The following is a 57671-nucleotide window of genomic DNA, read 5'->3' as shown; positions in this document are numbered from 1 at the left end:
GCGTCTTGCTCCGGGTCTGTAGGGTAAAATCGCTGTACTTGATTTTCAAAGTGACCGTTTTCCCGGCAATTTTTGATTTTTGGAGCCTTCTTTCCAGTTCGCTTGCAATGTTATCCAATTTTTCCAGCATAAAGATTTCACTGCTCAGATTTTCAAAAAAGGTCCGTTCCGCCCCAACGGATTTCGGAATACGATGTGGCTTTACGGCACTTAGATGGATTCCCCTTACCACATTAAAATAATGACCGCCACTTTTCCCAAAATGCTGATCAAGGAAATCCGCTGACTTTTCTTTAAGGTCCTTGCCCGTGAAAATTCCCAAGCGGTACATTTTTTCCGCGGTCACCTTTCCCACGCCATAAAACTTCCGAATGTCCAGGTTTTCCAAAAACTCGATTACCTCTTCGGGGTTTACGGTTTTCTGTCCGTTGGGTTTGTTGTAATCGCTGGCCACTTTGGCGATAAACTTGTTTATGGAAATTCCTGCCGAGGCCGTCAACCCGGTTTTTTCAAATATTTTTTGACGTATTTCTTTTGCGATCAGTGTGGCCGATGGATTTCCTTTTTTGTTTTCCGTCACATCCAGGTAGGCTTCGTCCAAGGAAAGGGGCTCTACCAAATCGGTATATTCAAAAAATATACTTCTAATCTGCTTTGAAACCTCTTTATAACGGTCAAAACGGGGTTTTACGAATATGAGCTCGGGACAATTTCTAGCAGCAATACTGCCTGCCATGGCACTTCGTACACCAAATTTTCGTGCTTCATAGCTTGCAGCGGATACCACCCCCCGCTTGGAACCACCACCAACGGCAATGGGCTTCCCTTTTAATTCCGGGTTATCATGCTGTTCTACGGACGCATAAAAGGCATCCATGTCCACATGAATTATTTTTCTTAAGGGAAAATCAAAGTCCATTTTCAAATTTAGGGTATATTTAGTTTGATGGAACATTTGGAAATAGAACGAAAGTTTTTGGTAAAAACGGAGGCCTTCAAACAGCAGGCCATATCACAGACCCGAATTGTACAGGGATTCCTGAACACGGACCCCGAAAGGACCGTTAGGGTCAGGATTAAGGGAGAAAGGGGCTTTTTGACCGTAAAAGGCGCCAGCAACGAATCGGGTACGACGCGGTTTGAGTGGGAGACCGAAATCTCGGTTGCGGAGGCAGCTAATCTTATCGACCTGTGTGAAGCCGGTATACTCGAAAAAGTCCGTTTTGAAGTGCCTTTGGGGAAGCATATGTTTGAGGTGGACGAGTTTTTGGGAGAGAACAAAGGACTTCTTTTGGCAGAAGTGGAGCTCACACATGAGGATGAACGTTTTGAAAGACCGGATTGGCTGGGCCAAGAGGTCACGGGGCAAGTACAATATTATAATTCCCAATTAAGTATAAAACCTTTTAAGGAATGGTAGCCGAAACAAATAAAACAACGTGGCTCATCAATATCTTTATATTGGTTTCTGCATGTTTGGCCATTTATTTTGGACTTTCCAATGAGAGAGAGCTTTTCACGTTCTTCAAACCATTGACCACGATTTTCGTGATTGCCGTACCATTTTTTGCTCCAAAGAATGGTCATGTTACATTTGGAAGATTGGTTATCGTTGGTTTGGTGTTCTGTTTGTTGGGTGATGTACTGTTGCTGTTTGATGCATATTTTTTATTTGGGCTAGGAGCTTTTCTATTGGCGCATATTCTTTTCTCCATATCATTTGTACAATATATGGGGTTTTATAAGAATTGGATTGCTTTTCTAGTTCTTTTCGGTATAGCCGGAGTTCTGTTCTATTGGTTAAGACCGGATTTAGGTGACTTGTTGCTACCTGTTTCCATTTATGTGTTGATAATCACTTTTATGGCATGGCAAGGAGTGGGCCTGTATATGAGGAAAAGGAACAACGCACATGCTCTTTTGGCTATGGCCGTACTATTTTTTATGTTTTCGGACACCTTATTGGCGATTGCGAAATTCAAGACTCCTTTTTACCTCTCAGGGCCATTGATTTTGAGCACCTACTGGTTGAGCATTGGTTTGATTGCGAATGCCACTAGAAAAATAATCTCAACAATTGTAAAGTAAGATTAATCCAATTTCTTATCCAAAGACAAAATCGAGTGCAAGAGCACATTGGCTCCGTTGGCCATATCTTTTGCGGATGTAAATTCTTTTGGAGAATGACTGATACCTCTCTTGCTGGGAACAAAAATCATCCCAGCGGGAGCAAATCTGGATATATCCTGTGCATCATGGCCGGCACCACTGGGCATGTATTGATAAGTCAATCCTAAAGACTTGGCGGATGACGCTATTTCTTTTTGAATACCGGTATCCGTTAGGGCCGGTTCTGCTGTGGTGTCCAACGGTAAAAACGCAACGGTAACCTTGGAAGCTTCGGCTATTTCCTCGGTTTTTTTCTTGATGGCCTGATATACTTTTTGAATCACTTCCAAAGAGAGGTCACGGATTTCAAGACTGGCAGTCACCTTTCCCGGTATTACATTGGGTGCTCCAGGCTCCGCTTTGATTCGTCCTACTGTACCTACTTGAGTTCCCTCGAAGCTATTGGTGATCTCGTTTACCGCCACAATATATTTGGCAGCTGCCAAGAGTGCATCCTGTCTAGCGTTCATTGGTGTGGTGCCTGCGTGATTGGCAGAACCTGTAAAGACCACATCCCACCAATTGAGGCCTACAATACCTTCTACTACCCCAATGTCCAAGCCTTCTTTTTCGAGTTTGCCCCCTTGTTCAATATGAAGTTCCAAGAAGGCCGCCAAGCTACCCTTTTCTCGCTTGGCCTCGTTCAGTTTTGTGGTATCTCCACCCATACGCATAATGCCTTCGCCCATGGAATAACCGGTGGAGTTGACCACCCCAAGTGCGGATTTTCCCAAATTGCCCGCCATGGCCCTGCTTCCCATAACACCGCCCTCTTCATTCGGAAAAATGATGACCTCAAGAGGGTGGTTGGTGGTAATATTATTTTCGTTCAAAGTTTCGATAACTTCCAAAGCGGCCATTGAGCCCACACAGCCATCATAATTTCCTCCGTTCGGTACCCTGTCGATATGGGAACCAAAGGCAATTGGTTTTAAAGAAGGGTTTTTCCCGTTTCTCGTCCCAATAATGTTTCCAGCCGGGTCTACCATCACCGCCATTCCAAAATCTTTTAGCGTCTTGATCACCCAATTTCTAGCCTCTATATCAGCATCGCTAAAAGCAACACGCTCCGTTTCGCCATTTGGTTGAATCCCAAATTCTGCAAGGTCGAAAATTCTCTTTTCAAGACGGTCTTGGTCGACTTTTACGTTGGATTGCTGAGCTGATAGGGTCCCAATTAAAAGAATGGAAAGAACAGTGATGAACAGTTGTCTCATAATTTCCTGGTTTTCTTAAAAATAGGGAATTAGAAAGAAAAATATGCTAAAATGACTAAGCAGCTTTTTCTGTGGCAGCCGAACTTATTTCATGGTCGATCAATTTTTGCTCCGACCACTTTTTTTTACTGATACCACTGCACAGGGGAATTATAAAACCAATCCCTAAAAGAGCAACGGCGACCATAAAAATATTGACGGGATTGACAAAGAATGACCCACTGTTCAAGGTTGCCAATATGAGCATTGTTGAAAGTGGGAACGACAATGCTAGAATTGCCACTCCAAAATCGCCACTAAATGTCCTTCTTTTCGACTTTTTGTCCATTTCCATGCTATCCACGGCGGCGATGTGGGCATAGGGCCAAAAACTACAGGCACTAAGTCCAAAGGCCATGGTCAACAATATTTCATTCCGGGCTTCTATTCCGGCTACCGTTACGAATATCGCTGAAATCAACAGTACCAAGCCTGCACGTGTACAGAGCAAGCAAAAAATCTGGAAGAACTGTTTTCTTTTGATTTTTACGGCAAGACCTATAAAGAGTAATACCAACGGCGTCATGATCAAGCTTAATTTTTCAAGGGTTTCGCTCAAAAAGAAGGGAAGGGAATCCATATGTAGTCCAAAAGCAAGTAAAACAAGTGCTGCCGCGATGAATACATTTACAGGTTCCGAGACCATTGCTTTGATCAATGGCTTCAATTTGGTTCCTCCATTCTTCTTTTTATCTAATTGAAGACCGTAATGCCAATTCATGGCCACTAAGTAGAGAAAAAAGAGTACAAAAACCTTATTTCCAAGGTCGGACATAGCTGCCTTGGCCAAATATTCTTCGCCGAGAAACTCCAAAATAAAGGGGAAAGACGACAATCCAGGTGCCAAAGAGGGCACCAATAGTTTGGCGGTCCTGTACTCCGAGGTTCCTTTTCCAATGCCCATAAGGGGCAAAATAACAGGCATGGAAAAAAACAACAATAGGTTGAGCCCAAGGGCCAATAAAGGCAATATTAATAAATGTAACTCGACCTTAACCCCCAACAACGCAATAAAAATGGTCGCTGGAAGGGCAAGGTTCAGAATTATTTTTTTTATTCCAGAAATTTCCTCTTTGGATTTGAACTTGACTTTAAGCAGTACTCCAATTAAGATGAAAAAAAGAAATACAATAGTTTTTTGAATACCTATATCCACTATACCAACACTTTATTGAGTGCGGCGGTAAACGTTTTCATTTCATCCATGGTTCCCATACTTACACGGCACCAATTTTGGTCCATAAACTGGAAAGCACGAACACCCACCTTCAACTCTGTCATTTGTTCCAAGAATGCTTGTCCTTCCATTTCAATAGGGAAAATGATAAAACTTGTAGAAGAAGGAACATAAGAGGTGATGCCTAAATTATCTAAACTCTTGTACACATATTCCCTACATTCAGCGTTAAGACTGCGGGACTTCTCTATAAATGCGTTATCATCCATCGCAGCCATAGCGGCGTAAACTGATGGAAGTGAAATGCCCATACCACCACGGGTAATTTTTTGTATTCTGGCGAGAGTTTCTTCCAAGGCAACAGCATAGCCCACACGTAAACCGGCCATACCGTGTATTTTGGAGAAAGTTCTGGCGATGATCACATCTTTCCCTTCGCTTACCAAGGATACCATACTCTTTTTGGCTCCGTCTTCCAAGAACCATAAATAAGCTTCATCAACAAATACGGGTACTTTTTCGGATACTCTTGAACAAAAATCGATCAATTTATCATGGTCTGTCATAGATCCGGTAGGATTGTTCGGGTTACAGATGTAAACCAACTTGGTGTCATCATCAATGGCGGCTTCCATTGCATCAAGGTCGTGCGACCAATCATCCTTCAAGGGTACTGGTTTCCAAGTGGCCCCTACGGACTCTGCCACACGAATAAGGGACATATAGGCCGGATCTGCGGAAACCACGTTGCCACCGTTCATAAAGAAAACCATGGCCGTTTTTTCCAAGAGGTCGGACGAGCCTGGGCCCATCATAACGTTTTTGCTCTCTACTCCTTCAAAATCGGCAATCTTGTCCACAAGTTGAAACAATTCTTTCCAAGCATATCTGTTACCTCCCGAAGCAGAATTCTTAAAGGCCTCCAAGGCCATTGGAGAAGGCCCATAAGGATTCTCATTGGCATTGAGCTTAGCGGCCAATTCAGGAAAGGCAGCTTCCGGTTTCGGTAGATATTCTTTAAAGAAAGGACTGTAGATTGCGTTGCCCTCTGCATCGAGGGTCAAAGGTGCTTTTGGTGTTTCTGCCAATCCAATATACGGCAGCGCCATTGCACCGCCGGCAGTGAGCATACTTTTTCTTATCCAATCACGTCTGTTGATGCTAGTTGTAGTTCCCATTGGTTTTTAGTTTTTAGAAGAATTTAAAATTAGACGATGATCTTGTTAAAATCAATGCTAAAAACGTAAAAATCAGCTATTTGAGAACGAATATGTTAAAATTCCGAAGTGTTATTTAAGGATTTGACAGTCTGAAGACTACTGAAGGGGGCTTTTTTGCAGATATTCCAACGTAAGTATGCCTCTTAGATTGTTGATAATAATATGCTCCAACAATTCATGAATGCTGTATTCGTCAAATAAATTTGGTTTTGAATAGACGGTCTCTTCCATCCGGGACAAAAAAAGGGTACAGACCAATTGGACGTTTACATTTTTTCTTACTTGTCCCAATCGTTGTGCTTTTTGTAATAGCGGGCAAACAATATCCCAAACAATATCTTTTTTTAACTGGGAATATATTTCATAGGCCTCCGGATAGTATTTATGGAGCCCGTATAAAAAAGCAGGGTTGATCTCCTGAAAAGTGATCAACCCTTGTTTATAAATAAAAATTATTGTGGTAAGTGGCTTTTCTTCATTAGGGTTTTCAAGTATGTAATTGTCCACATTGGCCTTAATATTTCCCAAATAGTACTGAAGACTTTCCTTTACCAATTTTTCTTTACTGTTGAAATGCTTATATAAGGTTTTTTTGGAAATACCTAGGTTTGAGGCCAATTCATCCATGGAGAAACGCTTACTTCCAAACTTGGTGAAGTTCTTGATGGCATAGACCAATATGTTCTTTTTATCCCCCACAGAGCAAAAATTTTATTTCCAGCCCCCTCCTAGGGCCCTGTACAGTTCCACAATGGCACTCAATCGTAAATATTGTGAGTCTACCAAGTTAAGCTCGGAGTTCAATGCATTTTGACGTGCGGTCAATACTTCCAAATAATTGGCCAGACCATTGTTCAGCAGTTCTTCGGAATAATCTTCTGCTGTGGCGTATGCATCGAGTTCCTTGGAGCGAGCTTCCAATTTTTCGGTCTCAGCTTCATAAGTGTAGAGGGCATCGCTGACCTCTCTACCCGCTGTAAGCAAAGCTTGTTTGTAATTTAACAGTGCCTGTTCCTGCTGTGCCTTGGCTACTTCCATTTGCGTTCTTAATCGTCTGCCATTGAAAATAGGCTGGGTCAGCGAGCCGACCAAAGTCGAAAATAGTGAACTGGCATCTAACCAATTATCAAATTCGAGACTCTGAAAGCCGCCAGTGGCGGAAAGGCTTAAGGAAGGATATAGACTGCTCTTTGCCACATTGGTCAATTCAAAAGCGTTGATTAGGCCATATTCTGCCTGCATTACGTCGGGGCGGTTGGCAAGAAGCAAATAAGGAACACCTGTGCTCAACTCAGTTTCGATGGATTGGTCGTCCAATTTACCACGTTGAATTTTTTGCGGCGCCTCGCCCAGTAATATACTGAAGGCATTTTCGAGCAACTTAATGTTGTTCTCAAGGTCGATTACAATTATTTCGGTCGTATGTACCTGTGCCTCGGTCTGCTTAACGGCAACTTCGGTTACCTGTCCCGCATCTTTTAAGGCAACAGTGGTCTCCAAACTGTTCTTTCTGGCTTCCAAGGTTTGATTAGCAACCTCCAATTGTTTGTCCAGTGCCAATAATTGATAGTAGGTAGCGGCAATATTGGCTATCAAGTTGGTCTTAACCGCTTGATGCGCCGATACACTCTGCAGATAGGAGGCGCTAAAGGCTCTTTTATTGCTCCTGATCTTACCCCAAATATCCGCTTCCCAAGAAAGGCTACCGGACAATTCATATTGTTCCAATGGACGTGTGAAAAAACTACCAAACTGACTGTTTTCGGAGTTTTTGGTCCTTGTAAAGCTAGCCGTTCCGGATAGGGTAGGGTAATATCCAGCCTTTCCTTGCTTTACATAGGCTTCTGCCGCCACTACATTTTGTAGCGCTATTCTAATATCAATGTTGTTTTCTAGACCTTGTTCTATATATGATTTTAATTGTTCATCGTTGAACAGGTCCCTCCAAGATACATCGGCCATGGAAATGCTGTCCTGTGGCAGATTATCGGTTCGGTAGAGATTCTCGGTCTCTATTTCCGGTCTTGAATAATTCTTGGCCACAAAGCATGATTGCAATAAAAGTGGCGCCGAAAGTACCAAGAGCAGTTTATATGTGGATTTTATTTTCATGGTTGATATACTTTGTTTGATCAAAGGATAATTAGGCATTGTTTACATTTTGAAGTTCTTCCGGCTTACCTGATATTTTTTCCTGAAGTGCCTGGAACACCACAAAGAGCACTGGTATGATGAACACACCCAAAATGGTACCCACTAGCATTCCCCCAACGGCACTCACACCAATGGATTGGTTTCCGATGGCCCCGATTCCCGATGAAAGTGCCAATGGCAACAGACCGAAAATAAATGCAAAGGAAGTCATCAAAATAGGACGGAGCCTTGCTCGCGCGCCATCTGCGGCGGCATCGAACAGGGATAGTCCGGCCTTTCTACGCTGAAGTGCAAATTCGACGATCAAAATTGCGTTTTTGGCCAACAGACCTATCAACATGATCAATGCGATCTGGAAGTAGATATTGTTCTGTAGCCCGGCCAGATTGATGAAAAGAATGGCTCCTGCTATACCAAATGGCAACGATAGCAATATCGAAAATGGCAAAATGTAACTTTCATACTGCGCGCTTAATAGGAAGTAAACAAATACCAAACTCAAGATAAAAATGATGATGGTTTGTGCACCGGCGTTGCTCTCTTCCCTTGTCAATCCGGAATAATCGTAGGTGTAAGAATTCGGCAATACCTCTGCAGCTACTTCTTCAATCGCTGTAATGGCATCACCAGTACTATATCCTGGGTTGGGAACACCAGTAATGCTTACAGAACTCAATAGGTTGAATCGCTGTACCACTTCCGGGCCATATATTTTTTTCAGGTCTACGAACTGGCTTACGGCCACGGATTCGCCATCACCGTTTCTCACAAAAATGTGGTTCAACGAATTTTCATTGGCTCTATCTTCCGGTTTGGCCTGTATCATTACACGATATTGTTTACCAAACCTGTTAAAATCTGTAGCGTAGATTCCACCAAAATAGCCTTGTAGCGCGTTGAAAATATCGGTCGCGGTAAGCCCTGCCATTTTCACTTTTTCCATATCGATGTCCAAATCGAACTGAGGGAAACCGGGGTCGAACTGGGATATCGCATATTGCACTTCGGGCCTAGCATTAAGGGCGCCCAAAAACTGATTTTTTACATCGTTGATGGAGTTCCAATCCTCACCGGTCTTGCTCTGTAGTTGTACCTCAAATCCGGAACTTGTACCAAAACCTTGAATACTGGGAGGCGTGAAATAGATGATTTGGGCATCATTGAAACCTGCGGTAGTGGCGTACAAACGTTGCATGGTGGCACCTACCGACAGTGAATCCGCATCCCTCTCGCTCCAATCTTTCAGTTTCATAATGGAGAATGCATACGAACCTGCACTCACGCGGTTCAACAAACTGAAACCGGAAACACTCATCCGTGCATCGATCACGTCCATGGATTCATAAATGGAATCCAGTTTCATGATTGTTTCCTCTGTCTTTTCTATCGTTGTTCCCGGAGGCATGCTCACGTTGGCAAAAATCATTCCACGGTCTTCATCGGGAACGAAACCGGATGGTGTTGATCGAAACAAGAAGATGGCCAAAATACTAAAGCCCACTAAAAGAGCAAGAGTTACCCATTTACGTTTCACCAATGTCCCTATGGAATTGGTATATTTATTGGTCATTGCCGTGAACCCAACGTTGAAGGCGTTAAAAAACCTGTTCAATAAATTGGATTTTTTACCTTTTTCGTGGTTATGTGGCTTTAAGAACAACGCTGCCAATGCGGGGCTCAAGGTCAAGGCGTTGATAGCCGAGATCAAGATGGCCACGGCCAAGGTGATACCGAACTGTTGGTAGAATACACCCGACGAACCTTGTATAAAGGACACAGGGATAAACACTGCGGACATTACCAAGGTTATGGATATAATGGCACCCGAAATCTCGCTCATCGCATTTTTTGTCGCCGTTTTGGCGGAATCGGCACCTTCTTCCAATTTGGCGTGTACCGCTTCTACCACAACAATCGCATCATCCACCACAATACCGATTGCCAATATCATGGCAAAAAGTGTAAGCATGTTTATGGAATATCCGAACAATTGCAGGAAAAAGAACGTACCAATAATGGCCACGGGTACCGCGATTGCCGGAATCAGTGTGGACCTGAAATCCTGTAAGAACAGGAATACCACGATGAACACCAGAATAAAGGCCTCTATCAGTGTCTTGACTACGTGATCTATCGAGGCATCCAAGAAATCTTTGGAGTTAAAGGGGATTACGTAGTCCAGTCCAGAAGGAAAATCCGCTTTGGAAGATTCCAAGATGTTCTCGATCTCATCGATGATTTCCTTTGCATTGGAACCAGAGGTTTGGTAAACCCCCACGGCAACACCGGGGTTTCCCATACCAGAGTTTTTTCTAACGTAGCTCAATGCGCCCAGCTCAATTTCGGCAACATCCTTTAGTCGTAGGAACCCGCCATCATCGGTGGTCCTAAGAATAATGTTTTCATACTCGGCGACATCGGACAATCGCCCTTTGTACTTCATCACATATTCGAAAATACCATCGGCATTTTCTCCGATTTTCCCCGTAGCAGCTTCGGTGTTTTGTTCCCTTAAAGCAGCTTGGATATCAGCCGGTACCAAGTTATAGGCGGCCATCTTATCTGGAGAAATCCAAATACGCATGGAATAATCCTTGGAACCGAATACGTTAACGTTACCTACACCTTTGATCCTTTGCAGTTGGGGGACCAAGTTGATTTTGGCATAGTTTTCTACGAATGTTGCATCATAATCCTCATTTTCAGAAAAAATGGAGAAGAACAACAAGGCACTGTTCTGTGCTTTTTGGGTGGTAACACCGGTATTGATCACTTCTTGCGGCAATAAACTATTGGCCCTTGCTACACGGTTCTGCACGTTTACCGCGGCAATATCCGGGTCAACACCAAGTTCAAAGAACACACTGATGTTGGCAGCACCGTCGTTACTGGCAGATGAGGTCATGTAGGTCATGCCCTCTACACCATTTATTTGCTCTTCCAACGGGATTACCACACTCTTAAGTACCGTTTCGGCGTTCGCACCGGTATAGTTGGCGGTAACCTGAACGGTAGGCGGAGCAATCTCTGGATATTGTTCTACGGGCAATGTAGTAAGACCAAGGATACCCAATATCACTATGATAACGGATATTACCGTGGAGAGTACGGGTCTATCTATAAATTTTTGGAACATAAATATCTTGTTCTATAGGATTGTAATTATTGTTTTACAGGATTGATGGTCTGACCGTCTTTAAGCTTGGATACGCCCTCGGTAACGATGGTGCTTCCATTTTCCAATCCATCTTTTACGATGAATTCTTTATTGGTCTGTGCCGTAATGGTCAATGGAACCGTTTTTACGGTATTATCATCGTTTACTATGTACACCATTTTGGTGCCCTGAAGATCAACAGTCGCAAATTGAGGGATAACAAATACATCTTCATAAGTGGATGGAACTTTAATGGTACCTGTACTACCCGAACTCAACAAAAGGTTGGGATTATCAAAATCGGCCCTCAATGTTACGCTTCCGGTAGTTGGGTTGATGATATTGTTCACCATGGCAATCTTCCCTTTTTGAGGGTATGTCTCGCCATTGATCATCTCCAATTCAACTTCTGGTGCGTTCTCTGAAGAAGCTGTAGACCCATCGCCTGTCATTTGGCTCTTCATCTTAAGGAGCTGTTTTTCGTTCATGGAGAAATAGGCGCGTATACCACTGATATCGGACACCACAGTCAATGGATTTCCCATGGTACTACTTACCAAGGCACCAACTTTATAGGGTATTTCGCCAATGTAACCGTTTACCGGGCTAACAATATTGGAATAGCCAATGTTTGCGGCAATACTGCTATAATTGCTTTTTGCTTGTTGCAATTGGGCTTTTGCCGTTTCCAGTTGTACTTCGCTAATAATGTTTTTCTCTACCAATGGAACCAATTTGTCCACTTCTACTTGTGCAACGTTGACGGCAGCCTTAGCCGCTTCAGCGTCTTGTGACAAGGTTTGTGTCTCCAGTTTGAACAATAACTGGCCCTTGGTTACTTTTTGGCCTTCTTCCACATAAATATGCTGTACAAAACCAGAGACCTTTGGCCAGATCTCAACGTTTTGGACACCTTGAATGTTGGTGGAATATGAATCGAAAAGCGTTATGTCCTGCTTTTCCAAAGTGCTTACTTTCAGCGATGGCGCTTGCTGTGCAGGGGCTTGTTGTTGATCTTTACCTCCACAGGCTATGAATAAAAGTACACTTGATGATGCTAAGATTGATTTGATTGTTTTCATGTACGAAATTACTTTGCTATTTTTTTGGTTGTTGGAGTGACTACTCATTTAAAATTGATTCGAGTTTCTTGATCGATTTTTTTAAGGTTTTTTCGGTTTCGTTCACATAATCCAGATATACCCTGGTGCGGACTTGCCCTTCCTCAAATTTTTTAGGACAGTATTGTTCGTGATACCCCATTACCAAAGTGATAATGTGCTTTTCACTTTCAATACGCTTTAAGTTTTCCTGGAGTTTGGATAAAAAGAAAGTTTTCTTCTTCGCAGTTTTAAAATATCTCTTTCGGTCACCGGACTTGGTGAAATAGGTGACAAGGCCCATGTTCACCAATAGATTGATTGAAGTTGATATAGAACTTTTGCTCGCACTTAACCTGTCTAGGCAGCTATCAAAGGTCAAACCGTCCTTGTCGGTCAAAATTAGGATGGCATAAATTCGAGCCGCCAATGGAGGTAGATTATGTTCCTCTTCTAAGTGAAGACCAATAGTTTCTACAATTTCTTCCTTCGATTTTTCCATAAGATGGATTTTGAAGGCGCAAATTTACAATTGGTTCGGAACTAACCGAACTAATTGAACCTAAATGTTTGTTAAAAGTGAAATCTTGATTTTATTTGATAAATCAATCTTCAGGAAGAATCCCATCTTTTTCTATAATGGGAATGGCGGTAAGACTGTTTTCGGATATGGTATTTTTGGGAAACAGGAACCTTTTTTCAAAGAGTTTGTTCTCGGCAAAAAACGTAACAAAGAACTCATTGTTGAGGGCTAGCACCTCTTCTTGTAAAAACTCAATTTTTTTGAAGGACTTTGCATCCACGATCCCAATACCGTGACGCATGGTGGATGTTTTCTTATCCCCATCAAAACCTTTGGAAACTACAATGGTCATTTCTATTGTGTCAGAACGATTATTGATGAGATATGCGTTCCATTCTTTGGATAGAAATTTATCGTTCCACTCCCGGATTACCACAACGTGGACATCCTTGGCTACAGGAATTTCAATATCCTTTTTCATGATTTGGGTTTACAGTGCGCTTTTGAACTGCTCCAAAAAGCGGACATCATTTTCGCTGAGCAATCGTATATCGGAAATTTGGTGCAATAGCAACGCAATACGGTCTATCCCCATACCAAAGGCAAACCCGGAATATACCTCTGGGTCTATCCCACAATTTTTAAGTACGTTGGGGTCTACCATGCCACAGCCCATAATTTCCAGCCAACCGGTACCCTTGGTCATACGGTAATCCGTTTCAGTTTCAAGCCCCCAATAGACGTCAACTTCGGCACTGGGTTCCGTAAATGGAAAATAGGATGGGCGTAACCTGATTTTGGACTTCCCGAACATTTCGGATGTGAAATATTGCAAGGTCTGCTTCAAATCCGCAAACGATACGTTCTTGTCCACGTACAAACCTTCAACCTGATGGAAAAAGCAATGCGAGCGGGCGGAAATAGCCTCGTTCCTATACACACGTCCAGGAGAAATCGTCCTAATGGGCGGTTTATTGGCCTCCATATATCGTACCTGTACAGATGAGGTGTGGGTGCGCAATAATATATCCGGGTCCGTTTGAATAAAAAAGGTATCCTGCATATCCCTTGCCGGATGATACTCGGGCAAATTCAAAGCTGTAAAATTGTGCCAGTCATCCTCTACCTCTGGTCCTTCGGAAACATTGAAGCCAATTCTGGAGAAAATATCGATGATTTGGTTCTTTACAATGCTGATGGGATGACGCGCTCCTATTTCAACAGGTTCGCCGGGGCGGGTAAGGTCGCCATATTTACCAACAGTTTCGGCCTGATTTTCCAGAGCATTCTTTAAGGCGTTCACCTTTTCGGTGGCTGTATTTTTTAATTGATTGACCACTTGTCCAAATTCTTTTTTCTGTTCGTTGGGAACATTTTTGAATTCGGCAAAGAAACCGTTCAATAGACCTTTTTTTCCCAAATATTTGATTCGGAAAGCCTCTATTTCTTCTTTGGATGTCGAAGTGAATTTTTCTACTTCGGCAATATGTTCCTTTATGGTATCAATCATGACTACTTTGGCTATTGGCGGACAAATTTAGCAAATTGTCCTTGAATATGTAGGTAATTAAAAAATGAACTGCAATACCACCCAAAAGATGCCAAAGCCAATGGGTCCCCATAGGAAAGAAGTTTTGATGGAGATCAATGCTCCGAAAGAAAATCGCAATCCCAAAAATGAGGAAGGCGATTACCACCAAGCCCAAATTTTTCCCTTTGGTTTTGATTAAATACCAGATGATGGGAATCAATATAGTAGCAGCGGTAATGATGTAACCCAAAGAAATTCTTAACCCAGATGGTAGGGGAAGAATCCGTAATAAAAAAGAAGCTCCGAGCAAGACGATGATCCAAACCAGCCGTTGCCACCAAGAATCCACGAGCTTGAAGATAAAATAGATAACCAGAGCCCCACAAAGGAACATTATGGGCATCCAATCCAAACGAAGCCAAAACTCATGACTGCGTGTTGCATGATAAATGGTCCCTCCAACAAAACTAATTCCGATGACAGGAAGAACCCATGCCAAAAACCGATGCTCTCTTGGGTTTCTATACACCTTTACTCCCCAATAAATGATCAAAACCAAAAAGATTAAGTTGCTAAAGGTATTGAATGGTTCTACGGGAAGCCTTCCTTCCACGGTTTCCAAATAAATGGGCCCGGAATCATTTGGAAATTTTATTGGAATCATGTTGTATCAAAAAGGAAGGGGTAAAATACTGCAATGCAGACGGTATCTCCAAATAACTGGAATAAAAAAATAAAGCCGATGGTTCCATCGGCTTGTATATTTGAAGTATTATTGGATTAAAGAAAAGTAACCTTACCATCCGAGATGTCGTACATGGCACCTACAATGGCGATTTCACCTTTCTCTTCCATCTCTTTAAGTATAACACTTTGGTTCCTGATGTTTTCCAGGGCCATCTCCACATTTTTCATGGCTACGGCATCCACAAACTCTAGGTTTTGTGAGTTCCTGAGGGATTCGTCTTTTGGCTCCTTTACTGCATAAACTGCTGGTTCGATTTTATTGATCAAACTGGTTAAATTGCCCATTCTGGCATGGTCACAGGCACCTTTTACCGCACCGCAACTGGTATGGCCCAATACCACAATGGCCTTTGTCCCTGCCAGTTTGCAGCCAAACTCCATACTTCCCAAAATGTCTTGGTTGATAAAGTTTCCCGCGATCCTAACGCTGAAGATATCTCCCAATCCTTGATCAAAAACCAATTCCGCAGACACCCTAGAGTCTATACAGCTTAATATAGTGGCAAAGGGAAATTGGCCGTCTTTGGTGTCGTTTACCTGTTCCAAAAGGTTTCTGTTTGCCTTTAAATTTCGTTGGAAACGCTCATTGCCCTCCTTCAAAAATTGAATGGCTTTTTTGGGCGACATGGTCGCTTGTGTTTCTTTCGTATGTGCTTTCATTTCTATTTTTTTATGCTGTTTTTTTAGGTCTTAGATTAAAAAACTCGATATAGCTTTCAGGGTTTTCGATTTCACCTCTTTCCGAAATAATTTTAATATCAATGTTTCTGTTCTTCGCCTTGCTTGAAAAATCTTCTAGAATTTCTACGATATCATTGTCAAGATAACGTGTTTTTCTAACATCCAAAGTTAGGTAAGAATTTTCTGGAATACTGTCCAGTTCTTTCAAAATGGCACCTTTGTTAAAAAAGGTGACTTCTTCTGCCAAAGTCATCTTTATTTTATGTGACCCGTTGCCACTGTCCTCAATATGTAAAAAGTGGGAATTTTGATAACTTTTTATCAAGACTACGACGATACCAACACCTAGGCCCAAACTAATTCCGACCAAAAGATCGGTAAAAACGATTCCTACCACTGTTACCACAAAAGGGACAAATTGTTTCCATCCTGCTTGGTACATTGTCTTGAAAAGGCTTGGTTTTGCAAGTTTATAGCCTACTACAAATAGGATTGCCGCCAAAACGGACAAAGGTATCATATTGAGTAGCGTGGGTATCAAAATTACCGATCCCAATAGGAAAAACCCGTGAATGATTGCGGACGCCTTTGTTTTACCTCCAGATTGAATGTTTGCGGAGCTACGTACAATTACTTGCGTAACGGGGAGACCGCCGATCAGGCCGGAAAGTGTATTGCCAACCCCTTGCGCCATTAGCTCGCGATTTGTTGGCGTGGTTCGTTTTTCAGGATCTAACTTGTCCGTTGCTTCCACACAAAGCAAGGTCTCCAAACTGGCAACCAATGCAATGGTGAACGCAGTGACCCAGACATCCATGTTGGAGATTGCCGAGAAATTGGGAAAACTAAAAAAGCCCAAGAAAGATTCAAGGCTATCGGGAACAGGAACCTTTACCAAATGCTCGGCAGAAATTCCCCAGGTGGGGTCGTCATTTGTGACCGAAAAATAAACGATTCCCAGGACCACTGCAACCAACGGACCTTGCACCAACTCAAAAATCTTTGATTTTTTGGTCAGTACGGTACTCCATAAAACAAGTATGGCCAGTCCGATTATGGCAATTAAGGTCGCCCCTGGACTTATATAGTTGATGGAGTTGATGATTTCACTAAAAGTGTTCTCTCCATCCACCTGAAAGAATGCCCAATCACCCTCAGGATCGGCATCGTAGCCAAAAAAGTGGGGGATTTGTTTTAAGATGATTATGATACCTATACCTGTAAGCATTCCTTTGATTACGGAAGACGGAAAGTAATAGGCGATGATACCGGCTTTTAAAAAGCCAAATATGAGCTGTATGATGCCGCCCAGGACCACAGCCACCAAAAAGTTTTGATATCCGCCCAAGGTACCGATTGCCGTTAAAACTATTGCGGCAAGTCCGGCCGCTGGACCACTGACCCCAATTTGGGAACCGCTCAATGCTCCCACTACTATTCCTCCGATAATACCTGCTATAAGGCCCGAGAACAATGGTGCGCCACTGGCCAAGGCAATTCCCAGACATAGAGGGAGTGCCACAAAAAAGACCACAATACTGGCAGGCAAGTCATTTTTAATATACTTGAACATGATGATGTGTAAGATTACTCTTCTATTTTTTGGTTAGGTTTTCATAGAAGAAGGTTAAAAATTTGATTTAGAACTAAAGTTTACACCAAATTTCTAGGGGGAGGGTCCAAGATTTCTACGGTATAGTCCGAAAAGGGGAAAATATATCCAAGATAACCCAAAGAGCTATCTTGTACGAAGTGTTGATTATGTGAATCAAAAAAATATTTATAGAACGTATCGGCTTCATCAAATTTTTCGATGGTGAACGTTTTACTGCTCTTTTCCTCTTCAGCCGCACCAATAACTATTGTTTTGCCCGATTCTTTATCCAACAAGGGAATAATTGGGGATACTGATAATGCAAATATCAGTAACAATGATATCATAGGGAACAGGAGTGTCTTCACAAAAACATCAATTTTATCTAAAATAAGGAATTCTGGGCAAGGAAAAGGGGTTTTTGTCTAAAACTCCTTGATTTTCTTGATACTGTCAACTTGTAACCAACCTGTTTGTCCATCTGCAATACGGATTCTCCTCCATTCGTCGAGTTCGTCCAAAACGTTCACTTTGGTTCCTTCGTGAAGAGTAAAAGCTGTACTACTGTTTACGTTCGGTTCTGCATTTACGTTGACTTCTTTTGCAAATATGATTGCAGGGTCGTCGTTCCTGTTCTGTTGGTGGTTAAGGTATGCCAATAAAATACAGACCAAACAGAGAACAAGCGATAGCATACTGGAAATAAAGGCTGCTCTTTTTTGGTTGGCAGGCCTCAAAAAGTAGTAGGCCATGTACGCAAGCACAAATAAAAAGACAAGTGAAATGGCCAGATAGGACCATTGGTCCGATGTGAATATACCAATGACGGAATTATATATTCTTGACATCTCCGTTTTTGGCATTTCCTCTATAGCATCGAGCCTCATATTTTGCGCAAATGCTAAATTATTTCGAATCTCTTCGTTATTGGGGCTCAAAAGCAGCGCTTTTTCGTAGTAGTAAATACTCGGCCCAATGGCATTGAGTTTGTAATAACAATTCCCCAAATTAAAATATAAAGAAGCGGAATGTTGGCCATTATCCAGAATTTGCTTGTAATTATCTATAGCTGCAGCATATTCGGCATCATTGTACAGTTCCGTTGCTCTATTAAATAACGCCTCGTTTTGGGCAAAACCAAAAGAGAAGGAAAGCAGCAATATCAAAAATGCAATCTTCTTCATGATGATCATAGTTGTTTGTCCAGATTAGAGATTACCTCACTCGCCTTTTCATAATCCTGTTGCATCTGTACATTGGAGAAAGGACTGTAACGTGCCATTTCACAACTGGTCAATAAACTTATAAAGCCTTGGATGTCCGAATTGTTTACATTTTTTTCAGAAAGGATGCTCGTAATTTTATCCTTGCTGAACTCAGATGTCTCAATATGTAATTTGGCTTTCAAATAATTGTGCAGCCCCTTTTCCAAGGCCACATAAAAGGCTTCTTTGTTACCGAGTTCCTTTTTGGCCGTTGACAGATATTTTCTGGCCAATCTGTTTGCTCTTTTGATTTTATTGCCCACAACATCACTAGCTATTGCTTCTCGTTTTTTAAACGTAAAAATGGCAATTGGAATCAATATTAATGGAGCAAACAATAAAATGAAGAATAGGTTGGAGCCAAAGAATTTTTCTGAACTAATGGCACTTAGGTTTGGGTTTATATTGATAAAGTGGAATTGATCGCCCGTGGGAACAACCACTTGTTTGTTGGATGATGGACCGGCCAAAGTTCCTGAACTGGCTGTTGGTCCTTCTATCACCTCGATATTTATTTCTTCCGAACGTATGGTCTCGTATTTGCCGGTACCTGGATTAAAGAAGCTGAAAGATATGCTTGGTATAGGGTATTTTCCCCTAAATGATGGTACAATGGTATAATTGTTAGACACTTTGCCCTCCATACCAGAACTGTACGTGTTTATGGATTCCTCATACTCTGGATCGTAGACCTCCAATGAACTGGGAAGTTCGGGTTCCGGGAGTTGGAACAATTTTAGGTTGCCCTTTCCAGAAACTTCCACCTTTGCCTGTAGCGATTCCGAGGCGTTCAACTGTGTTTTGCTAGTGGTTACCGAAAAGTCAAAATCACCGACAGCACCACTAAAACCAGCTGGTTTTCCTGCTTCAGGCAATGGTTTGACATTGATGGTTCTGCTTCCTGCGGATACCGTCTTACTGGTCGAGGTATAAATCCTTCCGCCGAAAAAGTCACGACGGTTCGTTGGAACGTCCACAAATATTTCCAAGGAAAGCGGTTCAATATTCAATTGACCGGATTTTTGAGGGTATAGCACAACACGCTTTAAGACCACGTAGCGGTATGGTTTGCCTTGATAGGTACCATTTTGTGCAGTATGCTTGGTAACGGGAATGTCCTGGCTCCAAAAATTGTTATACGTAGGGTTGTCCAATGGGCGATAGTTGGTAACACTAACGTTAGGACTCACATACAGTTTGTATATGACCGTAACGGCTTCGTTCATGTACGGGTTGCCTTTGGATACCTCTGCCACCAGATGAAGGTTTTCGTCGGCAACATCGTCTACGGTTTTCTGAGAATTAGGTTTGTCCACAGCCGCCGTAACCTCAACTTTTTGCGGTGTGGTCTTGTAGGTCTGCCCTGCAATCTCTATAGTTGCTTGATTGATGGTAAAGCTGCCCCTTGCAGTGGGGACCAAAATATAGGTGTAGGTCTTGGAAAAGCTTCTTTTGCCGTTTATCCAAGATGAGCTGATAGATTGTGATGGCCCCATAACCACATTGAATCCTTCAAATTGCGGCGGCTTAAAGTTGTCTCCATCCTTGTTCATGGTAAAATCTACCCTCAGACGCTCATTGACTCCCAATTCCTCTTTGCTCAAGTTCATTGTGAACTCTACCCCCTTGGTTTCGTCTTGGGCATGCGAATAAATCCCCACAAGGAGGAACATTCCCAAAAAAAGCAATATGTTGCCTTTCAACAATTTCATTACCAGTCCTTCTCGTTTTTGATTTTTTTCCCACGAACCTTACGGGCCTCCATTTTTTCTTGAACTTTTTTCTCTTCGTTCTGCATGGCCTCTAGTAAATTCTGGATTTGCTGCTCAGAAAGTTGGTTGGGTCTTGGCTGTTGCTGTTTGTCATTGGGTTGGTCACCTTCATTAGGTTTCTTCTCTTGCTCTTTTTTCTTATCGCCTTCGCCCTCTTTATTTTCTTCGGGCTTGTTTTCACCATTATCACCTTGGTCACCTTTATCCTTGTTTTCGTCTTCTTTTTGTTCGCCCTCGTCCTTCTTCTCGTTATCGCCCCCTTCGTTGTTCTGGTCCTTGTTTTTGTCCTTGTCCTCGTTTTCTTCGTCTTTTTTGTCTTCGTTGTCCTGGTTTTGGTCGTTCTTTTGCTCGTCCTGTTGTTTTTCCAGCATTTTTTTTGCCAAAGCAAGATTATAACGGGTCTCGTCGTCGTTGGGATTTTTTCGCAATGCCTGTTTGTATGCCTCAACAGCTTGCTTATAGTCTTTTTGTTTCATGAACACATTGCCCATGTTGTGGAAGGCTTTGTGCTTTTCTCCTTTTTCTTCGGCAGTATCACTGGCTTCCTTATAACGTCCAAAGGCTTCGCCAAAACTTTCCCTGTTATAATAAGCATTACCTAGGTTAAATCTTGCCACGGCATTTTTATTGCTTTTGGATATGGCTTTCCTGTAGTCGGCCTCTGCCGTTACAAAATCATTTGAGGTAAGCTCTTCATTGGCCTCGAAGGTGAGGTTTTTAGAAGCTTGCAATGCTTTTTCTGCTTCTCTGTTCGCTTTTTCGGTAATGTCATCTTGGGCTTGGACCGCGCCAAAACAGAGCAATAGTCCAAACATCAACTTAATCTTGTTCATCATCGTGCTCATTAAAAAGATTCAGTTTTTTCAACCATTGTGTTTTTCTATCCAAAACGAAGATGTCCAAAAATAGAAATAAAAAGCCTGCGGCGAGGAACCATTGGAATTGATCCTTGTACTCGGCAAACTGCTTGGCTTCAAATTCCGTTTTGTCCATTCGGTTCAGTTCTTCTTTGATGTATTCCACAGCATTTTCCGTGTTGGAACCATCAATATATTCGCCATTGCCCTGATTGGCAATCTCTGTCAATACGTTTTCGTTCAGTTTGGTGATGACCACTTCTCCTTCGTTGTCCTTTTTCAAGCTTTCCACGATTCCGTTCCGCTTGATGGGAATCGGAGCCCCCTTGGTGCTACCTACCCCAATGGTATACACACGGATTCCATTTTGTGTAGCTTTTTCAACGGCATTTATGGTAGAACTTTCGGAATGGTCCTCTCCGTCGGAAACAATAAAAAGTACTCTGTTCGTTTGCTGGGAATCGTCATAGTAGGTGCTGGCCAAATCTATGGCTGCGTTGATGGCGGTTCCTTGTGATGACAACATATCGGTGTTCATGCTCTGTAAGAACATTTTTGCCGCTCCGTAGTCCGTAGTGATGGGGAGTTGGGGATAGGCCTGCCCGGCATAGGCAATGATCCCGATTCGGTCGCTGGCCAATTGGTTGATGATTTCCGACACAATACGTTTGGATTTTTCCAATCGGTTGGGGGCTATATCCTCTGCCAACATACTTTTGGAAACATCAAGTGCAAATACAATATCTACTCCTTCACGTTTTACGGTTTCCAATTTTGTGCCGATTTTTGGATTCACCAGTCCCAAAACCAAAAAGGAAATTCCCGCTAATAAGAGTACTAATTTAAGTGTGGATTTAAAGTTTGACTTATTTGGCGCCAAACGTCTCAATAGCTTTAAATCAGCAAATCGCTTCTGTGTTTTTTTCTTCCAAATTTGAAGAAAAAAGAACGTCAGGGCCATTACCGGAATTATGGCCAAGAGGTAGAAATATATTTTTTCGTCAAACTGAATCATCTTCTAAATAAAACTTTTAAAGATGGAGTTTCGCAATCCCCATTCCAACAACAATAATATTCCGGCCAAGAAAATCAATGGCCTGAATTTTTCCTCGTATTTGTAATACTTGAACTCTTCTATTTCTGTTTTTTCCAATTTGTTGATCTCGTCGTAAATAGCTTCCAAAGACTCATTGTCGGTAGCACGGAAATATTTTCCACCGGTTACATCGGCAATCTCTTCAAGCAATTCCTCATCGATTTCTACTTGTCGCATTCCGTACCTGTAAGACCCGTCTCTGTTATATGCGATCGGGGATAATGCGTTTCCGTTGGTTCCTATACCAATGGTGTATGTTTTAATCCCGAATTCGATTGCAAGATCGGCGGCGGTTCTAGGCTCAATAAAGCCAGAATTATTGACACCGTCCGTTAAAAGAATGATAACTTTACTAATGGCCTTGCTTTCTTTTAGGCGGTTAACCGATGTGGCCAGTCCCATTCCTATGGCCGTACCGTCTTCCAGTACACCATAGGTGATTTCCTCCAAAGAGTTCAATACTATGGCTTTGTCACTGGTAATTGGTGTTTTGGTATAACTTTCAGCGGCATAGCTTACCAAACCGATTCGGTCGTTTGGGCGCCCTTCGATAAAATCGGCCGCTACTTCTTTTAAGGCGGTCAAGCGGTCCGGTTTAAGGTCACGTGCCAACATACTGGACGAGACATCAATGGCCATCACAATATCGATACCCTTCGTGGTTTTTGTCCTTGTTGAAATATCCTCCGTTTGAGGTCTTGCCAATGCCGTTATAATGGCAGCCAAGGCCAAAAGACGGATTACTAGCAGGATGGGTTTCAATTTTGAGGCCCAGCTCGTTACCGTAAACCCTTTGATACTAGAAATACGGAGGGATGCCATTTCATTTTTCCGTTTGAAAAAATACCATAGCAAAGCCAATGGCAGCAGTAATAGCAGCCAGAAAAATTCAGGGTTTGCAAATTCTATATTCTCAAACATTTATACTTGTGTTTTTACGTCAAGACTTCCTAAAATCCGGTTAACAATCTGCTCTGCATATTCATCTTCCTCTTCCCAAGTGATCACCACTTGCTGGATAAAACCTTTACCGCCAAAGGTGAGAATGTTGTATTTGGCCCTTTTGGAGTCTCCATTGGGTCGTTCCAGAGTTCCGGTACCATAAGTTTTCATCCCTTTTACACCGGATTGGGTAACAAATTCTTCTTGTTTGGTAATGATGTTTTTAAGACCTAGTTGTTCAAAATTGGCTAAGGTGGAACCGATAACCGCATCAAATTGAGGCTCTTCTTTTTCTTCTTTAAAGGTTATGGAGCTTGTGCTTACGGAAAAAATACCAACATAACTTCCATAGGAAAAGGCCTGAAGTTCTTTGATGAGTTCCTCGGTTTCTTTGGGTAGCTGTGGCTCTTGGCGCACCAAAACCTCAGGAGTTTCTATTTGAATGGGAGGGAAACCATAGGAGCTGGCCACCCACTCATTCTCCAATAAATCTTTGGTGGGGTAGCCAAAAACGGTATCACGCACTTTTTTGGTTCCAAAATAAATGGTAGACCCAATACCGCCCAGAACAATGATCCCTGCAAAAATGGCCGCGGCCCAATAGATTCTTTTGCGTTGTTTTTTCTTCGCAAGTTCTTCCAGATATTCCTCGTCCAACAACAAATCTTCTTCGGTAGGCTCGGGTAGTCCAGCGTGCGTTTTGGTCACAATTTCTTCGACCAATTTTCTATCCTGTTCCGCAATGGACGATGCTGGTTTGTTCTTGGCAAACTTAACCAAATCAGCCGTTTGCAATATTTTTTGAAATTGTTGGATGGTATCATCCTCTAACTTAAGTTCACCGGCATCGCGCAACATTTCCAATTTGGTGATAAGCTCCGAGGTGGTACTTTCCATGGCCGTCACGTGTACATCTTCTTCCAAATAGGAACGAACAATATCGGTAAGCTCGGAATAGTATTGTTTGTACTCATCCTGAATGAGATACCTTGAATTCTCCAGTTTTTTCAGCTCCATCAACGCTCGGTCATAAGGAGGGAGCAAGGCGACTTTCTCTTCCTCGGTCAATGGCTTTTTGCGCAAAAAGAACCAATAGACCAATCCACCTACCACAATCAGCCCCAAAAGAATCCAAAGTGCGGTAAGCCACATGTCGGCGGTGCTCCGCTCTACCTCAATCAAGGGTTTGATGTCGTACATCTTCTGTTTAGTGGTGTCCACTGCTACATCGGCAACCTTAACTTGGAAGGAATCCGTGAAAAAAGGCTGCTCGTTGATGGCGATTCGCTGTGGGGGAATGGTATATGCACCGCTATCAAACTGTGTGAGCGAATATATTTTTTGAAGAATGACCTTGTCATCATTTTTGAGGGTGTCGGCCATTATGGCCTCTACGGTTTCAAGTGGGGAAAAAGTTTGGCCCTCGGGAAAGAAAACCACATCGGTGGAATCTGCTTCGACCGTAATCTTGTATTTGATCTGTTCTCCGATTTTAATGGCCAAGGTGTCCACTTCGGCATCGACCTTGGGTTGTGTTTGCGAAAAACCGAGCGTAGGTAAAAGCATCAGTAACAAAAAAGCACCCAAAATGTGTTGGGCTCCTTTTATGCTTCCAATTTTATGTAGGTTGTCCATTCGCATTATCCTCTACGTTTAAAATAGCCCAACAGCTTTTTCACATAACTTTCATCCGCCCGACAATTGATTACACCGCATCCAGATTTATTAAAGGAATTGGAAAAATAGGCAACTTTGTCCTTATAATGTTGTCCGTAAGCTGAACGTACTTGTTTGGATTGGGTGTTCACTAATTGTATTTCACCAGTTTCTGCATCTTGCATTTGCACCATTCCCAAGTTTGGAATGGTTTCCTCGCGCTCATCGTACACCCGGATTCCTGTAACATCATGTTTGTTGCCCACAATGCGAAGCGTATTGTCGTAATCGTCGGCGATAAAATCCGAAAGCACAAAAACAATGGCTTTTTTCTTCATCACATTGGTCAAGAACTTTAAGGCTTCCGCGATATTGGTTTCGCTGCTTTTTGGATGAAATTCCAATAATTCGCGAATGATTCGGAGTACGTGGCTTTTTCCTTTTTTTGGCGGGATGAAGAGTTCCACCTCATCGGAAAACAAAATCACACCGACCTTATCGTTGTTCTGAAGCGCGGAAAAGGCAAGCGTGGCCGAAATTTCGGTGACAATGTCTTTTTTGAACTGGTTGGAGGTGCCGAAAAGTTCCGAGCCGCTCACGTCCACCATCAGCATCATGGTAAGTTCGCGCTCTTCTTCAAAAACCTTAACATAAGGTTCATTGTAGCGCGCGGTCACGTTCCAGTCAATGCTGCGCACATCATCACCAAACTGATACTGGCGTACCTCGCTGAACGTCATCCCCCTACCCTTGAACGTAGAATGGTATTCCCCACCAAAAATATGGTCGGAAAGACGCCGAGTCTTGATTTCAATTTTACGTACTTTTTTTAGTAGTTCCTTTGTATCCATTTGGTTCAAAAAAATAGGTTTTCGGGTTGGTTAAAAGTATTGCTACTTATTCCGATAAACATTGAACCGCTAAGGCACTTCTACCTCGTTTACAATCTTGTTGATGATTTCTTCGGAAGTAATATTTTCTGCCTCGGCCTCGTAGGTGATCCCGATACGGTGGCGAAGTACGTCGTGTACCACGGCCCTTACATCCTCGGGAACCACGTAACCTCTTCGCTTGATGAACGCATAGCATTTGGAGGCATTGGCCAAGTTGATACTACCCCTCGGGGAAGCACCGAAACTGATGAGCGGCTTCAAGCTTTCCAAATTGTATTTTTCCGGGTACCGCGTTGCGAAGATGATGTCGAGAATGTACTTTTCAATTTTTTCATCCATATAAACCTCACGTACGGTTTCTTGGGCCCTTAGAATTTGCTCCAAAGAAACCACGGGGTTAACGGGTTCGGTAGCACCTCTCAGGTTTTGGCGTATTATGAGCTGCTCCTCGTTGAGTTTAGGATAATCGATTACTGTTTTCAACATAAATCGGTCTACCTGTGCTTCGGGAAGTGGGTAGGTTCCTTCTTGTTCCACTGGGTTTTGGGTGGCCATTACCAAAAACGGTTTGTCCAAAATAAAGGTCTCGTCACCAATGGTCACCTGCTTTTCCTGCATGGCCTCCAAAAGGGCGGACTGTACTTTGGCAGGGGCCCTGTTGATCTCGTCTGCCAATACAAAGTTGGCAAAGATGGGTCCTTTTTTTATGGAGAAGTCGTTCTCCTTTATGTTGTAGATAAGCGTACCAACAACGTCGGCAGGTAAAAGATCGGGAGTAAACTGTATTCTGCTGAAACTTCCTTTCACTGCTTTTGCCAAGGTGTTGATGGCGAGCGTTTTTGCCAGTCCGGGAACACCTTCGAGCAGAATGTGCCCTTTGCCCAATAAACCAATGAGCAAGCGTTCGACCATATGGGTCTGCCCTACTATCGCTTTGTTCATTTCAACCTTTAAAAGGTCAATAAAAGCGCTTTCTTGGGCAATTTTCTCATTCACAGCACTAATATCAATAGTAGTGTTTTCTTCCATTATATACTTTTATTGTTTGGTGTTAAGGTCGGGGTTTTAACTAAGGTGTGCAAAATGAAAATTTATTTAAAACCTGCCTGTTAATTAATGGTTAAAAAAAACGCTAAACCCCTAGTTTTATGAAGGATTTAAGGGTTTAATTTTATACTTTCAGCGCATATGGAACAGACAACGAAATTTTCCCGCATTATATCGGGAGCAATGACCTGGGGAAGTTGGGGAAAAAAACTTTCCAAGAATGAAATGATCGAATTGATGCACCACAGCATCGAATGTGGACTCACCACTTTTGACCACGCCGACATTTACGGCAGCTATTCTACCGAGGGCGATTTTGGAGCCGCTTTTAAGGATAGTAAAATCAAAAGGGAGGACATCCAATTGATCACCAAGTGTGGGATTCAGATGACCCGCGGTAGGAACAATAAAGTCAATCATTATCAATATGATAAGGACTACATCATCTGGTCGGCGGAAGAGTCCTTGAAAAAATTACATACGGATTATCTGGACCTTTTTTTGATGCACAGACCAAGTCCATTGATGCATCCCGATGAAATGGCGGAGGCCGCCCAACATTTGTTGCAAAGTGGGAAAATCAAACAATTTGGGGTGTCCAATTTTACGACCTACCAAGTGGCCATGTTGGAAAATGCCATTGCCGTTGAAGGGAACCAGGTAGAGTTTTCCTTAACGCACCACGACCCCATGTACGATGGTACCTTTGATGATTGCATCACCAACAAGAGAATGGCCATGGCCTGGAGTCCGTTGGGCAGCTTTTTTAGGGAAACCGATGAACAGGTGGAGCGCATTAAAGAAGCGATGCCGCCCCTAATGGAAAAGTACAATGCAACCGAAAGCCAGTTGCTTTTGGCGTGGATCTTAAAACATCCCGTCAACGTGCACCCTGTCATCGGAACTACGAACAAGAAAAGAATTGAACAATCGGCTGCGGCCGCAAAAATAGAACTGGAACTTCAGGATTGGTTTACACTTTTGGTGGCAAGCCAAGGTCACGATGTTCCGTAAAAATTGAAAATGGCGAAAATAGCATTGATTACAGGAGCAACCAGCGGAATTGGCAAAGCGACGGCAGAACTTTTTGCAAAGCAAGGTTTCAATCTCATTCTTTGTGGGCGAAGACAGGAGCGCTTGGAGCAACTCAGAAATAAGTTGGGAAGAGATACGGCCATTTTCACGCTTAATTTTGATGTCAGAAATCGTGAGGATGTTTTCTCGGCCATCAAAAGTTTGCCCAAGGAATTTTCCGAGATTGATATCTTGGTCAACAATGCTGGGAATGCCCACGGATTGGATCCCATAGATAAGGGCAGCCCGGATGATTGGGATGCTATGTTGGACATTAACGTAAAAGGATTGCTCTACATATCCAAGGCCATCATCCCGAAAATGACGGAACGTAAATCGGGGCATATCATCAATATCGGTTCTACGGCAGGGAAGGAAGTGTACCCTAATGGAAATGTATACTGTGCCAGTAAGCATGCCGTGGATGCCATCAATCAAGGTATGCGTATAGATCTCAATGCATACGGAATTCGCGTGGGTGCCGTAAACCCTGGCTTGGTGGAAACGGAATTTAGCGATGTAAGGTTCAAGGGAGACTCGGAAAGAGCAGCTAATGTATACAAAGGATTTCAACCCCTAAGACCTGAGGATATTGCGGATATTATCCTGTTCGTGGTCACGAGGCCATATCACGTGAACATTGCCGACCTTGTGGTAATGCCCACAGCACAGGCCAGCAGCACAATTGTGAACAAGGAACTATGATCAATAAACGCCTACTCGTAAAAAACTTATTGGCCCACAACGATGAGAATAGTTTTTACGACAAAAAGCGTTTTATATCCATTGGGGAAAAGGAAGGCAAGGCCAAGTTTTTAAAGCATGTCTGCGCTTTGGCCAACAGCAACCCCAAAAACAATTCCTTTATCGTAATCGGAGTGGAGGATGAGGACAATACAATTGTTGGCGTCGATTTTTTTGATGACAGCAAAATCCAAAATCTTGTCAATGCCTATTTGGACAACCCACCTCTGATTTCCTATGAAAATATTCCCTTTCCCCACTTGCCCGAAGGTAAGGTGGTCGGGTTGGTCACCATTAGATCGAACGGAAAGGTCTGTGCCCTGCGCAAAAATATCTGGAAGTACTACGGGGGAGCCGTTTTCTTTCGTGAAGGAAGCATCAGCCTGCCCAAAGCTTTTGATATAACGTTGAAGGACATCAATTCCGAAAAGGTAGCCACCATTGAGCAGCATGCTCGGAACAATATAGAGTATACTTTGGATGCCGTGTTGAATTTTTTCAATACAAGGCATCCCGATTTAACAAGCGATTACAAAGTGTTCAAGGAACAATTTGTGGTCTGTTGGGCGGGGAACAAGAAAAAAGTAAAAGGAAAGATTTACTATTCAAGGGTGGATATTGAGCTCATCAACGAACAGGTAAAATTGTTCTATTCGGCTTTGGATGAAATTACCATTGATTATGATGACGATTCTTTCAAAACGTTGGAATATGTGCAACTGGGTTTGGGATCTCAACAGAAATATTACCCCTTGGAAGAGATGACGATCACATTTTCGGACAATGGCAAGTATACCATCAACAACAAATTGATATTTGAACCGCCACAGTTTGATAAGAAAACGCTGTACCACGTGTACAACACGAACAATGCCCTGCTCAAAAAACTGGAAAGCCATATTCCCCTCACGGATTCCGAACACACGGATATGACGCACCTTCCCGCGACATACCTCATTTGTTATTTGAACGGTTTTGAAGAGGCCAAGGATAAAATGGATGGGGCACGGGCGCTGTTAAAAGCATATGATAGCCACGTATATCAATCCTTGAAAGAGTCGCAACGGATATTGCGAAAGGTCAGGTATGCCTAGGACTTCATTAGCCAGAGCATCTGGTAGGGCATTAGTTCCAAAAGAGCACTGTTCAGGCCCACTTTTTCACCGGATACCAAATCCAACGGCTCTCCTTTACTGAAATACCCCAATTTTTTGATCCAGGCACTATCAATAACTTGTGGGTTTTCATCAAAATTACAGATGACCAATAGCCCTTTTTGGTCCTCTGGCCTTTCAAAAGAAAAAACATGGTCATTTCCTGTATGGTACAGTTCAAGATTGTTATGGTCGGCAAAAACGGAGTTTTCCTTTCTTATTTTGATGAGCCTCTGAAGGGTGTGGAATATTCTGGATTGGGGTGAAACCTCCTTGTCCAATTTTGTGATGGTTTCCCAATCCTGCATCGGGCGGTTCACCCATCGGCTGTCCCCTTTTTTGGAAGCATCATTTTGGAAGGAGTAGTCGTTCAGTGTTCCAATTTCGTCCCCAGCGTAGATCAACGGAATGCCGCCAAAAGCCAATGTGATGCCTTGCAGCAGAACAATTTTCTTTACCGACTCTTCCAATAACGCTTCGTTTTTGGTTTTGATGGCTTTTTCAAGTCCCAATAAAGAAGCTGCACTTCCCGTGATGCGACCATCTCCCGTTTTTGGGTTGTACATAAAAAGCAGTCCCGTGGCAGGCGACCAATCCAATCGTTGGCAATAATAGTCCAGCAAAAATTTTCTATGCATTTCGGGATTCCAACCCAGTTCTTGGATCAGATGGTTTTCGTACCCCAATCCAATATCGTCATGGCAACGAATGTAATTGATCCACGTACAATCTTGTGGTTTGGGTGGAACGTGCATCAAACTTTTATAAAGCAATTGTGTTTTTTTTGTGGCAATGGAGTTCCATAAGAGAGCCATCAAGGAAGCATTATAGGCAATTTCACATTCGTTGCCCCTTTTCTCTTCTTCTCCAAAATATTTTACGATATCGGTTGGTGCTACAATGGCCTCTGCCAACAGAATGGAACCTGGGGCCACCACTTGCAGGCACATCCGGAAGAGGGAGATAAGGTTGTGTGCCTCTGGCAAGTTTTGGGAAATGGTCCCGATTTTTTTCCAGAGAAAGGCAAGGGCATCAAAACGCACCACATCCACGCCCATATCCGTTAGCTTTACCAAGTTGGTGAGCATCTCCAGAAATACTTCGGGATTGGTATAGTTGAGGTCCCATTGATAACTGTTGAAGACCGTCATTACCCACTTCTCCATTTCGGGGATGTAAGTAAAATTACCGGGTGATGTTTCTGGGAACACCTCGGGCAGGGTTTTTTCAAATTCGGCCGGAATTGTAAAATCTTCGTAGGTGTAATAGTAGCCTTGGTATTTTTTATCCCCTTTCTTCGCTTTTTTGGCCCACGAAAATTCGTCGGAGGTATGGTTGACCACAAAATCAAGCATCAAGTAGATACCATTTTTGCGAAAGGCCTTGGTCAATTCCAGGAGATTTTCTTTGGAACCGTATTTTTTGTCCACCTCCAGATAGCTGTTTACCGCGTAGCCCCCATCACTTTCTCCTTTGGGCCGGGTAGTAATGGGCATTAGATGCAGAAAGTTGATTCCAAGTTTTTTGAAATAGGGTATTTTTTCTTGAAGTCCTTTAAGGTCTTTATTAAAATGCTCTACATAAAGCTGCATCCCCATGAGCTTTTCGGACTGGTACCAATTTGCTGCGTTGATACGCTCAAGATCTTGTTTTTTTAAGTGGTCGGGCCTTTCCTCAAACAACTTCGGAAGAAGCTTCAACAGTTTCTGAAAATCTTTTTCGTGATGCTCTTCGGTATATAAGGAGAAGAACTGCTTTTGAATCAAGGTAAGGTTGGTGGCCAATCGCAGCTCAAAGAGCTTTTTGGCATCCTTTTCTGTCTGGGGAATTAGTTTATGTAAGCTGGCTTGGTTCATTTATTTATCGAGCTGGTCCTTGGTGGGCAATGCCACAATGGCTCCGTAATTAGTAGTGGTAATGGCACCGGCCTTGTTGGCGGTAGCTACCATTTTTTCAAGCAATGAGAAATCCTCGAAAACAGGTTCAAAATTGCCCAAATCTGAAATTTGGTATAATAGGCATCCGATAAAGGCATCGCCGGCACCTGTGGTGTCAACAGGGGTTACTTTTACACTGGGAATTACTTTTTTGTTGCCGTTCATGCTCAGCAAGGTCCCTTCTTTTCCCAAAGTAACGGTGATTATTTTTGTTCCTACCTTATGCAGGGCATCGCAAGCATCATGTAAATCTTCCTTTCCTGAAATAAGTTGGGCCTCTTCGGAACTAAACTTGCACAAATGGGATTTTTCCACAAATGGCATGCACTTTTTTATAAAAGTTTCCTCATCATCCTTCCAGAGATCGATTCTAAAATTGGGGTCAAAACAAATGAACATATCCTTGGTAAGCCCATCAAAAAGATATCTGCCGTATGTTTTTTCCAAAGGCCCACCCAAAAGTGCGGTCGCTGCTCCAAGGTGAAGAATGTTTCCTGGAAGGTTTTTCCGCAGGTCTGGATTGTATTTTAGTTCTTTATCGGCTCCCCTGCTAAAAACAAAATCACGTTCGCCATCTTCCGAGAGGGAAACAAAGGCAAGAGTTGTAAACGTATCGGATAATTGGGTGAGCGAAACATCAACCCCTTCATTTTTTAAGGTTTTCAAAAGAAATTTGCCAAAGGGATCATTCCCAACGCTACCAATAAAAATTCCGTTACCTCCCAGTTTGGAAATGGCACAGGCCACATTGGCTGGTGCTCCACCTGCTTTTTTAGTGAACTGGTTTGCTTTGGAAAGGTCGCTTCCTTGTCGTTCGGCAACGAAATCTATCAACACTTCGCCAATGCAGTATACTTTTTTCATATCGTTTTCGGAATATTCTAAGGTACATAGAAAATAATACCATGTCCAAAAAACGGTTAGGTTTATTTGAATTCTAGGTTAAATGCGAGATAAAGCCGCCATGATTTTTCATCGGCAAACCATTTGTATGTAATATTGTCAAAAACTATTTTATGCGAACACTGGTAGTGGGCGACATCCATTCCGGGGTAAGGGCTTTGGAACAACTTTTGACAAAAGCCAAAATAACTCCGAAAGATCATATTATTTTTTTGGGCGATTATGTTGATGGCTGGAGCACGGCAGTGGAAACCGTGGACTTTTTGATTCAACTGCAAAACGATTACCATTGCACATTTATTAGGGGCAACCATGATGAACTTTGCAGGGCCTGGCTGGTCGACCAAAATGAAAACCCGCAGTGGTTGGCCCATGGTGGAACTGCTACAAGAAACAGTTATCTAAATGCTGATAGGAACAAATGGGACGAGCATATCAAGTTTTATAAAAGTCTCAAAAATTATTATTTGGAGAATGATAACAGATTGTATCTGCATGCAGGCTACACCAACCTCAAGGGAATAGATTACGAATATTTTGAGCAATCTTTTTATTGGGACAGAACATTATGGGAGTTGGCCACGGCCATGGACCCCGATCTTGGACCAACGGATGCCAAGTACCCGAAGCGACTGACACATTACAAAGAGGTTTATATTGGCCACACTCCGCTTTCCAAGAAAGAGTTTGTAAAACCACAGAACAAGGCCAATGTTTGGAACGTGGATACAGGAGCTGCTTTTAAAGGCGGTTTGACGATATTGGATGTAGAAACCAAAGAATTTTGGCAAAGTGATCCGGTCCATAAATTTTATCCAGGAGAAAGAGGAAGAAATTTGATTTAAATTCATTAAATTATAAAGACCTTTGTAAAAAACCCCGTAGTATGTCGATAAAGAATGTAAGATTGGAAGTGATGCAGGCCATTGAGCCCAAGGTTGACGGTTTTATGAACGAGTTTCTTATTCCGACCGAAAAAATATGGCAGCCCACAGATTTTTTGCCGGATTCCCAAAGTGATAAATTTTTTGATGAGGTTGAAAAGCTTCGCGGTGAGGCCAAGGAACTCGGATATGATTTTTGGGTGACCTTGGTTGCCGATACCATAACAGAAGAGGCCCTACCTACATATGAGTCTTGGTTAATGGATGTTGAAGGGATAGATCAACATAGTGGAAAAGAAAACGGCTGGAGCAAATGGGTGCGTGCCTGGACAGCGGAAGAGAATCGCCATGGCGATGTCCTGAACAAATATTTGTACCTATCAGGCCGTGTGAACATGCGTGAAATAGAAATTACTACGCAACACCTAATTTCCGATGGATTTGACATTGGAACTGACAGAGATCCATATAAGAACTTTGTGTACACTACATTTCAAGAATTGGCCACCAATATATCACATAAGCGTGTCGGGAAGATGGCCAAGCAAAAAGGAAATGGGTTGTTGGCCAAAATGTGTACCATCATCGCTGGAGATGAAATGAGGCATCATTTGGCCTATCGTGAATTTGTAAAGACCATTATGGGGCAAGATCCTGATGGAATGGTATTGGCCTTTGCAGATATGATGAAGAAAAAGATTGTAATGCCCGCCCATTTTTTAAGGGAATCTGGTGGAAGCATTGGTGAAGCCTTTGAGCAGTTTTCCAATTGCGCACAACGTTTGGGAGTATATACGGCGCAGGATTATATCGATATCCTGAAAAAGTTGAACGATTATTGGGATATTGGAAATCTTCGTGGACTTTCCGACCAAGCGGAGAAAGCTAGGGTGTATTTGATGAAGCTCCCTGAGCGCCTGCAAAGAATTTCAGAACGCATGCAATTTTCGCAAGAACAGTACACCTTTAAATGGGTAGAGGCCAACGGAATGATGTAGAAAGACAGGTCTGTCTTTGTTTCATCAATATTTTCCTGCCTTATGCTTTTCTTGCCAATCGAATAGTTGTTCCCAATGGCCTTCGTAGGCCATTTTTGCTTGCATGGGCCAAGAGGCCGGGTCGTGTATGCGGTATCGGCTTCCACCTGAGTCAAGCACTTCTTGGCATTTATCAACCGGGGTTTCTGATAGGCTTTTCCATGTTTTGATGTTAAAATTGTGGAAGAGTTCTTCGATTTTGGGCCCGATTCCCTCGATAAGCTTTAGATCATTTTCCTTGATACTCTTTCCATAAATGGCTTTGGCTTCGTTTACGTGAAAAATGAAATCTTCGTTTTTTGAAAACTTTATTTTAGAATCAAACTTAAAGCTTTTGGTATGATTGGAATCCAAACGTTTTCTGCAAGTATCAAGGTCCGATTTTAATTTGGCATTTTCAATTTCCAGTATATTCAGTTCAATAGATTTATCTGAAGAGGAAGAAGTGTCTGATTTTCCAAAAACATATCCCAAGACACCCGAAACTATCCCTGTAACGGCCAAAATTACCCAATACCATATAGTAGAACTTAACAAATCCATAGTCGTTGAATCAACTGTGCGTAGTTCTTATTTAAAGTACCAAAAAAATCTTAAAAAATTAAATAAAACGCTCGAAAACCACACTATTTGTAAAAACAATCTGATTTTGTAGGAAAAATCAAAAAACAAAGGATAAAACAAAATACACCAACTATACACTTTTCAGAACCAATTGTAACATACCTCTTAATTTCTCCATTAAATATTTTGAAATTTGGAATTCAACATTAAGTGAAGAACCCTGTTTCTCCCGACAATGATCCGGCACTGAAATAGGGTTTTAAAGTTAAGTTTGAGTTAGTTAAGTTGGTTTTAAAGACTGCCCATTTGGCACTGTGTCCAAATGGGCGGCTTTTCTTTTTTATAGATCAAACTTAATACCCTGTGCGAGCGGTAGCTCGGTAGTGTAGTTGATTGTGTTTGTTTGTCTTCGCATATACACTTTCCATGCGTCGGAACCACTTTCTCTACCACCACCAGTTTCTTTTTCACCACCAAAGGCACCACCAATTTCAGCTCCGGAAGTACCTATATTCACATTGGCAATTCCACAATCCGAACCTTCAACGGATAGGAATCGTTCGGCCTCCCTTAAGTTGTTCGTCATTATGGCCGATGATAGACCTTGTCTTACCCCATTTTGCATATCCAATGCATTTTCCAAATCACCACTGTATTTTAAAATGTATAGGACAGGGCCAAAAGTCTCGTGCTGGACAATCTCAAAATGATTTTCAGCTTCAGCGATGGCGGGTTTCACATAACAACCACTTTCATAACCTTCACCTTCCAGAACTCCTCCTTCAACCAAGATGTTACCTCCTTCGGTCTTTACTTTTTCTAGGGCGTTCAAATAATTTTTTACGGCATCTTTATCGATCAATGGCCCAACATGGTTGTTTTCGTCGAGAGGATTACCAATACGGATTTGCTTGTACGCGTCCACAATGGCATTCTTGACCTTGTCATATACGTCTTCGTGCACAATCAACCTACGAGTAGAGGTACAGCGCTGTCCGCAAGTACCCACTGCACCGAAAACGGCACCGATTACTGTGTTTTTTATATTGGCATCGGGTGTTACGATGATGGCATTGTTCCCGCCGAGCTCCAACAATGACTTTCCTAGTCTTTCCCCCACAGTTTTGGCCACTATTTTCCCCATTCTGGTAGACCCTGTTGCAGAAATCAAGGGGATTCGTTCATCTTTGGTCATGTATTCGCCAACTTTATAATCGCCGGTAATCAAACAAGAAATACCTTCCGGTACTCCATTTTCAGAAAATACGCGTGCAGCAATATTTTGGCAGGCAACCGAGGTCATTGGTGTTTTTTCGGAACCTTTCCAGATGCAGGCATCTCCACAGACCCAGGCCAAAGCCGTGTTCCAAGACCAAACAGCTACCGGGAAGTTAAATGCGGAAATAATACCGACCACTCCTAACGGATGATACTGCTCGTACATGCGGTGACCGGGGCGTTCACTGTGCATGGTCAATCCGTGCAATTGTCGGGATAGGCCTACGGCGAAATCACAAATGTCAATCATTTCCTGTACCTCTCCCAGTCCTTCTTGATAACTTTTGCCCATTTCATAAGACACCAATTTACCAAGAGGCTCCTTCAACCTACGCAGTTCATCATTAAACTTTCGAACCACTTCCCCTCTTTGCGGAGCTGGCATGGTACGCCATTTTTTAAAACCTGTTTGGGCGGAGGTAATTACCTTTTCGTAATCTTCCCGGGTTGTTGACTTTACTTTCCCGATAAGGGCTCCATCAACCGGAGAATACGATTCTATGATGTCCCCATTGGAAAACCAATCTTTTCCTGTGGAAGTACCATTGTTTATTTCGTTCAGACCCAATTCTTTTAGGGCTTCTTCTATTCCAAAAGCAGTTGCTGTTCTTGACATTTATAACTTTTTAAGAGTGTATTGTTATATTTTTACAATTATACAAATAATCTCTTAGAGAATGAACGGTTTACAGGAATAGATGAGCCAACAAAAGAGCTATGCCAACAAGTGCAGGTAGTGCCTGTACCGTGAATATTTTCTTTGATGCGGTAGCTGCTCCATACATACCTGCAATAGCAACACAGCCCAAAAAAAATAATCCCACATAGATTTGCCAATCGGTATTTTGAATTATCAAAGACCAAATTAGCCCAGCAGCCAAGAATCCATTATACAGTCCTTGGTTTGCGGCCAATGTTTTAGTTGGCTCAAACAAATGATCAGGTAATGAGCGGAAAACTTTTTTTGCTCTTGTGGTCCAAGCAAACATCTCTAGCCACAAAAAGTAGATATGCAACAATGCTACAATCCCGATGATGGTCTTTGCTACAATGAGTATCATTCTTCCTTGGCAACAAAACGTTCATCCACAGGCATAACTGTACCACAATTATCACAAGTTCGTAATTCTTCCGAACCGTAAAAGTGTTTAAAATGACCCAAGAAGTCTTTTTCTATATCGTTTAGTTTAAAATAGACCTCGTATAATTTATGGTTGCAGTTGTCGCAAAACCACAATAGACCATCTTCGGCATCAAGATGGGCTCGTTTTCGCTCGATTACCAACCCAATGGAGCCTTTTTGTCTGGCGGGCGAGTGGGGAACCTTGGCGGGATGAAGGTACATATCCCCAGGTCCTAGTTTCATGGTCTTTTTTTGCCCATCTTCTTGAATATGGACTTCAATATTTCCTTCTAGTTGATAGAAAAGCTCCTCGGTCTCGTTGTAATGATAGTCCTTTCTGGCGTTAGGGCCGGCTACGATCATTACTATATAATCCCCAGACTCTTTGTATAAATTTTTATTGCCTACCGGAGGTTTTAGGGTATCTCGGTTTTTCTCAATCCATTTATTTAGATTGAAAGGTTCCTGTATTGCCATGTTCAAAGATTTTACGAAAGGTAAAAAAAACCTTGCTGCCAACATAGCGATTAATAAAAAAGGCCAGCTTGGTAGCCGGCCCTTTTTCCAAAATATAATGGGTTGATTATTTCACTTTTATGAATATCTGCGTATAATAGGGTCTACCTTGCTTATCCAATTGAACGCTCAAGGTGGTATGAGAAAAATCTCCTTCCATAGCTTCTTTGTGTGAAGAGCTATTAAGCCAGCCTTCCAAAGTTTTTTCTGCTGAAACATAGTATCTGGCCACATTTTCCGATACACTGATTGCATTGGTTTCCTCGGCAATCTTTTCTGCCCGGGATTGAAAATTATCGTGGCTAAGTGTATTTTTTGAAATCATGTAGTCGTTATGCTCTTCGGCATATTTGTAGGCGGGGTCACTTTTGCTTAAAATGGCCAACCCAATAGATTCACGGTGAAGATTCACCAGATTTAATAGGTCTTCCTCCATTTTAACGGGGTCTACTGTAATTTTTTCGTTGCCAAGGGTTGCCTCGGTGTAGTCCTGCTCTTCTTGCTGTACAGTGGATGTACTGCAGTAACTTAATGCAATAGCCAGCACTATGACCAATAGAATGCCATATACTTTTTTCATTTTCGGGGTGTTTCTCCGGGAGTGTTCTAAGTTCCCTAATGTTCTCGTTGCTAAGCTAACGGAGATGTTTCCCTTTTCCATAAAAATTCCATGTCAGGGCAATTTATCAGGTTGAAATACAGCAAGCTGTACCTTACATCGTTTTTAAATGAAGCGAGGAATCGTTTTATCGGGAAAAATGAACTGTTTATATGATTTCGTGCGTGGTCTCAACCTCCGGAGAGGGAGTAGCTTCCCCATCATCCAAAACATAGGAGAATACTAAATTTCCGATTTCCTTGATAGGATTGTAAAAAACGGATTGTTCTTTGGTTTCCTCGTTGATCAGTCCCAAGGGAGAGGCAAGCTTTTCGAAGAAAATAAGGAATGCCCCCAAAATTACGGCGACCTTTAGCGCACCAAAAATACCCCCAGCAATTTTGTTCAAAAGTCCGAGCATGGCAAAATCGGCAATCTTGGTCAGGAATTTTCCGGCCAAGTTCACTACAATGATGATGGCAAAAAAGGTGATCAGAAAAGCGGCAATTTTCAGATATTGGTCGCTCCAATCAAACTGTTCGGCAAGGTAATCCCCCGTGATGTACGAAAAATGTATGGCGCCGTATATTCCGGCAATCAAGGCAATCAAAGAGGCCAATTCCACAAAAAGGCCATTTTTTAAGCCTTTGTAAAGGCCCCAGACCAAAAGAATACCGATAATAATATCCAAAAAGCTCATACAAGGGTTTTAACAAATATAGAATATTGATTTGTACCTTTGGTACTCATAGTAAAACACATGTCAAGAGACGAGCAATTAAAGGAACGATGGGAATTTTTGGTAAAGAAACTGTCCGCCCAATTTTCCGATGGCGACCCGTTGGAACTGGACGGAATAGTTTATTTGGTGGGTGTTCAGGAATTGGGCAATTTTCATCGTAAATTTAAAAAGGACGAGAAGGTCAACTTGATGCATATTGCCATATGTCGATTACTGGAACCATATGGTTACTACGATTTTGATTTTTTCGATGAAGACGGATGGCCGCACTATACCATCAAGGAACAATTACCGCCATTAAAAGCCGGTGAACAATCCGTTTTAATGAAGGAGGCCTTGGTCAATTACTTTATGGAAAAAGAATACATCACCTAAATGGAACTGAAAAAGCCATATTATGCTGTAATTTTTACCAGTCTCCGAACAGATGGCGACCAAGGATATGCTGAAATGGCCGAAGAAATGGAAAGCTTGGCCAAAAAACAAACTGGTTTTTTAGAAATGGAAAGTGCCCGGGACGGCTTGGGCATTACCGTTAGTTATTGGGAAAGTCTGGAGGCCATTGCCGATTGGAAAGCCAATATGGACCATAGACAGGCCCAGAAAAACGGGATAAAAACATGGTATACCTGGTACAAGGTCAGGATTTGCAGGGTGGAACGAGAGTACGAATTCAACAAATAGAAACATGGGCGAGAACATTGCTTTTTCCAATATCGACAGAAAGGACAAACTGCAAAAAGCGGCCAACTCTACCTATGACCTGGTGGTAATTGGTGGGGGAATCACAGGCGCAGGCATTGCCTTGGATGCATCTTCTCGCGGAATGAAGGTGTTGTTGCTCGAAAAGGGTGATTTCGCATCGGGTACCAGCAGTAAATCCACCAAGTTGATTCATGGCGGACTACGTTACTTAAAGCAGTTCGACTTTTGGCTGGTGAAAGAAGTGGGTTCGGAAAGAGCCATCGTGCATAAATTAGCCCCGCATCTAGTGCTTCCCGAAAAAATGTTGCTTCCACTTATCGAGGGGGGTTCCTATGGAAAATGGCTGACATCTATCGGCTTGAAGGTCTATGATATTTTGGCACAAGTTTCAGGGGATGATAAACGACAGATGCTGGAGAAAAAGGAAGCTATGAAGTTGGAGCCCCTTTTGCCCAAAAAGATACTGAACGGTGCAGGCTATTATGCCGAGTACCGAACAGATGATGCCCGATTGACCTTGGAAAACCTAAAGACCAGCCTTCAATTTGGTACTGAGATATTCAATTACACCAGGGTGACGGATTTTGTTTATGGGGATGAAAAAGTAGCAGGGGTCAAGTTTTCGGACGAGGTTTTTGGAGATGAATACCGTGTGTCATCAAAATATGTGATCAATGCCGCAGGACCTTGGGTGGATGAGCTTAGAAGTGTCAATCAATCCAAAAAAGGCAAGCGGTTGCACCTGACCAAGGGTGTACACTTGGTGTTTCCAAAGGAAAAACTCCCCGTGAAGCAATCCGTTTATTTTGATATTCCCGACGGCAGGATGATGTTCGCCATTCCGCGTGGTAAAGTAACCTACATTGGTACTACCGACACTAACTATAATTCGGACAAGGATCATGTGACCACGGAACTTGCAGATGCTATCTACCTGATTTCGGCGGTCAACAATATGTTCCCCGATATTGATTTGGAGTTGGACGACATCATTTCTTCTTGGGCCGGACTGCGACCTTTGATCCACGAGGAAGGCAAATCAGCCTCCGAATTGTCAAGAAAGGATGAAATTTTCACTTCCGATACGGGATTGGTCAGCATAGCGGGAGGAAAGCTGACGGGATACCGAAAAATGGCGGAGCGAACGGTGAACCGAATCGCCAAAAAAATGGAGGAAGACCATGATGTGGAACTGAAGGCTTGCACCACGGACAAGATTCCACTTTGTGGAAACGATTTTAAAAAGTTCAAACACGTTAAAAAATATATTGCCCAGATAGAAGAACAACTGCAAGCCGATGGTTTTGCGAAGTACGATGCATGGTATTTGGTGACCACCTACGGCAAGCAGACCGAATCCATTTTGGACCTGTATGCCAACATAAAAGGCGACAAACCCAAAGAAAGAATGATCAGGGCAGAGGTTCAATTTACCATTGCCCACGAAATGGCGTTGAACCCATTGGACTTTTTTATAAGAAGAACGGGTCGACTTTATTTTGATATCGAAAGTGTCCGAAAATATAAAGCTGCTGTTTTTGAGGAGTTCCAGAAGGCGTACAATTACTCCACGCAAGAAATGGAGGTCTTTTCCCAAGAGTTGGACACGGAGTTAAAGGAACATTCCGATTTTTCCCTGGAGTGGGGTTAATCCAACCTCTCATCTATATTTTTCTTTACCAAAATCTATCAATTCGAGGGAAATCCATGGGATTTTGTTGATTTCCAGTTCTCGACACGATTTTTCTTTTGAAAAAATCTGAGAATTACCCATCCGTCAATTCAAAACTACCATCCGTCAACCCAAAAGGGGCATCCATTGATTTAGAGAGTTTTGAAAGATAATTTTTACATAGCTTGAGACCAATCTTGACTCTATTAACTTAAAAAGACCTACTTAATGCAATTCTATAAAATAAAACCCTTAGTACATCGAAATGCCTTTTTTCCAACTGTAATTTTAGTTTTGGCAATACTATTGAGTTCATGTGAAAATGAAGAAGAACAAAACATGTCTTTTGAGGAAAGTCAACTTACTTCTTTGCTCTTTGATAAAGTGGGTATTGAAAAAGCGGAGTTAAAGAAAAAATTAGCCTATAAGAATTATCACCTTACTTTTTTAATGGAAGAAGTACTTCAATCCAACCCAGATTTTGATGAACAGGAAATTACTAAGTCGAGCAAAAAGGGTCATATGGGAGCTTCATATTTTAAGGATTTACTGGGTGAAACATTAAAGGGTAAAGGGAAAGCGAACCTTTCTTTCTGATTAATAGTTACGACCCAGATAAAGAGAAAGAAATCGTGCAGGGATACAAACTGGATGCTGCTGGACAGTTGGAATTAAAATATCGGAAGTTGTTGGAAGAGGATGTTTTTGGCCCTAACCCTAAACCAGAAGCTTTAGAAAATGATGTTTATGTGCTCGGAATATCTCCAGAAGATCAAGAATATATGTTGCCAGACCCTATCGCTGAAGAAGGGTTTGAAGGGGGAGAAGGGAGTTCTTCAGGCGGTAGATCTTCTGGTAGTGGAAGTCATATACCCAAAGATTTGCAAATTGAAAAAATAAAGATTAAGGATAAAAAGGAATCATGGTTGGAAAAAGCAGATGTGCATATTTATGGGTATGCCATGTCTGATAATATGTATTTTTTTTATCCCCTGGGATATTACTGGGGGGATAGGGTGACAATAGATGGGGCTCAAATTCGAAATAACCCTGAATATAAATTAAGTAAATTTTCTAATAGTGATGTAAATAATGGGGTTTTTAAGACCATTAATAAACATATTATAAATAAAAGTGAATCCTCAAGTACATTCATATCATATATAATTTATGAATATGACGGGTTTCCTGCACCGTTGAAATCCGTTTATTTTAATCGTCCGGATGGAACTAGTGCTGTGATTAGTTATAGATCCTACAATCAAAAATACATTTCAGCACAGGTACAGGCCAGTAATGTTTTTGAATATGACAATTTTTTCGTTTTAAATGGTTTTGGGAATGTTATTAAAAATTCTGTTATAGAATATCATTTTAGTCCTTCGTATTAGATAAATCATTTTTAAAATGAAAATGCGCATACTTCTATTCCTATTTTTACTGCCACTATATCTTGCAGCCCAAGATAACTCAAGAGCGAAAAATTTCTTTTTAAACCTTGGTGCTGAATATAGAATTACCCCCATTTACAAATCAGGAGATCAGGCCCAGGCCAAAAACTTTATTAATCCCGATTTACAAAATTCCGGCCCTGCACTTAATTTAGGGTTCGATTATTATTTTACTCAAAATTTTAGTGCAGGATTCAAAACCTCTTTTCGTTATGACCTTATAACAACTCGTATCGATAATACAGCTTCAGAAACAGAGCGTGGGCTGATGTTCGGCTATCATTTTAACTTGAACTATCACTTTCAAGTATTCCAAAAAGGCGAATTATTGGTCGGTGCCGGCCTTAGCTTGCTCAACCGAAATAGTGAGTATGTAAGAACAGAATCAATTTTAAATGAAGAAGGAGAGATTGTAGGTTCAAATTCCTCTTTGGAAAATTATAATTTCAGCGCAAACAAAATTTTCGTTGGTTATGGAAAAGACAGGTCTAAAATAATGTTGGGTATATACATATCTCGAAACACAAAGTATTTTGATGAGAAAACGACTTTTATCCTACCATTTATAAGCTACAGTTTCAATCTTTTAAAGCTCTGAATGCGAAATCAATCCAACTTCTCCGTCAGTTTCTCAAAAATCTTTTTCGGGTCTTTGTTTTTATAAAGTATTTGGTACACCGCATTTATGATGGGTGTTTTGGACTTTTTTTGCAGTTTTTCCATAAGGTCGTGGGCACTTTGGGTCGCATAATAGCCTTCGGCCACCATGTTCATTTCCAACATGGCGCTTTTTACGGTGTAGCCTTTGCCGATCATATTCCCGAACATCCGGTTGCGACTAAAAACCGAATAGCCCGTTACCAATAAATCGCCCAAATATGCAGAGGCGTTGATGTTTCGCTTCATTTTATACACACGATCAATAAACCGTTTCATTTCACGTATGGCGTTGCTCATCAGCACACTTTGGAAGTTATCCCCGTAGCCGAGTCCATGGGCAATCCCCGCAGCAATGGCATAAATGTTCTTCAACATGGCTGCATATTCGGTGCCGATTATATCATCCGATATTTTGGTACGGATATAATCGCTCTTTAGGTGTTTGGCCACCATTTTCGCCTTGTCGGCATCCGCACAGGCAATGGTAAGGTAAGAAAGTCGCTCCAGTGCCACCTCTTCGGCATGGCATGGTCCTGTGATCACACCAATATTCTCAAAAGGGATATCGTATTTCTCGTTAAAATGTTCTCCCACAATCCGCCCCGTTTCCGGAACTATCCCCTTAATCGCAGAAAAAATGATTTTATCCTTCAAGGAAACCGTCAAATTCTGAAGTTCCCTCTCCAAAAAAGCCGACGGAATGGCAAAAATGAGCACGTCGGATGCTTCCACAACCTCATTGATGTCAAAGCTCATCTTCAGCTGGTCCACATCAAACTCTACGGAACTCAAATAGTTGGGATTGTGCCATTCTTTTTTAATATGTCGAATCGCAGAATCGCTCCGCATATACCAATTGACCTGCTCCAAATTTTCGGTCAACATCTTTACAATGGCCGTTCCCCAACTTCCTCCACCAAATACTCCAAACGTAAGCTTGTCTTTCATTCGTCCAAAATTAGGGTGTAAAGCTAAAAAATAAATACATCAGCTTATTAATTTCTGATTATCAGATGTTTAACAAATTTGGCATAGTGCTTGGTCTACGTAAAGAGAACTTTAAAACCTCGATTATGAAAAATAGAAAACTACTCTTTGGAATTTTGTTCATGGGTCTTTTGGCCAGTTCTTGCTACACCGAGGTTATTGTGGAAGATGATTTGATTACGGAACCACCAATCAATACCGCCTTGGTTTTGGAATCTCACGACCTTTGGTATGTGGATATCAACGAAACCCGTGGAAGCGGAGAGGTTCCATTTTTGCAACGTGCCTTTACTATTTCTTTTGATAGGGGAATCGTGTATGCCAACAACAACCTTTCCGGTCTGGGAAAAACAGGCAACGGATTGGGTATTGACGTGGGCGCTTACGCCACCTACAGCGGTCAGGTGGAAATAGACCACGATGTAGATGGTCTTTGGTTATTGGAAGTTATTGCTTTGGATTATAATACATTGGAAATTTACGACCCCCGTTCAGATACTTCCTATATTTTGGAAGGCTATCAAAGAAGCAATTTTGACTACGATATGGTCTTTTACGATAACATACACCTTTTCTTGCAGGAATATCAAGTTTGGGAGAAAACCTATACCAGTGAATTAGGGGCCCTAAATGAATTTGATGAGGAAAATTACTTGCAGTTTTTTGATGATGGGAATGGATATTTTAGATCATCGGTAGATGCTCAGGGCATACCATTGTCCAACCTACAATGGGATTATGAAGGCGATTATGAAGTATATGATGTCGCCAATGACGCATCCCTCAAAACTTTAACACTGGATTATGACTTCTTGGGCAATGATTATTTTGAGTTGTACGTTATCAATGATAGTACCATAGAGTTGTACCATGTATCCAGCGGAACGGTGTATGAATTTACAGGAAGAGGATACATTCAATATTTGAAATCAAGCGACGGAACAGGTAAAAAACGTTCAAAAACCAACAATCCTGTAATGGACGTTGTCCGTCAACGAGATATGTAAGGAAGAACACCTTTGTTCGACTGTACAAAAAGTTTTTTTGGTTGGTTATTTAGTTAAGAATCGCCTTGGGCAAACATGCACAGGGCGATTTTTTCATGCAAGAAGGTCAGAGAGAAACATTGTCGAAACAAATCCGATACAATACCGCCAAATTAAATCCGCTCGGAGAAAAGATATTGGGACTTACTAACTGCTAGATTATCAAATCCTTAAAAATTTCCGTGCGATTAGGGTCTTGCATTTAATAATGCTACTTTTGCGCGCTTCAAGAAAGAAGCCATGAAAAAGTATCTCAACCTTTTTGATTTTTCCCAAAAAGTAAATTACCGCACAGAAATTTTATCGGGCTTGACCGTTGCGCTTGCTTTGGTTCCCGAAGCCATCGCATTCGCCTTCATTGCGGGCCTTTCACCTTTAACGGGTTTGTACGCTGCCTTTGTTATGGGATTGGTCACCTCGATTTTGGGAGGTAGGCCAGGAATGATCTCTGGAGCTACAGGCGCTGTGGCCGTCGTAATCGTTACCTTGGCACAGCAATATGGGGTGGAATACGTTTTTGCCACCGTAATTCTTGCAGGGATACTACAGATGTTGGCAGGTGTGCTACGCCTTGGTAAATTAATGCGTTTGGTGCCCCATCCTGTTATTTTTGGGTTCGTGAACGGATTGGCCGTTATCATATTTATGTCGCAGATGAGCCAGTTCCAAACCGTGGATGGCGAATGGCTGAGTGGAAGCACGCTCTACATTTTCTTGGGGTTGGTACTGTTGACCATGTTGGTGATTTGGGGACTTCCCAAACTAACCAAAGTTGTCCCAGCATCATTGGCCGCAATTCTTTTGGTTTTCGGTATTGTATTTTTCTTTGGATTGGATACACGCACTATTGGGGATATTGCTTCCATCCAAGGAACATTTCCTCCTTTTCATATTCCCGATCTTCCCTTTACTTTGGAAACCTTACAGATCATATTTCCCTTCGCCGCAATTATGGCGGGAGTGGGCCTTATTGAGAGTTTGTTGACCCTGAACATTGTGGATGAAATTACCGAAACCCGAGGTCGTGGTAATAAAGAAGCCGTAGCACAGGGCACGGCCAACATTCTTTCCGGTCTTTTTTCAGGGATGGGCGGATGTGCCATGATCGGTCAAAGTTTGATCAATACCTCGAATGGTGCACGTGCTCGACTGTCTGGAATTTTTGCCGCTTTAATGTTGCTGGTATTCATTATGTTCGGTTCCAGCTTAATTGAAAAAGTGCCGATGGCCGCATTAACAGGATTAATGATCATGGTGGCATTGGGAACTTTCGAATGGGCTAGTTTGAAGACGTTCCGCAGAATGCCAAAATCCGATGTTCTGGTAATGGTTTTGGTGACCTTGGTGACGGTTTTCCTTCATAATTTGGCATTGGCCGTGTTGGTGGGAGTGATTATTTCCGCTTTGGTATTTGCGTGGGACAACGCCAAACGCATCCGTGCCAGAAAAAGCATTGATGATGAAGGGGTGAAGCACTACGAGATCTATGGCCCTTTATTCTTTGGAAGTACCACATTGTTTGCCGAAAAGTTTGATGTACTGAACGACCCCGATGAGGTGGTCATCGACTTTAAAGAAAGTAGATTGGTGGATATGTCTGCCATTGAAGCCGTGAACAAAATCACGGAGCGTTACCGAAAAGTGGGCAAAAAAGTACACCTGAAGCATTTGAGCAGGGACTGCAGGCGATTGTTGGCCAATGCCGACGATATTATCGAAGTCAACGTTTTGGAAGATCCAACTTATAAAGTCGTAGTTGATAATTAGGGTTTACTCACGAGTTTTTCCAAGGAACACGTTTACATTTGGATTTTGAGGGTTGCCACTGGCACGACGCAACATCACAATTTGACCTGTATGGTATATGCAATCCGATAGCATTCCATTGATCATATTCCAATATGGAAATTCGGATGTTTTGTCACCTTGCTTAAAAATTACCTTGTAGTTTTCTATATCCTCTGCCGTTGCGCCCAAAACTTTTTTGCTAGCTGCTTTGAGGTTTTTGAGTGTCAATGTGCGCAATTCTTCAAAAGATAATTGGGGTGTGTTTTTGGGTTTTTCAAAAGGTTTTGCATCCGGGGCCAATAGGATATTATTGGACATTACATTGATGTGTTCCACCGTTTCAAAAATGGATCGTCCATTTTCTGATGCCCTGTAGGTAAGGTCGTCATCCGTCAAACCTTCGGTTGCCCAGTAAAATCGATAGCCCAATCCATCTATCATTCTTGAGATTAGGTTTCCTGGGCCAAAATCAGATGGGTATTCAGGTATTTCTCTATATGGCAGCATGGATTCTTGCGCTTCAATATTAGGATTGATCATGAAAATAAATAGGATTAAAAAATAGAGCTGTTTCTTCATTTTGGACCTTTAATCGGTGATTGATTTCTTTTGTAAGGTCATTCCAATTTTTGCGACCTCCATCAGTGCTGCAGACCCGTACCATTCTTTGAGTTCCATCACCAGACTTCCCGCTTTAATGGCTGGGTCGGTTTCGGTAAGGGATTTGGCCTCTTCCAACGTTTCCACATCAAAAATATAGATGCCACGTAGGTCATCGTTCCCAAAAAAAGGACCGGCGAGAATCAATTTTCCTTCTTCTGCCAGCCGCATAATGTTTTGCAAATGGGCATTTTGTAATTGGGCAGCTTCTTCTTTTGGAAGATCACGATTGGGTCCCCGTTTTAAGAAGGCAAAAATGTATTTTTTCATACCATAATCATCAGCACCATATTTAGATGCTTTCTCGGCATCGTAAACATAGCCTTCTCCACTTTTTGGGAAGGTGTTTACCGAGTTCACGATACGAAACACCTGGCCTCCAGGAGCATGAAAATAGTAGTACTTGGAATGGTCTTTATATTTTTCAATATTGGGAAACAGGGGTGCGGCTCCGTAATCTTTGATGGTTCCTATAATGCTCTGGTATTCAGAAGCAGGCACCAAGAGGGCCAATTGTATGGATTTATGGAATTGGGTAGAATCAAGCACCTCTGTTTTGGGGTGGTATGCAAATTTCACAAAACCACCGCCATCAAAATGTACAAGATCCGCATTTTCCTCGGATTCGATTTTTCGTCCAAGGTTGTTCCCGAAAAATGATTTTATAGCGTTTCTATCGCTTTTAAGCGCATTTACCTTGGCCTGTCCTTTAAACACAATGGTTAAATCGGATGCGGTTTGGGCCTTGCTGCCAAGGATGAATAGAAAAACCAGTGCAAATGTTGCTCTTGCCTCCATAGTTTTAAATGTTAGCATCCAAAATATGATGTTTTTTCCGAATCTCTACTGACTGCATTCAGTTTTAGTCAAAGGCATGGAAGAACTAAAGCTTATGTTATCCTTGTCTTTGAAGCCTGTGCCCGTTTCATCCAGTTCCCCAAATCCTTCGATAAGTTGATTTTCTTTAACCAAAAAAGCGACTTCACGGGAACTTTCCATTCCCTCCGACATAAAGGAGTAGCTTCCGATAAGTACACTATCTTTTAAAACACCTGAAAAAGTCCCTGTGTTTGCATCCTTTTCTTTGAAAGCATAATTGAGGTTGCCCATGATGGAGTCATTGATTTCGGTGATTTCCAAGACAACTTTGCTACCGTTTTCATCATAAGAATAGCAACCGACTTGCAGGCTTGGAGGTGAGGCTACTTCAACGACTTCTTCTTTAGTTTCTTCACTGGTCTTATCTTCCTCTTTTTTTTCCTTGGGCTTGCAGCTTACAAAAGCTGTGATCAATAGTAATGCAACTATTATTTTTTTCATGATCAATCTATTTTTTTAAACACCAATATATTCTCATTGGAGCCATTGGACAGGTATAATCTGTTGTTTTCAATTTTATAGGAAGTGGCCGATTGCAAGGCCATAAGGAATTCGGATTCTTTTTCCATGCCGGGACAAGCCATTCGGGTTGAGGCTACCTGTGTAAATCGGAGCACGTCATTTTCATAAAACAAGCTGCCCGTCATTCGATTGCATCCTGAAAAACCAGAGAACCTATTGTCATTGATGTTTACCTCCATATTGGGAACGTCACCGCTATTAAAGTCATCTTTTGAGACTGAAGCTCCTTTCATTTTTTCCAACACCCAGATATCATGGAGTCTGTAATCCGTGATATACGAACCACACCCTTCCAAAACCCGGCTATCCCCACCTCCCGTATTTTTATAGGAAACGGTTACGGTATATGGAAATACTTCGCCCGACATGGCATTGGTACATTCTTTATGTGAGATGATCACATCCATTTCGGTGGCCTCGGTTTTGATACGGAACATCTTAATATTGGCATCTTGGGCTTTGATGGCTTCGGAAGGAGGAGTAACAATAGTATCCTCCATGGTCTGAAGCTCAATCTTGTTTTTGTAAATCTTGATTCCCCAGAAAGGTTCGGTCCCAGTAGCCTTGAAGTAACTGCCGTCCGGTTGCACGGCCAAGGGTTCCATAGTTCGCTCTTCTTCTACTTTAAGAGTGTCCAAAGTGATTTCTTCGGATGCTTCGGTCGGTTCTTGTTTCTTTTTCTCGGCACAATTTGAAAAGATGAGGAAAATACCGACTAGGAATAGAGCTCTTTTCATTCCCCAACTTTTTTAAATTGCATCATCGGAACTTCGCCAACCAGTAGATTAAGTTTGCCGTCCTCAAAGGAATAACCATCTATTTTTTTCATCATTTCCAGAAATTGTCGTTCGCTACCTCCGCAGAACATCATAGTGGTTGGGCCCGGGTCTCCAAAAACTATGGTGTTTTCGGCCAGCTCATAATCTGCAGAGTAACCATTACAGCTATCGGTGCCCGATACTTTGCCCGATTCTTTATCAAAAGTGATCTGTGGTTTTTTTTCTGGGAAAAGCCCTTCAAAAGCAATACGTGGCCCGGAAATATATTCAAGTTCCCAAGTAGGACCATAAAGCGCTTCCGCACTAGACTTAGCTTCACCGCAGGATTCTGCCAACAAAACAGCAGAAAAAAATAGGATAATGGTAGTTTTCATTTTGACAGAAATTAATGGTTAATGTTTCAGAAAAATACTAAAAAATCCCCATTGTTTGATTTTACGATGGTTATGGGCGGATTAAATCTCCCTTATAACTTTCGTTTGCTCCACACTTCATAAATAGGGTCTCCTTTGCTGCTTAAACCAGAATGATGCCAATCTCCCTCTTTTAAATCATAATTGAATTCTAAACTGGCCCCCACCCTGGAATCGTCCCTGGAAAAGAAACCGATGTTTTCAGTGTATTTTCCGCCAATGGTAGTATATGTGCCTCCTCCGGTTCCCATAAACTCTTTGGTTTCGGTATTGTAGGCTATCCATTGAAATCGGGTCCCGGACAAAATTTTCATGGTCTTTCGTGGCCCGGAAGTATCTCTTTTCACGATTTCGCCATCCCGTTTTCTACCGGATATCAACCATGCGCCAAAAAGTTCTCCTGGAGTTCCATCATCAACACGGGTCCAAGTTGTTCCGTTCAATTGAAGACCATTCTCGACCAATTTATAGGGTTTAGGATCAGTTTTTCCGACGATTCCTGAATCTTGAGTAGAAAATTCGTAAGTGAATTCGATGCTTTCATCTGTTAGCGTGTAGCTTCCGCCTTTTGTTCCCAAGAATTTTCCATAGGTTTTCTCATAAAAGGCCTCTGAAAAAAAATCACCGGTTAAAATAAGAATGTGTTCAACTTCTTCACCATCATCGGAGGTTTCTGTAAAAGTCCATGCGCCATGTAGATTTTGTGAAAGCAGAATGGGACCGGTTAACAAACCTAATACTAAAAGGAATATCTTTTTCATCACCTAAAGTTTGTATCAAGGTAATAAAAAAAAGCTGCTGTTTTTCTAAAAAGCAGCAGCTCTTACATATAAAAGAGTTGGTTTGTTACAGTGTTCTCAAGTACTCGGCAACGCCCCTTGCCTCATCTTCAGTAAGATTTTGATTAAGCATAATAGCGTTGTTATACTCTTTCAACAAAGCTTTTGCAATAGGGTCTTCCTTCAACATTCCGTCAGGGTTTAGAATCATGTTCATTACCCATTCTGGACTTCTTCTGTCATAGACACCTTTTAAAGCTGGGCCGATCATTCGTTGGTCTATCATATGACAAGCCACACAAATGGCGTCAAATTTTGCTTTGCCCCTAGCGGCCATTTCTTCATTTATCTCTTCAGGGAAATCTAGGTCGGTTATAGGGCCTACACCTTTGTTATCCAAATCAACGGGTACACCTTCTTTAGATTGGGCTTTGGTATCTTCAGTTTTGGTGCGGCTTACTTCAAAACCATCTTTTTTCTCTTCTTTTTTACCTCCGCAGCTCGCTATCATGGCTCCTAATGCCAAGAACATTACAATTTTTTTCATTCTGATTCTATTGAAGTTTGTTTGTGTAATCTAAGGCACTAAGATAGTAATTAGCCATTAATAATCTTGGTGTTTTTGTGTCGATCATCACAACACCGCTTCTGAAAACGTTTGAATTATAGGGAATCGAAAAAATCCAACGCTCTTTTTTCTGTGTAAGTAATGTTTTTTTTGCCCCAAAAACCTACATGACCACCAAATGTTGGGGTTTCCAAATAGAGTGAAGGGTTTTTTTCCGTTTCCTTGAAGGGGAAGCACTCCTTGCCCAAAAACGAATCGTTCTTTGCATTGATGATTAGACTTGGAACTAGAATCGCAGGTAAAAATTGGAGAGAACTGGATTTTTGATAATAGTCAATGGCATCTCTAAAACCATGGGCGCGACTAGTGTAGATATCGTCAAAATCTTTTAAGGTCTTAATTTTTTTGATGTCGGAATCGGTAATCTTTTCAGGAAACAACTGTTGTTTTTGACGAAGTTTGGTCAATAGGTTTCCTTTGAACCTGATGGCGTACAATATATTTTTTGGACTTAGCAATTGCTTGCAGGAATCATGAAGATTGCAAGGAACGGAAACAGCCACAGCGCCCTTCAATTGCTTTGGAATATCGTTGCCTTCGCCTAAATATTTGAGCAATAGATTACCCCCTAAACTGAAGCCTTTCAAATAAATTTCCGTGTAGTTTTTAGTGTTCAGGGTATGGTCGATTACGTCCCTTAAATCTTCCGTGGCGCCTGAATGGTAGGAACGGTACATTTTGTTGGGTTCTCCGCTACAGCTGCGATAATTCACGGCACAGGTATCATATCCATTTTGATTCAGTATTTTGGCACTTCCTGTAATGTAGGGGCGTTGGGCATCTCCTTCAAGGCCATGGAGCAAAATCACTAATTTTTGGGTGATTGTGGGTGAATCGCTCCAGTCCAGATCCAAAAAATCGCCATCTGAAAGAATGATACGCTCCCTTTTTTGAACAACACCGTTCACCGAACGGATAATACCCGAATAGATGGTGGCAAAATGACCGTTTCTAAAAAGAAACGGGGGTACATAATTGGAAGTAAGTTGGGGCATTGATTATTACTTTGGATATATTTTTAAGAGCTGTGCCTGCGATTCAATGGCCATTTTGAAATCTTTTTTCAAATTTCCGACAAGTTCGGATACCTGTAATACGTTATCAATGGTAGTTACACCTTGTCCGGCCGACCAAATGGTTTTCCATGCTTTGGCCTCGGTGTCGAGTTCCTTTCCAAAATCGATTTTTGTGTCTTTTTTCAAATCCTCTTCGGTAATTCCGGCCGCCTGCAAGCTTGCGGCCAAAAAATTGGCGTGCACTCCGGAAATGGCCGCAGTGTAGACCACATCACTGGCGCCGGCATCAATGATCATTTTTCGGTATTCTTCCGTGGCTTTACTTTCTTCGGTATTGATAAAACGGGTGCCCATATAGGCAAGGTCGGCCCCCATTTGCAATGCAGAAGCTACATCCCTTCCCGTACTGATGCATCCCGAAAGGATGATGGTCTTGTCAAAGAATTTCTTGACTTCGGCAATCAAACTCATTGGGTTTATGGTGCCTCCGTGTCCGCCCGCTCCGGCAGAGACTAAAATGAGACCGTCCACTCCGGCTTCGGCTGCTTTTTCCGCATGTCGCTTTTTAATGATATCATGAAAGACCAAACCACCATAACTGTGGATGGCATCTACCACCTGACTTACGGCGCCGAGGGAGGTAATAACCAATGGAACCTGATGTTTGATGCATAGTTTTACATCGGCCTCGAGCCTTGGGTTTGTGGGATGGACAACTAGATTTACACCAAACGGGGCCGCTTTTTTACCGGTTTCCTCTTCAAAGGCCTTCAACTCCGATTTTATTTGGACGAGCCATTCCTCAAAACCTTCGCTTGTCCGTTGATTTAGGGCGGGGAAAGTACCCACAATCCCATTTTTGCAACATTCCACCACCAATTTTGGTCCGGAAATCAGGAACATTGGGGCAGCAATAACAGGAAGCGATAGATTTTTGATGAATTCAGCTTTTTGGCTCATGGTTCTTTTGTTTTAACTATGATTAAAAATAGGAACAATTCTTCTTTCAATTTTGAATCAGTTTCCAAAACTATGGTATTTTTACAATTATTATGCATGCATAACAAAATAACCCGCTATGTTTTTTAAAGAATTTGAGATCAGATGGAGCGATACGGACGCTAATCGACACTTGGCGAATTCGGCCTATATCAATTTTATGAGCCATACCCGAATGGCTTATTTGGGATTGCTCGGCTTTAACCAAAAAAGTATGGGCGCCCATAATATTGGCCCGGTTGTGTTTTATGAGCACGTATATTATTTTAAAGAGGCTTTTCCGGGTATGCCCGTAAGAGTATCATTGGAATTTGTTGGGATGAGCAAGGATGGGAAGTTCTTTGAGTTTAGGCACAACTTTTATGATCAGAACGGTAAAAATTTTGCCCGTTGCGAGATGATGGGCGCTTGGATCGACTTAAAGAGCAGAAAACTTACTGGCCTGCCCGATGAATTTTTGAATTCTTTCGAATCGATGGAAAAAGCAGAGGATTTTAAAATCTTGACCAAAGAAGATACCCGCAAACATGTTCAAGTGCCAAAGGATATTGAAATTTTATAAAAGGCTATAGATAGCTACAGTTTATAATTTAAGTTGACCATAAGTGTCCTTGGAAAAACACGTCTGCGATGCTCCATAAAATACATCGAATTGTATTGGTTTGAGATTTGACTGACATTATTACCCAGATTATAGACTTCAAGCCCTAATTCAAATGGGGAATCTTCTTTGTGATAGAACACTTTGGCCCCAATCAGATTAAAATATGAACTGTTTGACTGGCTCCTATTGCTATAAAAATTTTGAAAAAAGGATACCTCGAATTTCCAATCCCTATAATCATACATTCCGGAAAGATCAATATCCGTGGTAATGGTTCTGTTCACAAAGAAGGGATTGGAATATCTGTAAAAAGAGTTGTTGATATCGAGTTCCACATTTGGCGATTCTTCAAAAGTTGTGCTGAACCTCAGGTCGTTGTTCACGTTCACCGAATTATTAAACCGTTCTTCCCCGTTGAAAACTGAGATACTGTTCCTGAAAAAGTAGGTGTTTTCCAAAGAAGCCCTCCAATATTTTCGATTGTACTTCACCCGTAAGGATACATCATAGGAATCCAGGTCATGGTCCAGTTGGTAGGGCGAGACCTCTCCGTCGATACCATTGGATACAATGTTCTGTACAATAGACCTGGTATGTTTTCTATACCCCAGCTTTGTGTACAGACTAAAGCCATACGTTTTTAACATCGAAAGCGATAACAAAGCTCTCTCCGTGTTAGGCTGCTCCAAAAGGGGATTTCCTTCCAATATTCGGTTAAAATCTGAAATGGTGCGTCCGGAGAGTCTGGACTCGGGCTGGGGATTGGTCACGGACCTGTTGTAGGAGAGTTCGAGACTCTTTTTTTCATCAAAGTTCCATTCCATTTTGGCCACTGGAAGGATATTGTTGTCAGCATACATATTATCCACAAGGAAATTCTGGTCTTTCCAGGAAATATTCTGGAACACCACTCCAAAATCAATGATGAAGGGCTTGCTTATATACCATTTGTGAGTCAATGAGGTATTTATCTCGGTCAAAAGACTGCTGAAATCATTTGCAAATCCATCAAGGGCCATTGGCTGAATTTGGTCCATGTCTTGAATGGCATAGCCCTCCAAACTGCTCTTTTGTATTTTGGCATTGAATCCCAAACTGATCATATTTGTCCTGAAGGGTCGATAATGATGCTTTAGATCCAGGTCGAGATTCGAATATTTTCGTTCGCCTAAATCTTTTACCCAATAAGTATCTGACTCAGATAAGGGGATGGAGGATGAAAAAATATTAAAAGGACTGTTCCAAGAGTTGACATAGGACTCGTTATTGTTTGAAAAACTTAACCTAGCTGTGGATACGTTGCTTCCCGAGAACCATTTGTCCATCATCGCATTCATGGAAAATCGCTCTCCAAGATGATTGTTTAATGCGGTATAGTCCCGTTGGCCGCCATTGTTTTCGGAAATGTTCGAGCCGTCACGCCCCAAATCCGACCTGTGCAGGGCAATGTCCAGCTTAATAACGGTGTACAGGTCCGGGGTGTATTTGTACTTCACCTTTCCATAAAAAACGTTATTATTGTTCGTCAAATCGTTCGTTCTGAGCTCTGTCGCCTGAGAGGGCTGATACGTATAACTATAGACATCCTGATTGGATGATCTATCCAACATACCCAGGGCAAAAACTCTCAGTTCATGAGCTTCGTTCGGGTTATACTGAAAATTATATCCTCCAAAATAGTGGTTGTTTTTGTAGTAATCCGTGTTCTGTAAAAATTTGCCAATGGGTGAATTATAAGCATCCATGATGCCATGAACATCTTTGTCCCCCTCCATGGAAATATAATCGGACAGGGTAAAGGACCTGGACGGGGTATTGTTTATATCGCCAATAAAGTTATGTACGGTGGTCGGGGAATATTTAAAGACGCTAGGATGAAACCGGTACCTGTCCTTATGCCCCAAACCGGATTCTATATCGCCAAAAAGGAAGTTTTTCTTCCCTTCTTTTAGCTTGATGTTCATGACAAGGTTGTCCGAGTTTTCAAACTCCTTTAAAAAAGGGGTTTCATTGTAATCCTCTATCATTTGGACCTCACTGACCACATCGGCCGGAATGTTTTTTGTGGCCATTTTGGGCTGCCCCGTAAAAAATGTCTTGTTCTCCACCAGGACCGCTTCCACTTTCTTGTTCTTAAAAAAGACCTCTCCGTCCCGGTTCACGGAGACCCCGGGAAGTTTTTTGAGAACGGCCCCGAGCTTCCTTTCCTTACCGTTGACAAAGGCGTCCACTTGGTAAGTGGTCGTATCTTTCTTGATTTGTATCGGTGGGGTATAATTGATCACCACCTCTTCAAGCTCGTTCAGGGCTTCCTGGAGCACATAATCCTTTGTGGTGGCCATCTCCGTAAAAACGATGCTCTCTTTCACGGGTTCAAAACCTATAAAGGTGATGTTCAAGGTGTACTGTTCATTCCTTGAAATACCCACTTTGAATTCCCCATTCTTGCCAGAGACAGCAAAAGAGGGGGGAATGTTCTTATTGGCGGGATAGAGGACGATATTTGCTCCTACCAATGAAAGACCCGTTATATCCTTGATTTTTCCCGAAAAGGAAGTTTTTTCTTGGGCAAAACAGCCTACAGCAAACAAAAGTGCCGGAATTAGTATAAAAATATGGGTTAGATTTTTAGGATATAGTGTCAATCTTCGGTTACTTTTCTTGCTCTTCTCATCAAAATACCCTTTTCTTC

General features: G+C 42.1%; 58 protein-coding genes (1 of these 58 running past the window's edge). 16 read left to right on the top strand and 42 right to left on the bottom strand.

Annotated elements, in window-relative coordinates:
* On the bottom strand, positions 1-919 hold the 5' portion of the coding sequence (gene dinB / locus K1F36_RS02945; RefSeq protein ID WP_220112489.1) for a DNA polymerase IV. Its footprint begins 182 nt before the window's first position; the window shows 919 of its 1101 coding nt (coding positions 1-919); its start codon is at positions 917-919; its stop codon lies off the left edge, out of view.
* Positions 920-946: 27 nt separating this feature from the next.
* On the opposite strand from dinB, the gene K1F36_RS02940 reads away from it, so the two are divergent.
* Together K1F36_RS02940 and K1F36_RS02935 are read left to right on the top strand one after the other, a co-directional pair.
* A complete protein-coding gene (locus K1F36_RS02940) occupies positions 947-1420 on the top strand; it encodes a CYTH domain-containing protein (RefSeq protein ID WP_220112488.1) in 474 nt (157 codons plus the stop codon).
* Positions 1414-2088, top strand: a complete 675-nt coding sequence (locus K1F36_RS02935; RefSeq protein ID WP_220112487.1) for a lysoplasmalogenase — start codon at positions 1414-1416, stop codon at positions 2086-2088. The genes K1F36_RS02940 and K1F36_RS02935 overlap by 7 nt, the downstream gene beginning before the upstream one ends.
* A gap of 2 nt (positions 2089-2090) precedes the next feature.
* On the opposite strand, the gene K1F36_RS02930 is transcribed toward K1F36_RS02935, so the two are convergent.
* From K1F36_RS02930 to K1F36_RS02825, 22 genes are all read right to left on the bottom strand, one after another.
* Complete coding sequence (locus K1F36_RS02930; RefSeq protein WP_220112486.1) at positions 2091-3386, bottom strand: Zn-dependent hydrolase; 1296 nt, start codon at positions 3384-3386, stop codon at positions 2091-2093.
* Between the two features lie 55 nt (positions 3387-3441).
* Positions 3442-4581 carry an AEC family transporter gene (locus K1F36_RS02925; RefSeq protein ID WP_220112485.1) on the bottom strand — a complete coding sequence of 380 codons (1140 nt, stop codon included), beginning with the start codon at positions 4579-4581 and terminating at the stop codon, positions 3442-3444.
* A complete protein-coding gene (locus K1F36_RS02920; RefSeq protein ID WP_220112484.1) occupies positions 4581-5780 on the bottom strand; it encodes a pyridoxal phosphate-dependent aminotransferase in 1200 nt (399 codons plus the stop codon). Before K1F36_RS02920 ends, K1F36_RS02925 begins: the two co-directional genes overlap by 1 nt.
* A 138-nt stretch (positions 5781-5918) precedes the next feature.
* A complete protein-coding gene (locus K1F36_RS02915; protein ID WP_220112483.1) occupies positions 5919-6521 on the bottom strand; it encodes a TetR/AcrR family transcriptional regulator in 603 nt (200 codons plus the stop codon).
* Positions 6522-6533: 12 nt separating this feature from the next.
* Positions 6534-7934 carry an efflux transporter outer membrane subunit gene (locus tag K1F36_RS02910; RefSeq protein WP_220112482.1) on the bottom strand — a complete coding sequence of 467 codons (1401 nt, stop codon included), beginning with the start codon at positions 7932-7934 and terminating at the stop codon, positions 6534-6536.
* 31 nt (positions 7935-7965) lie between these two features.
* Positions 7966-11112, bottom strand: a complete 3147-nt coding sequence (locus K1F36_RS02905; protein WP_220112481.1) for an efflux RND transporter permease subunit — start codon at positions 11110-11112, stop codon at positions 7966-7968.
* 26 nt (positions 11113-11138) lie between these two features.
* Positions 11139-12215 (bottom strand): efflux RND transporter periplasmic adaptor subunit, encoded by a 1077-nt coding sequence (locus tag K1F36_RS02900; protein WP_258538918.1) that lies wholly within the window; start codon positions 12213-12215, stop codon positions 11139-11141.
* A gap of 40 nt (positions 12216-12255) precedes the next feature.
* Entirely contained in the window at positions 12256-12735 is a 480-nt protein-coding gene (locus K1F36_RS02895) for a transcriptional regulator (RefSeq protein ID WP_220112479.1), read from the bottom strand.
* A gap of 103 nt (positions 12736-12838) precedes the next feature.
* Positions 12839-13237 (bottom strand): hypothetical protein, encoded by a 399-nt coding sequence (locus tag K1F36_RS02890; RefSeq protein WP_220112478.1) that lies wholly within the window; start codon positions 13235-13237, stop codon positions 12839-12841.
* A gap of 9 nt (positions 13238-13246) precedes the next feature.
* Entirely contained in the window at positions 13247-14266 is a 1020-nt protein-coding gene (gene pheS, locus K1F36_RS02885; protein ID WP_220112477.1) for a phenylalanine--tRNA ligase subunit alpha, read from the bottom strand.
* The gene (locus K1F36_RS02880; protein ID WP_220112476.1) at positions 14259-14951 is read right to left on the bottom strand and encodes a ceramidase; all 693 of its coding nucleotides are present in this window, start codon (positions 14949-14951) and stop codon (positions 14259-14261) included. Before K1F36_RS02880 ends, pheS begins: the two co-directional genes overlap by 8 nt.
* Before the next feature lie 116 nt (positions 14952-15067).
* Complete coding sequence (locus K1F36_RS02875) at positions 15068-15694, bottom strand: carbonic anhydrase family protein (RefSeq protein ID WP_220112475.1); 627 nt, start codon at positions 15692-15694, stop codon at positions 15068-15070.
* Between the two features lie 10 nt (positions 15695-15704).
* Positions 15705-17288, bottom strand: a complete 1584-nt coding sequence (locus K1F36_RS02870; protein WP_220112474.1) for a SulP family inorganic anion transporter — start codon at positions 17286-17288, stop codon at positions 15705-15707.
* Positions 17289-17368: 80 nt separating this feature from the next.
* Entirely contained in the window at positions 17369-17677 is a 309-nt protein-coding gene (locus K1F36_RS02865) for a hypothetical protein (protein ID WP_220112473.1), read from the bottom strand.
* A gap of 57 nt (positions 17678-17734) precedes the next feature.
* A complete protein-coding gene (locus K1F36_RS02860) occupies positions 17735-18493 on the bottom strand; it encodes an SH3 domain-containing protein (protein WP_220112472.1) in 759 nt (252 codons plus the stop codon).
* A gap of 5 nt (positions 18494-18498) precedes the next feature.
* Positions 18499-20286, bottom strand: a complete 1788-nt coding sequence (locus K1F36_RS02855; protein WP_220112471.1) for a BatD family protein — start codon at positions 20284-20286, stop codon at positions 18499-18501.
* Positions 20286-21179, bottom strand: a complete 894-nt coding sequence (locus K1F36_RS02850; protein ID WP_220112803.1) for a tetratricopeptide repeat protein — start codon at positions 21177-21179, stop codon at positions 20286-20288. Before K1F36_RS02850 ends, K1F36_RS02855 begins: the two co-directional genes overlap by 1 nt.
* Positions 21166-22218 (bottom strand): VWA domain-containing protein, encoded by a 1053-nt coding sequence (locus K1F36_RS02845; protein ID WP_220112470.1) that lies wholly within the window; start codon positions 22216-22218, stop codon positions 21166-21168. Before K1F36_RS02845 ends, K1F36_RS02850 begins: the two co-directional genes overlap by 14 nt.
* Positions 22219-22221: 3 nt before the next feature.
* A complete protein-coding gene (locus K1F36_RS02840) occupies positions 22222-23220 on the bottom strand; it encodes a vWA domain-containing protein (protein ID WP_108245753.1) in 999 nt (332 codons plus the stop codon).
* On the bottom strand, positions 23221-24882 hold the full coding sequence (locus K1F36_RS02835) for a BatD family protein (RefSeq protein WP_220112469.1): 1662 nt from the start codon (positions 24880-24882) through the stop codon (positions 23221-23223).
* Positions 24882-25748, bottom strand: coding sequence for a DUF58 domain-containing protein (locus tag K1F36_RS02830; RefSeq protein ID WP_220112468.1), 867 nt, complete (start codon positions 25746-25748; stop codon positions 24882-24884). Before K1F36_RS02830 ends, K1F36_RS02835 begins: the two co-directional genes overlap by 1 nt.
* Before the next feature lie 69 nt (positions 25749-25817).
* Entirely contained in the window at positions 25818-26819 is a 1002-nt protein-coding gene (locus K1F36_RS02825; RefSeq protein ID WP_207030881.1) for an AAA family ATPase, read from the bottom strand.
* A gap of 159 nt (positions 26820-26978) precedes the next feature.
* Between K1F36_RS02825 and K1F36_RS02820 the strand changes: the two genes are divergently transcribed.
* Genes K1F36_RS02820 through K1F36_RS02810 form a run of 3 tightly spaced genes read left to right on the top strand, consistent with a single transcriptional unit; the run spans position 26979 to position 29749 of the window.
* The gene (locus tag K1F36_RS02820; protein ID WP_220112467.1) at positions 26979-27851 is read left to right on the top strand and encodes an aldo/keto reductase; all 873 of its coding nucleotides are present in this window, start codon (positions 26979-26981) and stop codon (positions 27849-27851) included.
* 9 nt (positions 27852-27860) lie between these two features.
* The gene (locus K1F36_RS02815; RefSeq protein ID WP_220112466.1) at positions 27861-28616 is read left to right on the top strand and encodes an SDR family NAD(P)-dependent oxidoreductase; all 756 of its coding nucleotides are present in this window, start codon (positions 27861-27863) and stop codon (positions 28614-28616) included.
* Positions 28613-29749 carry an ATP-binding protein gene (locus K1F36_RS02810; RefSeq protein WP_220112465.1) on the top strand — a complete coding sequence of 379 codons (1137 nt, stop codon included), beginning with the start codon at positions 28613-28615 and terminating at the stop codon, positions 29747-29749. The genes K1F36_RS02815 and K1F36_RS02810 overlap by 4 nt, the downstream gene beginning before the upstream one ends.
* Here the strand turns inward: K1F36_RS02810 and K1F36_RS02805 are convergent.
* Together K1F36_RS02805 and K1F36_RS02800 are read right to left on the bottom strand one after the other, a co-directional pair.
* Positions 29746-31665 carry an alpha-amylase family protein gene (locus K1F36_RS02805; RefSeq protein WP_220112464.1) on the bottom strand — a complete coding sequence of 640 codons (1920 nt, stop codon included), beginning with the start codon at positions 31663-31665 and terminating at the stop codon, positions 29746-29748. The two genes, K1F36_RS02810 and K1F36_RS02805, sit on opposite strands and share 4 nt — an antisense overlap.
* On the bottom strand, positions 31666-32610 hold the full coding sequence (locus K1F36_RS02800; protein WP_220112463.1) for a carbohydrate kinase family protein: 945 nt from the start codon (positions 32608-32610) through the stop codon (positions 31666-31668). It lies immediately after the preceding gene.
* A 152-nt stretch (positions 32611-32762) separates the two neighbouring features.
* Between K1F36_RS02800 and K1F36_RS02795 the strand changes: the two genes are divergently transcribed.
* Together K1F36_RS02795 and K1F36_RS02790 are read left to right on the top strand one after the other, a co-directional pair.
* A complete protein-coding gene (locus K1F36_RS02795; RefSeq protein ID WP_220112462.1) occupies positions 32763-33494 on the top strand; it encodes a metallophosphoesterase family protein in 732 nt (243 codons plus the stop codon).
* A gap of 41 nt (positions 33495-33535) precedes the next feature.
* Positions 33536-34531, top strand: coding sequence for an acyl-ACP desaturase (locus tag K1F36_RS02790; RefSeq protein ID WP_220112461.1), 996 nt, complete (start codon positions 33536-33538; stop codon positions 34529-34531).
* Positions 34532-34555: 24 nt separating this feature from the next.
* On the opposite strand, the gene K1F36_RS02785 is transcribed toward K1F36_RS02790, so the two are convergent.
* The 6 genes from K1F36_RS02785 to K1F36_RS02760 all read right to left on the bottom strand — a co-directional run bounded on the left by K1F36_RS02785 (position 34556) and on the right by K1F36_RS02760 (position 39349).
* Entirely contained in the window at positions 34556-35113 is a 558-nt protein-coding gene (locus tag K1F36_RS02785; protein WP_220112460.1) for a hypothetical protein, read from the bottom strand.
* Between the two features lie 361 nt (positions 35114-35474).
* A complete protein-coding gene (amaB, locus tag K1F36_RS02780) occupies positions 35475-37028 on the bottom strand; it encodes an L-piperidine-6-carboxylate dehydrogenase (protein ID WP_220112459.1) in 1554 nt (517 codons plus the stop codon).
* 70 nt (positions 37029-37098) lie between these two features.
* A complete protein-coding gene (locus tag K1F36_RS02775; RefSeq protein ID WP_220112458.1) occupies positions 37099-37473 on the bottom strand; it encodes a DUF1304 domain-containing protein in 375 nt (124 codons plus the stop codon).
* Positions 37470-38012, bottom strand: coding sequence for a 3-hydroxyanthranilate 3,4-dioxygenase (locus tag K1F36_RS02770; RefSeq protein ID WP_220112457.1), 543 nt, complete (start codon positions 38010-38012; stop codon positions 37470-37472). Before K1F36_RS02770 ends, K1F36_RS02775 begins: the two co-directional genes overlap by 4 nt.
* Positions 38013-38118: 106 nt before the next feature.
* Positions 38119-38631: a CAP domain-containing protein gene (locus K1F36_RS02765; protein WP_220112456.1), complete on the bottom strand. Its 513-nt coding sequence runs from the start codon at positions 38629-38631 to the stop codon at positions 38119-38121.
* A 187-nt stretch (positions 38632-38818) separates the two neighbouring features.
* The gene (locus K1F36_RS02760) at positions 38819-39349 is read right to left on the bottom strand and encodes a CvpA family protein (RefSeq protein ID WP_220112455.1); all 531 of its coding nucleotides are present in this window, start codon (positions 39347-39349) and stop codon (positions 38819-38821) included.
* A 60-nt stretch (positions 39350-39409) separates the two neighbouring features.
* On the opposite strand from K1F36_RS02760, the gene K1F36_RS02755 reads away from it, so the two are divergent.
* From K1F36_RS02755 to K1F36_RS02730, 6 genes are all read left to right on the top strand, one after another.
* The gene (locus tag K1F36_RS02755) at positions 39410-39766 is read left to right on the top strand and encodes a hypothetical protein (protein ID WP_220112454.1); all 357 of its coding nucleotides are present in this window, start codon (positions 39410-39412) and stop codon (positions 39764-39766) included.
* A complete protein-coding gene (locus tag K1F36_RS02750) occupies positions 39767-40075 on the top strand; it encodes an antibiotic biosynthesis monooxygenase family protein (protein WP_220112453.1) in 309 nt (102 codons plus the stop codon).
* A gap of 4 nt (positions 40076-40079) precedes the next feature.
* The gene (locus K1F36_RS02745) at positions 40080-41747 is read left to right on the top strand and encodes a glycerol-3-phosphate dehydrogenase/oxidase (RefSeq protein ID WP_220112452.1); all 1668 of its coding nucleotides are present in this window, start codon (positions 40080-40082) and stop codon (positions 41745-41747) included.
* 249 nt (positions 41748-41996) lie between these two features.
* On the top strand, positions 41997-42365 hold the full coding sequence (locus K1F36_RS02740) for a hypothetical protein (RefSeq protein WP_220112451.1): 369 nt from the start codon (positions 41997-41999) through the stop codon (positions 42363-42365).
* A 35-nt stretch (positions 42366-42400) separates the two neighbouring features.
* Positions 42401-43159, top strand: coding sequence for a hypothetical protein (locus tag K1F36_RS02735; protein ID WP_220112450.1), 759 nt, complete (start codon positions 42401-42403; stop codon positions 43157-43159).
* A 16-nt stretch (positions 43160-43175) separates the two neighbouring features.
* Positions 43176-43817: a hypothetical protein gene (locus tag K1F36_RS02730; protein ID WP_220112449.1), complete on the top strand. Its 642-nt coding sequence runs from the start codon at positions 43176-43178 to the stop codon at positions 43815-43817.
* 8 nt (positions 43818-43825) lie between these two features.
* Here the strand turns inward: K1F36_RS02730 and K1F36_RS02725 are convergent, their stop codons facing one another.
* Positions 43826-44827, bottom strand: coding sequence for an NAD(P)H-dependent glycerol-3-phosphate dehydrogenase (locus K1F36_RS02725; RefSeq protein WP_220112448.1), 1002 nt, complete (start codon positions 44825-44827; stop codon positions 43826-43828).
* Between the two features lie 125 nt (positions 44828-44952).
* Here K1F36_RS02725 and K1F36_RS02720 point away from each other — a divergent pair, with 125 nt between their 5' ends.
* Complete coding sequence (locus K1F36_RS02720) at positions 44953-45873, top strand: nicotinic acid mononucleotide adenyltransferase (RefSeq protein WP_220112447.1); 921 nt, start codon at positions 44953-44955, stop codon at positions 45871-45873.
* Between the two features lie 279 nt (positions 45874-46152).
* Positions 46153-47679 carry a SulP family inorganic anion transporter gene (locus tag K1F36_RS02715; protein WP_220112446.1) on the top strand — a complete coding sequence of 509 codons (1527 nt, stop codon included), beginning with the start codon at positions 46153-46155 and terminating at the stop codon, positions 47677-47679.
* 3 nt (positions 47680-47682) lie between these two features.
* Here K1F36_RS02715 and K1F36_RS02710 read toward each other — a convergent pair whose 3' ends face one another.
* From K1F36_RS02710 to K1F36_RS02670, 9 genes are all read right to left on the bottom strand, one after another.
* Positions 47683-48279: a DinB family protein gene (locus K1F36_RS02710; RefSeq protein WP_220112445.1), complete on the bottom strand. Its 597-nt coding sequence runs from the start codon at positions 48277-48279 to the stop codon at positions 47683-47685.
* Positions 48280-48288: 9 nt separating this feature from the next.
* The gene (locus K1F36_RS20060) at positions 48289-49158 is read right to left on the bottom strand and encodes a YciI family protein (RefSeq protein WP_258538917.1); all 870 of its coding nucleotides are present in this window, start codon (positions 49156-49158) and stop codon (positions 48289-48291) included.
* A 45-nt stretch (positions 49159-49203) separates the two neighbouring features.
* Complete coding sequence (locus tag K1F36_RS02700) at positions 49204-49680, bottom strand: hypothetical protein (protein ID WP_220112444.1); 477 nt, start codon at positions 49678-49680, stop codon at positions 49204-49206.
* Between the two features lie 2 nt (positions 49681-49682).
* On the bottom strand, positions 49683-50498 hold the full coding sequence (locus K1F36_RS02695; RefSeq protein WP_220112443.1) for an META domain-containing protein: 816 nt from the start codon (positions 50496-50498) through the stop codon (positions 49683-49685).
* The gene (locus tag K1F36_RS02690) at positions 50495-50914 is read right to left on the bottom strand and encodes an META domain-containing protein (RefSeq protein WP_220112442.1); all 420 of its coding nucleotides are present in this window, start codon (positions 50912-50914) and stop codon (positions 50495-50497) included. Before K1F36_RS02690 ends, K1F36_RS02695 begins: the two co-directional genes overlap by 4 nt.
* Before the next feature lie 92 nt (positions 50915-51006).
* Positions 51007-51714, bottom strand: a complete 708-nt coding sequence (locus tag K1F36_RS02685; RefSeq protein ID WP_220112441.1) for a membrane or secreted protein — start codon at positions 51712-51714, stop codon at positions 51007-51009.
* An 85-nt stretch (positions 51715-51799) separates the two neighbouring features.
* The gene (locus K1F36_RS02680) at positions 51800-52279 is read right to left on the bottom strand and encodes a c-type cytochrome (protein ID WP_220112440.1); all 480 of its coding nucleotides are present in this window, start codon (positions 52277-52279) and stop codon (positions 51800-51802) included.
* A gap of 116 nt (positions 52280-52395) precedes the next feature.
* Positions 52396-53355: a YheT family hydrolase gene (locus K1F36_RS02675; protein WP_220112439.1), complete on the bottom strand. Its 960-nt coding sequence runs from the start codon at positions 53353-53355 to the stop codon at positions 52396-52398.
* Positions 53356-53361: 6 nt separating this feature from the next.
* Positions 53362-54336, bottom strand: coding sequence for an NAD(P)H-dependent flavin oxidoreductase (locus K1F36_RS02670; protein ID WP_220112438.1), 975 nt, complete (start codon positions 54334-54336; stop codon positions 53362-53364).
* A gap of 118 nt (positions 54337-54454) precedes the next feature.
* Between K1F36_RS02670 and K1F36_RS02665 the strand changes: the two genes are divergently transcribed.
* The gene (locus K1F36_RS02665) at positions 54455-54937 is read left to right on the top strand and encodes an acyl-CoA thioesterase (RefSeq protein WP_220112437.1); all 483 of its coding nucleotides are present in this window, start codon (positions 54455-54457) and stop codon (positions 54935-54937) included.
* Between the two features lie 14 nt (positions 54938-54951).
* Here the strand turns inward: K1F36_RS02665 and K1F36_RS02660 are convergent.
* Positions 54952-57671 (bottom strand): carboxypeptidase-like regulatory domain-containing protein (locus tag K1F36_RS02660; RefSeq protein WP_220112436.1); only part of this gene is annotated, 2720 nt, incomplete at its 5' end.

This window comes from Flagellimonas abyssi (assembly GCF_019457905.1).
Taxonomy (GTDB): domain Bacteria; phylum Bacteroidota; class Bacteroidia; order Flavobacteriales; family Flavobacteriaceae; genus Flagellimonas; species Flagellimonas abyssi.
The sequence above is the reverse complement of the archived record's forward strand: the minus strand, read 5'-3'. Positions and strand labels throughout refer to the sequence as shown.

What these genes read in the sequence shown, in the direction of transcription:
- K1F36_RS02940 (WP_220112488.1), top strand. Translation starts at nt 947, where the DNA reads ATGGAACATTTGGAAATAGAACGAAAGTTTTTGGTAAAAACGGAGGCC.
- K1F36_RS02935 (WP_220112487.1), top strand. Translation starts at nt 1,414, where the DNA reads ATGGTAGCCGAAACAAATAAAACAACGTGGCTCATCAATATCTTTATA.
- K1F36_RS02930 (WP_220112486.1), bottom strand. Translation starts at nt 3,386, where the DNA reads ATGAGACAACTGTTCATCACTGTTCTTTCCATTCTTTTAATTGGGACC.
- K1F36_RS02920 (WP_220112484.1), bottom strand. Translation starts at nt 5,780, where the DNA reads ATGGGAACTACAACTAGCATCAACAGACGTGATTGGATAAGAAAAAGT.
- K1F36_RS02910 (WP_220112482.1), bottom strand. Translation starts at nt 7,934, where the DNA reads ATGAAAATAAAATCCACATATAAACTGCTCTTGGTACTTTCGGCGCCA.
- K1F36_RS02905 (WP_220112481.1), bottom strand. Translation starts at nt 11,112, where the DNA reads ATGTTCCAAAAATTTATAGATAGACCCGTACTCTCCACGGTAATATCC.
- K1F36_RS02900 (WP_258538918.1), bottom strand. Translation starts at nt 12,215, where the DNA reads ATGAAAACAATCAAATCAATCTTAGCATCATCAAGTGTACTTTTATTC.
- K1F36_RS02895 (WP_220112479.1), bottom strand. Translation starts at nt 12,735, where the DNA reads ATGGAAAAATCGAAGGAAGAAATTGTAGAAACTATTGGTCTTCACTTA.
- K1F36_RS02890 (WP_220112478.1), bottom strand. Translation starts at nt 13,237, where the DNA reads ATGAAAAAGGATATTGAAATTCCTGTAGCCAAGGATGTCCACGTTGTG.
- pheS (WP_220112477.1), bottom strand. Translation starts at nt 14,266, where the DNA reads ATGATTGATACCATAAAGGAACATATTGCCGAAGTAGAAAAATTCACT.
- K1F36_RS02880 (WP_220112476.1), bottom strand. Translation starts at nt 14,951, where the DNA reads ATGATTCCAATAAAATTTCCAAATGATTCCGGGCCCATTTATTTGGAA.
- K1F36_RS02875 (WP_220112475.1), bottom strand. Translation starts at nt 15,694, where the DNA reads ATGAAAGCACATACGAAAGAAACACAAGCGACCATGTCGCCCAAAAAA.
- K1F36_RS02870 (WP_220112474.1), bottom strand. Translation starts at nt 17,288, where the DNA reads ATGTTCAAGTATATTAAAAATGACTTGCCTGCCAGTATTGTGGTCTTT.
- K1F36_RS02860 (WP_220112472.1), bottom strand. Translation starts at nt 18,493, where the DNA reads ATGAAGAAGATTGCATTTTTGATATTGCTGCTTTCCTTCTCTTTTGGT.
- K1F36_RS02855 (WP_220112471.1), bottom strand. Translation starts at nt 20,286, where the DNA reads ATGAAATTGTTGAAAGGCAACATATTGCTTTTTTTGGGAATGTTCCTC.
- K1F36_RS02850 (WP_220112803.1), bottom strand. Translation starts at nt 21,179, where the DNA reads ATGAACAAGATTAAGTTGATGTTTGGACTATTGCTCTGTTTTGGCGCG.
- K1F36_RS02845 (WP_220112470.1), bottom strand. Translation starts at nt 22,218, where the DNA reads ATGATTCAGTTTGACGAAAAAATATATTTCTACCTCTTGGCCATAATT.
- K1F36_RS02840 (WP_108245753.1), bottom strand. Translation starts at nt 23,220, where the DNA reads ATGTTTGAGAATATAGAATTTGCAAACCCTGAATTTTTCTGGCTGCTA.
- K1F36_RS02835 (WP_220112469.1), bottom strand. Translation starts at nt 24,882, where the DNA reads ATGCGAATGGACAACCTACATAAAATTGGAAGCATAAAAGGAGCCCAA.
- K1F36_RS02830 (WP_220112468.1), bottom strand. Translation starts at nt 25,748, where the DNA reads ATGGATACAAAGGAACTACTAAAAAAAGTACGTAAAATTGAAATCAAG.
- K1F36_RS02825 (WP_207030881.1), bottom strand. Translation starts at nt 26,819, where the DNA reads ATGGAAGAAAACACTACTATTGATATTAGTGCTGTGAATGAGAAAATT.
- K1F36_RS02820 (WP_220112467.1), top strand. Translation starts at nt 26,979, where the DNA reads ATGGAACAGACAACGAAATTTTCCCGCATTATATCGGGAGCAATGACC.
- K1F36_RS02815 (WP_220112466.1), top strand. Translation starts at nt 27,861, where the DNA reads ATGGCGAAAATAGCATTGATTACAGGAGCAACCAGCGGAATTGGCAAA.
- K1F36_RS02810 (WP_220112465.1), top strand. Translation starts at nt 28,613, where the DNA reads ATGATCAATAAACGCCTACTCGTAAAAAACTTATTGGCCCACAACGAT.
- K1F36_RS02805 (WP_220112464.1), bottom strand. Translation starts at nt 31,665, where the DNA reads ATGAACCAAGCCAGCTTACATAAACTAATTCCCCAGACAGAAAAGGAT.
- K1F36_RS02800 (WP_220112463.1), bottom strand. Translation starts at nt 32,610, where the DNA reads ATGAAAAAAGTATACTGCATTGGCGAAGTGTTGATAGATTTCGTTGCC.
- K1F36_RS02795 (WP_220112462.1), top strand. Translation starts at nt 32,763, where the DNA reads ATGCGAACACTGGTAGTGGGCGACATCCATTCCGGGGTAAGGGCTTTG.
- K1F36_RS02790 (WP_220112461.1), top strand. Translation starts at nt 33,536, where the DNA reads ATGTCGATAAAGAATGTAAGATTGGAAGTGATGCAGGCCATTGAGCCC.
- K1F36_RS02785 (WP_220112460.1), bottom strand. Translation starts at nt 35,113, where the DNA reads ATGGATTTGTTAAGTTCTACTATATGGTATTGGGTAATTTTGGCCGTT.
- amaB (WP_220112459.1), bottom strand. Translation starts at nt 37,028, where the DNA reads ATGTCAAGAACAGCAACTGCTTTTGGAATAGAAGAAGCCCTAAAAGAA.
- K1F36_RS02775 (WP_220112458.1), bottom strand. Translation starts at nt 37,473, where the DNA reads ATGATACTCATTGTAGCAAAGACCATCATCGGGATTGTAGCATTGTTG.
- K1F36_RS02770 (WP_220112457.1), bottom strand. Translation starts at nt 38,012, where the DNA reads ATGGCAATACAGGAACCTTTCAATCTAAATAAATGGATTGAGAAAAAC.
- K1F36_RS02765 (WP_220112456.1), bottom strand. Translation starts at nt 38,631, where the DNA reads ATGAAAAAAGTATATGGCATTCTATTGGTCATAGTGCTGGCTATTGCA.
- K1F36_RS02760 (WP_220112455.1), bottom strand. Translation starts at nt 39,349, where the DNA reads ATGAGCTTTTTGGATATTATTATCGGTATTCTTTTGGTCTGGGGCCTT.
- K1F36_RS02755 (WP_220112454.1), top strand. Translation starts at nt 39,410, where the DNA reads ATGTCAAGAGACGAGCAATTAAAGGAACGATGGGAATTTTTGGTAAAG.
- K1F36_RS02750 (WP_220112453.1), top strand. Translation starts at nt 39,767, where the DNA reads ATGGAACTGAAAAAGCCATATTATGCTGTAATTTTTACCAGTCTCCGA.
- K1F36_RS02745 (WP_220112452.1), top strand. Translation starts at nt 40,080, where the DNA reads ATGGGCGAGAACATTGCTTTTTCCAATATCGACAGAAAGGACAAACTG.
- K1F36_RS02740 (WP_220112451.1), top strand. Translation starts at nt 41,997, where the DNA reads ATGCAATTCTATAAAATAAAACCCTTAGTACATCGAAATGCCTTTTTT.
- K1F36_RS02730 (WP_220112449.1), top strand. Translation starts at nt 43,176, where the DNA reads ATGAAAATGCGCATACTTCTATTCCTATTTTTACTGCCACTATATCTT.
- K1F36_RS02725 (WP_220112448.1), bottom strand. Translation starts at nt 44,827, where the DNA reads ATGAAAGACAAGCTTACGTTTGGAGTATTTGGTGGAGGAAGTTGGGGA.
- K1F36_RS02720 (WP_220112447.1), top strand. Translation starts at nt 44,953, where the DNA reads ATGAAAAATAGAAAACTACTCTTTGGAATTTTGTTCATGGGTCTTTTG.
- K1F36_RS02715 (WP_220112446.1), top strand. Translation starts at nt 46,153, where the DNA reads ATGAAAAAGTATCTCAACCTTTTTGATTTTTCCCAAAAAGTAAATTAC.
- K1F36_RS02710 (WP_220112445.1), bottom strand. Translation starts at nt 48,279, where the DNA reads ATGAAGAAACAGCTCTATTTTTTAATCCTATTTATTTTCATGATCAAT.
- K1F36_RS20060 (WP_258538917.1), bottom strand. Translation starts at nt 49,158, where the DNA reads ATGGAGGCAAGAGCAACATTTGCACTGGTTTTTCTATTCATCCTTGGC.
- K1F36_RS02700 (WP_220112444.1), bottom strand. Translation starts at nt 49,680, where the DNA reads ATGAAAAAAATAATAGTTGCATTACTATTGATCACAGCTTTTGTAAGC.
- K1F36_RS02695 (WP_220112443.1), bottom strand. Translation starts at nt 50,498, where the DNA reads ATGAAAAGAGCTCTATTCCTAGTCGGTATTTTCCTCATCTTTTCAAAT.
- K1F36_RS02690 (WP_220112442.1), bottom strand. Translation starts at nt 50,914, where the DNA reads ATGAAAACTACCATTATCCTATTTTTTTCTGCTGTTTTGTTGGCAGAA.
- K1F36_RS02685 (WP_220112441.1), bottom strand. Translation starts at nt 51,714, where the DNA reads ATGAAAAAGATATTCCTTTTAGTATTAGGTTTGTTAACCGGTCCCATT.
- K1F36_RS02680 (WP_220112440.1), bottom strand. Translation starts at nt 52,279, where the DNA reads ATGAAAAAAATTGTAATGTTCTTGGCATTAGGAGCCATGATAGCGAGC.
- K1F36_RS02675 (WP_220112439.1), bottom strand. Translation starts at nt 53,355, where the DNA reads ATGCCCCAACTTACTTCCAATTATGTACCCCCGTTTCTTTTTAGAAAC.
- K1F36_RS02670 (WP_220112438.1), bottom strand. Translation starts at nt 54,336, where the DNA reads ATGAGCCAAAAAGCTGAATTCATCAAAAATCTATCGCTTCCTGTTATT.
- K1F36_RS02665 (WP_220112437.1), top strand. Translation starts at nt 54,455, where the DNA reads ATGTTTTTTAAAGAATTTGAGATCAGATGGAGCGATACGGACGCTAAT.